The sequence below is a fragment of the Rhodococcus sp. P4_B6 genome, from assembly GCF_056402215.1.
This window is the reverse complement of the sequence record NZ_JBFUHV010000067.1, coordinates 1-44,738: the sequence shown is the minus strand read 5'-3', so window position 1 is coordinate 44,738 and position 44,738 is coordinate 1. Positions and strand designations below refer to the sequence as shown.

The 44,738-nt window shown below is 68.6% G+C and carries 38 protein-coding genes, 2 pseudogenes and 1 riboswitch; of the genes and pseudogenes, 17 read left to right on the top strand and 23 right to left on the bottom strand.

The features are described 5' to 3' along the window. On the bottom strand, positions 1-254 hold a 254-nt coding region (locus AC1DWT_RS27405; RefSeq protein ID WP_477923003.1), incomplete at its 3' end, for a MarR family winged helix-turn-helix transcriptional regulator. Between the two features lie 72 nt (positions 255-326). Further along, positions 327-431: riboswitch (TPP riboswitch) on the top strand. Between the two features lie 49 nt (positions 432-480). Here AC1DWT_RS27405 and AC1DWT_RS27400 point away from each other — a divergent pair. The 3 genes from AC1DWT_RS27400 to AC1DWT_RS27390 all read left to right on the top strand — a co-directional run bounded on the left by AC1DWT_RS27400 (position 481) and on the right by AC1DWT_RS27390 (position 4,072). Further along, complete coding sequence (locus AC1DWT_RS27400) at positions 481-1,245, top strand: 3-oxoacyl-ACP reductase (protein WP_095863621.1); 765 nt, start codon at positions 481-483, stop codon at positions 1,243-1,245. Between the two features lies 1 nt (position 1,246). Continuing rightward, on the top strand, positions 1,247-2,542 hold the full coding sequence (locus AC1DWT_RS27395) for an LLM class flavin-dependent oxidoreductase (RefSeq protein WP_095863341.1): 1,296 nt from the start codon (positions 1,247-1,249) through the stop codon (positions 2,540-2,542). An 84-nt stretch (positions 2,543-2,626) separates the two neighbouring features. Further along, a complete protein-coding gene (locus AC1DWT_RS27390; RefSeq protein WP_338051557.1) occupies positions 2,627-4,072 on the top strand; it encodes a CitMHS family transporter in 1,446 nt (481 codons plus the stop codon). A gap of 20 nt (positions 4,073-4,092) precedes the next feature. On the opposite strand, the gene AC1DWT_RS27385 is transcribed toward AC1DWT_RS27390, so the two are convergent. Further along, positions 4,093-4,278 carry a hypothetical protein gene (locus tag AC1DWT_RS27385; protein WP_072943097.1) on the bottom strand — a complete coding sequence of 62 codons (186 nt, stop codon included), beginning with the start codon at positions 4,276-4,278 and terminating at the stop codon, positions 4,093-4,095. Positions 4,279-4,418: 140 nt separating this feature from the next. On the opposite strand from AC1DWT_RS27385, the gene AC1DWT_RS27380 reads away from it, so the two are divergent. Then, positions 4,419-4,760 (top strand): histone-like nucleoid-structuring protein Lsr2, encoded by a 342-nt coding sequence (locus AC1DWT_RS27380; protein WP_015888735.1) that lies wholly within the window; start codon positions 4,419-4,421, stop codon positions 4,758-4,760. An 82-nt stretch (positions 4,761-4,842) separates the two neighbouring features. Here the strand turns inward: AC1DWT_RS27380 and AC1DWT_RS27375 are convergent, their stop codons facing one another. Beyond that, complete coding sequence (locus tag AC1DWT_RS27375) at positions 4,843-5,247, bottom strand: C40 family peptidase (protein WP_072943098.1); 405 nt, start codon at positions 5,245-5,247, stop codon at positions 4,843-4,845. 286 nt (positions 5,248-5,533) lie between these two features. Between AC1DWT_RS27375 and AC1DWT_RS27370 the strand changes: the two genes are divergently transcribed. Further along, a complete protein-coding gene (locus AC1DWT_RS27370) occupies positions 5,534-5,755 on the top strand; it encodes a hypothetical protein (protein ID WP_072943100.1) in 222 nt (73 codons plus the stop codon). Here AC1DWT_RS27370 and AC1DWT_RS27365 read toward each other — a convergent pair. Beyond that, positions 5,752-8,076 (bottom strand): ATP-binding cassette domain-containing protein, encoded by a 2,325-nt coding sequence (locus tag AC1DWT_RS27365; RefSeq protein ID WP_072943102.1) that lies wholly within the window; start codon positions 8,074-8,076, stop codon positions 5,752-5,754. The two genes, AC1DWT_RS27370 and AC1DWT_RS27365, sit on opposite strands and share 4 nt — an antisense overlap. A 130-nt stretch (positions 8,077-8,206) precedes the next feature. Here AC1DWT_RS27365 and AC1DWT_RS27360 point away from each other — a divergent pair, with 130 nt between their 5' ends. Next, on the top strand, positions 8,207-8,971 hold the full coding sequence (locus tag AC1DWT_RS27360; RefSeq protein ID WP_095863342.1) for an ABC transporter permease: 765 nt from the start codon (positions 8,207-8,209) through the stop codon (positions 8,969-8,971). Between the two features lie 102 nt (positions 8,972-9,073). Further along, entirely contained in the window at positions 9,074-10,690 is a 1,617-nt protein-coding gene (locus tag AC1DWT_RS27355) for an FAD-dependent monooxygenase (protein WP_095863343.1), read from the top strand. On the opposite strand, the gene AC1DWT_RS27350 is transcribed toward AC1DWT_RS27355, so the two are convergent. From AC1DWT_RS27350 to AC1DWT_RS27340, 3 genes are all read right to left on the bottom strand, one after another. Continuing rightward, the gene (locus AC1DWT_RS27350; RefSeq protein ID WP_095863344.1) at positions 10,659-12,683 is read right to left on the bottom strand and encodes an APC family permease; all 2,025 of its coding nucleotides are present in this window, start codon (positions 12,681-12,683) and stop codon (positions 10,659-10,661) included. The two genes, AC1DWT_RS27355 and AC1DWT_RS27350, sit on opposite strands and share 32 nt — an antisense overlap. A gap of 74 nt (positions 12,684-12,757) precedes the next feature. Then, a complete protein-coding gene (locus tag AC1DWT_RS27345; RefSeq protein WP_477922999.1) occupies positions 12,758-14,023 on the bottom strand; it encodes an amidohydrolase in 1,266 nt (421 codons plus the stop codon). A gap of 28 nt (positions 14,024-14,051) precedes the next feature. Further along, the gene (locus tag AC1DWT_RS27340) at positions 14,052-15,527 is read right to left on the bottom strand and encodes an MFS transporter (RefSeq protein WP_477922998.1); all 1,476 of its coding nucleotides are present in this window, start codon (positions 15,525-15,527) and stop codon (positions 14,052-14,054) included. Positions 15,528-15,668: 141 nt separating this feature from the next. Here AC1DWT_RS27340 and AC1DWT_RS27335 point away from each other — a divergent pair, with 141 nt between their 5' ends. Continuing rightward, positions 15,669-16,682, top strand: coding sequence for an Lrp/AsnC family transcriptional regulator (locus AC1DWT_RS27335; RefSeq protein ID WP_072943110.1), 1,014 nt, complete (start codon positions 15,669-15,671; stop codon positions 16,680-16,682). A gap of 20 nt (positions 16,683-16,702) precedes the next feature. Here AC1DWT_RS27335 and AC1DWT_RS27330 read toward each other — a convergent pair whose 3' ends face one another. From AC1DWT_RS27330 to AC1DWT_RS27310, 5 genes are read right to left on the bottom strand one after another with little or no spacing between them, the layout of a single operon-like run. Beyond that, positions 16,703-17,362: an NAD(P)-dependent oxidoreductase gene (locus tag AC1DWT_RS27330; protein WP_095863347.1), complete on the bottom strand. Its 660-nt coding sequence runs from the start codon at positions 17,360-17,362 to the stop codon at positions 16,703-16,705. Continuing rightward, on the bottom strand, positions 17,359-18,171 hold the full coding sequence (locus tag AC1DWT_RS27325; RefSeq protein ID WP_387488997.1) for an MBL fold metallo-hydrolase: 813 nt from the start codon (positions 18,169-18,171) through the stop codon (positions 17,359-17,361). Before AC1DWT_RS27325 ends, AC1DWT_RS27330 begins: the two co-directional genes overlap by 4 nt. Beyond that, positions 18,171-19,727 (bottom strand): zinc-binding dehydrogenase, encoded by a 1,557-nt coding sequence (locus AC1DWT_RS27320; protein ID WP_179377644.1) that lies wholly within the window; start codon positions 19,725-19,727, stop codon positions 18,171-18,173. The genes AC1DWT_RS27325 and AC1DWT_RS27320 overlap by 1 nt, the downstream gene beginning before the upstream one ends. Positions 19,728-19,753: 26 nt before the next feature. Continuing rightward, positions 19,754-20,314: an ester cyclase gene (locus tag AC1DWT_RS27315; protein ID WP_072943118.1), complete on the bottom strand. Its 561-nt coding sequence runs from the start codon at positions 20,312-20,314 to the stop codon at positions 19,754-19,756. 24 nt (positions 20,315-20,338) lie between these two features. Then, positions 20,339-21,436 carry an MBL fold metallo-hydrolase gene (locus AC1DWT_RS27310; RefSeq protein ID WP_095863349.1) on the bottom strand — a complete coding sequence of 366 codons (1,098 nt, stop codon included), beginning with the start codon at positions 21,434-21,436 and terminating at the stop codon, positions 20,339-20,341. 95 nt (positions 21,437-21,531) lie between these two features. Between AC1DWT_RS27310 and AC1DWT_RS27305 the strand changes: the two genes are divergently transcribed. The 3 genes from AC1DWT_RS27305 (at position 21,532) to AC1DWT_RS27295 (ending at position 25,919) form a co-directional block, all read left to right on the top strand. After that, positions 21,532-22,212: a TetR/AcrR family transcriptional regulator C-terminal domain-containing protein gene (locus tag AC1DWT_RS27305; RefSeq protein WP_095863623.1), complete on the top strand. Its 681-nt coding sequence runs from the start codon at positions 21,532-21,534 to the stop codon at positions 22,210-22,212. Between the two features lie 214 nt (positions 22,213-22,426). Beyond that, positions 22,427-24,850, top strand: coding sequence for an ATP-dependent Clp protease ATP-binding subunit (locus AC1DWT_RS27300; protein WP_477922995.1), 2,424 nt, complete (start codon positions 22,427-22,429; stop codon positions 24,848-24,850). A gap of 283 nt (positions 24,851-25,133) precedes the next feature. After that, on the top strand, positions 25,134-25,919 hold the full coding sequence (locus AC1DWT_RS27295; protein ID WP_072943123.1) for an IclR family transcriptional regulator: 786 nt from the start codon (positions 25,134-25,136) through the stop codon (positions 25,917-25,919). Positions 25,920-25,955: 36 nt separating this feature from the next. Here the strand turns inward: AC1DWT_RS27295 and AC1DWT_RS27290 are convergent, their stop codons facing one another. Genes AC1DWT_RS27290 through AC1DWT_RS27275 form a run of 4 tightly spaced genes read right to left on the bottom strand, consistent with a single transcriptional unit; the run spans position 25,956 to position 30,592 of the window. After that, positions 25,956-26,951 (bottom strand): 2-hydroxyacid dehydrogenase, encoded by a 996-nt coding sequence (locus AC1DWT_RS27290; RefSeq protein WP_072943125.1) that lies wholly within the window; start codon positions 26,949-26,951, stop codon positions 25,956-25,958. Then, positions 26,948-27,886, bottom strand: coding sequence for a hydroxymethylglutaryl-CoA lyase (locus AC1DWT_RS27285; protein ID WP_072943127.1), 939 nt, complete (start codon positions 27,884-27,886; stop codon positions 26,948-26,950). The genes AC1DWT_RS27290 and AC1DWT_RS27285 overlap by 4 nt, the downstream gene beginning before the upstream one ends. Further along, a complete protein-coding gene (locus AC1DWT_RS27280) occupies positions 27,883-29,136 on the bottom strand; it encodes a CaiB/BaiF CoA transferase family protein (RefSeq protein WP_095863351.1) in 1,254 nt (417 codons plus the stop codon). Before AC1DWT_RS27280 ends, AC1DWT_RS27285 begins: the two co-directional genes overlap by 4 nt. Positions 29,137-29,161: 25 nt before the next feature. Beyond that, positions 29,162-30,592 carry a GntP family permease gene (locus tag AC1DWT_RS27275; protein ID WP_072943131.1) on the bottom strand — a complete coding sequence of 477 codons (1,431 nt, stop codon included), beginning with the start codon at positions 30,590-30,592 and terminating at the stop codon, positions 29,162-29,164. 166 nt (positions 30,593-30,758) lie between these two features. Here AC1DWT_RS27275 and AC1DWT_RS27270 point away from each other — a divergent pair, with 166 nt between their 5' ends. Beyond that, a complete protein-coding gene (locus AC1DWT_RS27270; RefSeq protein ID WP_477922992.1) occupies positions 30,759-31,766 on the top strand; it encodes an AraC family transcriptional regulator in 1,008 nt (335 codons plus the stop codon). 41 nt (positions 31,767-31,807) lie between these two features. On the opposite strand, the gene AC1DWT_RS27265 is transcribed toward AC1DWT_RS27270, so the two are convergent. Genes AC1DWT_RS27265 through AC1DWT_RS27250 form a run of 4 tightly spaced genes read right to left on the bottom strand, consistent with a single transcriptional unit; the run spans position 31,808 to position 35,271 of the window. Then, positions 31,808-32,416: a response regulator transcription factor gene (locus AC1DWT_RS27265; RefSeq protein WP_477922990.1), complete on the bottom strand. Its 609-nt coding sequence runs from the start codon at positions 32,414-32,416 to the stop codon at positions 31,808-31,810. Further along, positions 32,413-33,528: a sensor histidine kinase gene (locus AC1DWT_RS27260; protein WP_241031475.1), complete on the bottom strand. Its 1,116-nt coding sequence runs from the start codon at positions 33,526-33,528 to the stop codon at positions 32,413-32,415. Before AC1DWT_RS27260 ends, AC1DWT_RS27265 begins: the two co-directional genes overlap by 4 nt. Before the next feature lie 19 nt (positions 33,529-33,547). Next, positions 33,548-34,324 (bottom strand): ABC transporter permease, encoded by a 777-nt coding sequence (locus AC1DWT_RS27255; RefSeq protein WP_206014812.1) that lies wholly within the window; start codon positions 34,322-34,324, stop codon positions 33,548-33,550. Next, on the bottom strand, positions 34,324-35,271 hold the full coding sequence (locus AC1DWT_RS27250) for an ABC transporter ATP-binding protein (protein ID WP_477922988.1): 948 nt from the start codon (positions 35,269-35,271) through the stop codon (positions 34,324-34,326). Before AC1DWT_RS27250 ends, AC1DWT_RS27255 begins: the two co-directional genes overlap by 1 nt. Before the next feature lie 280 nt (positions 35,272-35,551). Here AC1DWT_RS27250 and AC1DWT_RS27245 point away from each other — a divergent pair, with 280 nt between their 5' ends. Then, positions 35,552-36,640, top strand: a complete 1,089-nt coding sequence (locus AC1DWT_RS27245) for a 3-deoxy-7-phosphoheptulonate synthase (RefSeq protein ID WP_072943141.1) — start codon at positions 35,552-35,554, stop codon at positions 36,638-36,640. Here the strand turns inward: AC1DWT_RS27245 and AC1DWT_RS27240 are convergent, their stop codons facing one another. The 3 genes from AC1DWT_RS27240 to thpD all read right to left on the bottom strand — a co-directional run bounded on the left by AC1DWT_RS27240 (position 36,641) and on the right by thpD (position 40,691). Continuing rightward, positions 36,641-37,288 (bottom strand): alpha-ketoglutarate-dependent dioxygenase AlkB, encoded by a 648-nt coding sequence (locus tag AC1DWT_RS27240; RefSeq protein ID WP_095863357.1) that lies wholly within the window; start codon positions 37,286-37,288, stop codon positions 36,641-36,643. Positions 37,289-37,456: 168 nt separating this feature from the next. Continuing rightward, complete coding sequence (locus AC1DWT_RS27235) at positions 37,457-39,607, bottom strand: MMPL family transporter (RefSeq protein ID WP_477922985.1); 2,151 nt, start codon at positions 39,605-39,607, stop codon at positions 37,457-37,459. A gap of 172 nt (positions 39,608-39,779) precedes the next feature. Next, positions 39,780-40,691: an ectoine hydroxylase gene (gene thpD / locus AC1DWT_RS27230; RefSeq protein ID WP_206014814.1), complete on the bottom strand. Its 912-nt coding sequence runs from the start codon at positions 40,689-40,691 to the stop codon at positions 39,780-39,782. Positions 40,692-40,836: 145 nt separating this feature from the next. Between thpD and AC1DWT_RS27225 the strand changes: the two genes are divergently transcribed. The 4 genes and pseudogenes from AC1DWT_RS27225 to AC1DWT_RS27210 form a co-directional block, all read left to right on the top strand. Then, positions 40,837-41,484 carry a LysE family translocator gene (locus AC1DWT_RS27225; RefSeq protein ID WP_477923006.1) on the top strand — a complete coding sequence of 216 codons (648 nt, stop codon included), beginning with the start codon at positions 40,837-40,839 and terminating at the stop codon, positions 41,482-41,484. Positions 41,485-41,572: 88 nt separating this feature from the next. Next, positions 41,573-42,394: pseudogene (locus tag AC1DWT_RS27220) on the top strand (zinc-binding dehydrogenase); the annotation flags it as partial. A gap of 225 nt (positions 42,395-42,619) precedes the next feature. Next, entirely contained in the window at positions 42,620-42,940 is a 321-nt protein-coding gene (locus tag AC1DWT_RS27215; RefSeq protein WP_477922983.1) for a hypothetical protein, read from the top strand. A gap of 13 nt (positions 42,941-42,953) precedes the next feature. Beyond that, positions 42,954-44,635 (top strand): annotated as a pseudogene (locus AC1DWT_RS27210) (zinc ribbon domain-containing protein); the annotation flags it as partial. Between the last annotated feature and the right edge of the window lie 103 nt (positions 44,636-44,738).

The window sequence follows — 44,738 nt, the reverse complement described above, 5'->3', positions numbered from 1 at the left end:
CGCCTTCGTTCGACCAGGCCCAGCGCGTCGAGCCGCTTGAGCAGTGGCGATAGGGTGCCGGTGTCGAGATCGAGGGCGTCGCAGATCTCACGCACCCCGCGGCCGTCCTGTTCCCAGAGCACCAGCAGCACGAGGTACTGCGGGTAGGTCACTCCCAGCGAGTCGAGCATCGACCGGTATCTCGCCGTCATCGCCCTGGAGGCCGAGTACAGCGCGAAGCACACCTGGCGGTCGAGGGCGAGGTTGTCGGTCACCCATGAATAGTTGCACACAACTAGGTTGTGCACAACCAACAGGTCGATACCGGTGGTTGCCCTACACTGTTGGCCAGTGACACGGGGTGCTGCCCGGCGAAGATCCGGGCGGCTGAGAAGACACCCGTCGAACCTGAACTGGGTAATGCCGGCGAAGGGATGTCGCGGAGACGGCCGTATGCGCTCATCCGATGTCTCGTCGCCGACCGAACGGAAGGTGACAGCAATGCAGCTCGACAAGCAGATCGTCCTGGTGACCGGCGGTGGCCGGGGACTCGGTTCCGCCATCGTGCGCTCGTTCGCGGCGCAGGACGCGCGGGTGGTCGTGAACTACCGCAACAGCCGGGATGCGGCGGAGGAACTCGCGTTATCCCTCGGTGCGGACCGCGCGGTCGCCCTCGGGGCCGACGTCACCGATGCCGCGCAGGTGGCGGCACTGTTCGTCGCCGCGGAAGAGCACTTCGGATCGCCGGTGACCACGGTGATCAACAACGCCCTCGCCGACTTCTCCTTCAACGGCGACGCACGCGAGAAGGCGGACGTCATCACGTGGGAGGCCTTCGACTCGCAATTGCGCGGCAGCGTGCAGGCGACCCTGAACACTACGCAGGCCGCGCTGCCGGGCATGCGCGCGCTCGGGTTCGGCCGCATCGTGAACATCGGGACCAACCTGTTCCAGAATCCCGTCGTCCCGTACCACGACTACACGGCCGCCAAGGCCGCGGCGCTGTCGCTGACCCGCACGCTCGCCGCCGACCTCGGACCCGACGGCATCACCGTCAACATGGTCTCGGGCGGGTTGCTCCGCACCACCGACGCGAGCGCCGCCACCCCCGACGAGGTGTTCGACCTCATCGCGGCGAGCACTCCGCTGCAGCGGGTCACGACCCCGGACGAGTTCGCCGACGCGGTCCTGTTCTTCGCGTCCCCGTGGTCGCGTTCGGTGACCGGCCAGAACCTCGTCGTCGACGGCGGACTGGTCAAGGACTGACATGAGCGACGCCCGGCAACTGCACTTCAACGCGTTCCTGTTCGGCTGCGGGCACCACGGTGCCGCGTGGAGGCACCCCTCCTCGCAGGTGGAGCGGCTCAGCGACATCGCCTACTACGAGGCACTGGCGCAGACCGCGGAGCGGGGCTGCCTCGATGCGGTGTTCTTCGCCGACGGGCATTCGGTGCGCGACCCCGCGTCCGGGGGCATGTGGTTCCTCGAACCGCTCACCGCGCTGTCCGCGATGGCACGGGCAACCGAGCGGGTCGGTCTCGTGACGACCGTGTCCACCACCTTCTACACCCCGTTCCACGCCGCGCGGATGCTGGCGTCGCTCGACCACATCAGCGGCGGCCGCGCCGGCTGGAACGTGGTGACGTCGATGTTCGACGCCGAGGCCCGCAATCACGGTCTCGAGGAGATGCCGCCGCACGACGACCGCTACTCGCGGGCCGCGGAATTCGTCGACGTGGCACTCGCGCTGTGGGATTCGTGGGAGCCCGACGCGCTCGTCCTCGACCGGGAGGGCCTCTTCGCGGATCCGGCCAAGGTGAACCCGATCGGGCATCGGGGCAAGCATTTTCTCGTCGACGGCCCGCTGACCGTGCCGCACTCGCCGCAGGGGCGCCCCGTGCTGTTCCAGGCGGGCGCGTCCGATCAGGGCCGCGACCTGGCCGCCCGGTGCGCCGAGGGCATCTACGCCGTCGCCTACGACCTCACGGCCGCGCAGAGTTACTACGGCGACGTGAAGCGGCGCATCCGCGCCGCGGGCCGCGACGCCGACGCGGTGACCGTGATGCCCGGTCTCGTCACCTACGTCGGCTCGACCACCGAGGAGGCGCGCCGGAAGAAGGCGGAACTCGACGCGCTCCTGCCCGTCGAACAGTCGCTGGCGCAGTTGTCGATGTTCGTCCAGCAGGACTGCAGCGCATGGGAACTGGACGCACCCGTTCCGGCGCTGCCACCGCTCTCGGAGTTCACCGGACCGCAGGGGCGGTACGACACGATCCTGCGGATCATCGAGAAGGACCGTCCTACCGTGCGGTCGCTGCTGGGCACGCTGGCGGCAGGCGGCGGGCATTGCACCATGATCGGCACCCCGGAATCGATCGCCGACGAGATCGAGGTGTGGTTCCGCGGCGGCGGCGCCGACGGCTTCAACCTGATGCCGCCGCTCTACCCGAACGGGCTCGCGGACTTCGTCGACGAGGTCGTCCCCGTCCTGCAGAGGCGTGGGCTGTTCCGCGCGGAGTATGAGACAGCGACCCTGCGCGACCATCTCCGGGGTCGCCGGTAGTTGCCACCACAAAGAACACAACCTTCTCTAAGTACGCAACAGTGACTGTGAGCGTCCCTCCCCCCGACACTGGCTGTTATCGCGATCACATCGCGGTGCAAGCTCGGACGAGGAGTGGCAATGCTGGTAGCACTCGGCTTTCTGATGGTGGCCGTGTTCATGTTCTTGATCATGTCCAAACGGGCCACTCCCGTGGTCGGGCTGATCGCCGTCCCGGTCGCATTCGGCATCGCGGCCGGGGCGGGTCTCGGCATCGGCGACATGATCACCGACGGGATCAAATCGCTGGCCCCGACGGCCGCGTTGCTGTTCTTCGCGATCATCTTCTTCGGGATCATGATCGACGTCGGCCTGTTCGACCCGTTGGTGAAACTCATCCTCCGGCTCGTCCGCAACGACCCCATGCGGCTCGTCGTCGGCACTGCGGTCCTCGCGATGGTGGTGTCGCTGGACGGTGACGGATCCACGACGTTCATCATCGTCACGTCCGCGCTGTTGCCGCTGTACATGAAGCTGAAGGTCAGCCCCGTCGTGCTCACGGTGGTCGCCGGCCTGGCCAACGGCGCGATGAACATCGTCCCGTGGGGTGGGCCGACGGTCCGGGCCGCCTCGGCGCTGGGCATTTCGCCGTCCGACGTGTTCGTCCCGATGATCCCGTCGCTGGTGGTCGGTCTCGTCGTCGTCTTGCTGTTCGCCGTGCAGCTCGGCTACAGCGAACGCCGCCGCATCGGCACACTCGAACTCACCGACGAGCGTCTTCTCGTCTCCGCCGGCTCCGGCCTCCGCCGCTCCGCCTCGGGCTCGGGCTCCGGGGGCAGCGGTGACGCACCCCGGACGGGTGGCGGTTCCGGCGACGCCGGTTCGGACGACGGCCAGGGCTTCGTCGACGGCCTCGACCCCGAGCGGCCCACGCTGCGACCGAAGCTGTTGTGGTTCAACATGCTCGTGACCGTGGCGCTGCTTGTCGTGCTCGTGATGGACGTGCTGCCGATTCCGGTGCTGTTCATGGTGGCCGCGTCGATCGCGCTGACCGTCAACTTCCCGCGGGTCAAGGAACAGCAGGAAGCGATCACCCGGCACTCGTCGAGCATCGTCTCCGTCGTCGCGATGGTGTTCGCCGCGGCCGTGCTCACCGGCGTGTTCCAGGGCACCGGAATGGTCGAGGCGATGGCGCAGTGGCTGCTCGAGATCATCCCCGCCGCGCTCGGACCGCACCTGGCGGTCATCACCGGCATCCTGAGCCTGCCGTTCACGTTCTTCATGAGCAACGACGCCTTCTACTTCGGCGTCATGCCGGTGCTCGCCGAAACGGCGTCCACGTACGGCATCGAGCCGGTCGAGATGGCCCGCGCCTCCATCACCGGCCAGACGTTCCACATGCAGAGCCCCCTCGTCCCGGCCATCCTCCTGCTCGTGACCCTGGCGGGTGTCCCGCTGGCGGACCATCACAAGAAGGTGCTGTGGCGCGCGGCGCTGGTGTCGCTGTCGATGCTGGTGGTCGGTGTGGTCCTCGGGCAGATCCCCTGGTGACCTAGTCGTCCCCCGGTGACCTAGTCGTCGGAGTCGGAGTCGGTGTCGGTGGCGGGCCCCTCGAGGGTTGCGCCACCTTCGCCGCTCCAGTCGGCGCCGGAACCCTTGTCGTCCTCGGCCGGATCGGACATCACGTCTTTGTCCGCGCCGGGGGCGCCGCTGTCGGTGCTCGTGGTCTTCGGTCCGGAATCGTCCTTCGGTGTCATGTCCGACGGATACCCCGACTCCGGGGTGCGCCAATCAGACGCTCGCGGGTCTGCACGTCGAAAGCTCTGTCGGGGATTGGCAGGTGAACAATACTTCGACGTAGTGTTCCCCGGGTTATCGACGATGAAGGAGTGGAACTGTGGCGCGCAAAGTTGTTGTCGAACGCATCGACGACATCGACGGAACTCCGATCAAGAGCGGTAAGGGGGAGACCATTCCGTTCTCAGTCGACGGCGTCGACTACGAGATCGATCTGAAGCTCAAGAACGCCAGGGAATTCCACAAGACTCTCGACTTCTACATCGAGCATGCGACTCGGGTCGGGGGAAGGAAGCGCCGGTCGACCACTGCGGTGGATCCGTCGCAGGGGCGTGGGCAGGCGAAGGAAATCCGGGAATGGGCGACGGCGCAGGGCTATGAGTTGTCCGCGCGCGGACGTATTCCCGCCCAGATCGAGGAAGCGTACAACGCGGCGCACTGAGACCGCGTCGTCGCGGGTGGTCGAACGACGCCCCCAGCCGCCCCCGACCGGGCCGGCTGGGGGCGGTCTTCGGACGCAGCCGTCAGTACCGTCGCGCTGCGTGAAACGACATGGAGTTCAAGGCCACTCGCGTGACCGGTCGTCCCGGGGCGGGGGCGTGGACGACGGTGTCGTTGCCCGCGTAGATCCCGGCATGGCCGCCACCGTAGAAGAGGACGACGTCACCGGGCTGCAGGTCGTCCCGGTCGACGGCGGTTCCGTGCAGGAGTTGCTCGTGGGTGGTGCGCGGAACCGATACGCCCGCCTGTTTGTACGCCCACTGGACGAGGCCGGAGCTGTCGAAGGCGCGGTGGTCGCCGGCGCCGCGGGTGCAGGCGATGCCGATTCTGGTGGTGGCGGCGCGCAGGGCGTGGCGTCCCGGCCGGACCGGATCGGCGCGAAACGTCTGAACCAGGTGAAGTCCGTGGTTTCCGGTGTGGGGGTTCATGCCGTCGGTACTCCAGTGCGCTCGGTGTGGTGTCGCGTCTGCGGGGCGCGCTCTGATTACAGGGTGGCCCCGACACGGGCCGGACGCACCGGCCGAATTACCCGGATATGTGCCTGTCTTCCGTTCATTTGTCGCCGGGTTCGAGGTCCGGCGCCAAAATTATGCGATCTGGTCGGTTTGGTACTCGCGAGTAGTGCATGCCCCCAATTAACGTCGAACAGGTAATGCTTACGCAAAGAGGAGTGGTCCGCTGCGTCCTGTGGGCTGGGATGGAGGAAGGCGGACGATGACGATCCGACAAACCGCGAACTGTGCCCTCGGCGTCGCGCGGCTGGCGTTCGACGCTGGAGCCGCCCTCCTGTCCGTTGCCGTGGCCGTGCCGGTCGCCTTCGTCGCGGGCGAGGCGAGAACGATGGCTCACACGGCGCGCGGCGACATCACGCCGGACCCCGAACATTCGGACCGGGAGCACGTGCACGACCTGGGGACAGTCGTCGAACTGAGCTAGCCGGCACGGCGGGAACCGCGCAGCCGCAGCCGGGCGTAGGTGACGACCCCGAGCACGCAACTGATGAGCACCAGCATGGCGATGCTGAGCAGCCACCACGACGCGGCGTGCTGCCACAGTGTGTCGGGCTCGGTGCCGGTGGCGTTGGTGCGCAGGTCCACCGTCGAGGCGGCGGCCGCGAACCCCCAGCGGGACGGGAAGAGCCACGACAGCTGTTCGAGGACTTTGCGTCCGGTGATGGTGATCAATCCTCCGCACATCACCAGCTGCACCATGATCGTGACCACCAGCATCGGCATCACCTGCTCGTTGGAACGCGCCACCGAAGACAACGCCAAACCGACGAGGACGCAGGAGCAGGTGGTGACGGCGATGTCCACGATCAGTTCGACGGAGCCGGAGGGAATCAGGCTGCCCCGGCCCGGAAAACCCTTGCCCACGAACACGATCACCACCATGATCACCGACTGCACGATCGCGGCGGCGCAGAACACGACGATCTTCGCTGTCAGGTAGGCGGACGGTAGCAGCCCGGCGGCACGTTCGCGGTGATAGATCATGCGCTCGCCGACCAGGTCACGGATGGTCAGTGAGCATCCCATGAAGGCTGCGCCGAGGATCAGCACGACCAGGATCTGGGTGAGTTCGCCGGATTCGTCGAGGCCGGACGGGCCGAACCCGGTGTCGCCGGGCACGAGCACGGCCAGCCCGCCGAGCACGAACGGCAGCAGGGACAGGAAGATCAGGTACCCGCGGTCGGCGCGGATCAGCCGCACCTGGCGGCGGGCGACGGTGCTCAATTGCTTGCGCCGCGAGGTGTGCGCCGGACTGCCGAGAGGTCCCGGCGGGCTCGGGGCCGGCACCTCCACCGACGGGCGGGTGGCGCGGTAGTCGGCGAACACCCCGTCGGGGTCGGCCGCGACCCGGGCGAAGATGTCGGCCCAGTCGGTGCTGCCGAGCGCGGCCCCGACCCGGTCCGGCGGGCCCACGTAGGCGGTCTTGCCGCCCGGTGCGAGGAGCAGCACCTGATCGCACATCTCGAGGTACGACAGCGAATGGGTGACGATGACGACGACGCGGCCCGAGTCGGCCAGCCGGCGCAACGTCGCCATGATCTGCCGGTCGAGCGCGGGGTCGAGGCCCGACGTCGGTTCGTCGAGGATCAGCAGGGACGGGCCGGTGAGCAACTCCATCGCGACGGACGCGCGTTTGCGTTGTCCGCCGGACAGCCGGTCGACTCTCGTGTCGGCGTGTTCGGACAGTTGCAGTTCGTCGAGGACCGTCGCGATCACCTCCTCGCGGTCCTCTCGGCTGGTGTCCGGCGGCAGTCTCAGCTCCGCCGCGTAGCCGAGTGCCTGACGGATGGTCAACTGGCGGTGCACGACGTCGTCCTGGGGGACCATCCCGATGCGGGAGCGCAGCACCTGGTATTCGGCGTGCACGCTGCGTCCCTCGAACTCGACCACGCCTTCCGTCGGACGTTCCGAACCGGAGATGATGGTGGCCACCGTCGTCTTACCCGCGCCGGAGGGGCCGATCACCGCGGTGAGACTGCCAGGCTGGGCAGTGAACGTGACGTCCTCGAGCAGGCGCCGCCCGCCTTCGATGGTGAGTCCGACGCCGTCCACGCGCAGACCACCCGCGGTCGGGGCCACCACCCGCCGGGGAACGAGTCGCCCTTCCCGGACGCCGAAATCGGTGTTGCCGATCGTGACGACGTCGCCGTCGGTCAAGTGCGCGCGCGACACCCGGGCGCCGCCGACGAACGTTCCGTTGACGCTCCCCAGGTCGTCGATCTCGAGGCCGGACGGCACGTGGTGGACGATGGCGTGATGGCGTGAGGCCAGCACGTCCCGGACGACGATGTCGTTGTCGGGTGACCGCCCCACCGTGAGTGATCCCGCCGGAGTCTCCTCGTGCGGTGCCTCGGCCGGGGGGCGGGGTGTCCCGACGCTGATCGTCGACTCGTCCCATCGGGCGCCCACGTCCTGTCGCGTCGCGTCCGGATCCTCGACCGAGAGCCGCACGACCGGACCCTCGGTCGCATCACCCAGGCGGACGCGGACGGGACTCGTGACGGGGACGTTCTCGCGGCGCTCACCGTCGACGTAGATCCCGTTCTTGCTGCCGGAGTCGACGAGCTGCCAGCCGTCGTCCCAGGTGAGCTGCGCATGTTCGCGCGACACCACGGGGTCGACGATCGTGACCTCCAGCTGCGGATCCCGGCCGATGCGTACGGTTTTGCCCGCGCTGTGGCTCGTGCGGCCGTGTTGGGTCTCGACCACGACCCGCGGGTGAGCTGTGTTCGCCCGGTCGTCCATCGCCACGGCCTCCGGTCAGCGTCATCGGGCGTAGAGCGTCGACTCCTCCATGGTCGCACGCACTCCCCCGGCCGCGTGGGCAGAACGGGTACTCCCGAACCGGGGCCGCGAGTGAGGAACACTGGGCCGGGTGAGTACGTCCCTGGCGAATCCCGGTGTCGGACTGGCCGTGCTGTGCACGGTGATGGTCGTGTGCGCGGCCGTGGTCTACCGCTTCACTCGACTCGGTAGTCCACTGGTCGTGCCCGCCGCGGCGATCCGGGGCGCCGCCCAGCTCGCCGCGGTGTCCCTGATCCTGGCCGCCGCTCTCGCTCAGCTCTGGTCCTCGGTCCTCGTGCTGGTCGTCATGTTCGCGGCGGCGGTGGCGACGTCCGCTCGGCGCGCGAAGGCCGGGCGGTCCGCCTGGTGGCTGGCGCTGGCGCTCGCGGCGGGAGTGGGCACCGTTCTGCCGTTGATGCTGGTGAGCGGGGTGGTTCCGCTCGAGGGTGTCGCTCTCGTTCCGGTCGGCGGGATCGTGCTCGGCGGCGCGATGACGGCCACCTCCCTCGCGGCGCGGCGCGGGCTCGACGCGGTCGAACAGCGGTGGGGTGAGGTGGAGGCGGGGCTCAGTCTCGGACTCAGCGTCCGCGACGCCCGCCTGGAAGTGGTCCGGTCCGCCGCCTCGGACGCGTTGCTTCCGGGGCTGGACCAGACCCGGACCGTCGGGCTGGTCACCCTGCCCGGGGCGTTCGTCGGGGTGCTGCTCGCGAGCGGGTCCGCCGTTCAGGCCGGCGCCGTCCAGATCCTCGTACTGGTGGGGCTGCTGCTCGCGCAGACCTGCGCGGTGGCCGTGACGATCGAACTGGTGGCCAGGGAGGCCGTCCGCCGGCCGCGAGCGCACGCCGTGCCCACCTGAAATCTCCGGCTACTGCCTCTGTCTGGCCCGAACGCCGGTCGATCCCGTGGCCGGTCCCGCATACTGGGCGGTGGTCGGTCCCTGCTGACGAGGTGGTGTCGTGTGGTGCATCCCGAGGTATTGGTGGTCGGAGCGGGTCCCGTCGGTCTGACGGCGGCGATCGAACTGCGCAGGCGCGGCGTCGCCTGCCGCATCATCGATCCGCTGCTCGAGCCCCCGCAGTACGCGAAGGCGGTGGGAATCCAGCCGCGCACCCTCGAGGTGTTCGAGAGCATGGGTGTGCTGCGGAACATCCTGGACGCATCGATCGAGATGCTCGGACAAATCGTGTACGTCAACGGCGACGAGGTCGCCCGGCTGGACCTGTCGCTCCCGGCGGACATCCCGTTCGAATTCATCGGGCTGCCCCAGTACGCGACTGAACGCATCCTCACCGGTCACCTGGCCACGTTCGGCACCACGATCGAACGCGGAACCAGGTTGACGGCGTTCGAGCAGGACGACGACGGCGTCGTCGCCACGGTCACCGGGGCGGACGGCGACGAAACCGTCCGAACCCAGTACCTTTTCGGCTGCGACGGCGCCCACAGCGTGGTCCGCAAGGGGCTCGGCCTCACCTTCGAGGGCGGCGCGTTCGTCGAGCAGTACATGCTCGGCGACGTCGAGGTCGACTGGGCGATGCCGCGCGGCTACGGAATCCGGTCGATGCATCAGACGGACGGCGAGACCGACGACCTGCTCGTGTGCATTCCGCTGCCCGGGCGCCGCCGCTACCGGATGTCGATGCTGGTGCCCAGCGATCTCGCCGGCACCGGAACTCCCGCGGCCGACAAGATCGCGCACGGATTCGAGGCCGGACCGGCACCCGAGCTGAGCCACATCCAGGCCGTGCTCGACCGGCTGTCGCCCCAGCCGACCCGGGCGTCGAACCTTCGCTGGTCCTCTATCTTCCGGATCAGCCACCGCATCGTCGACTCGTACGGGCGCGGCCGGGTGTTCGTCGCGGGCGACGCGGCGCACATTCATCCGCCGACCGGTGCGCAGGGCATGAACACCGGCATCCAGGACGCCCACAACCTGGCGTGGAAGGTCGCGCTGGCGGTGTCCGGTGCCGCGGCCCCCGATCTGCTGGACAGCTACGACGCCGAACGGCGGCCCGTCGGGGAGGAGGTGGTGGGACGCACCGTGCGCAGCGCCCGGGAGGGGATCGGGGCGGGGTCGTCGGATCCCGATTACGTGATCCGCCGTGAGGCGCAACTCCTCATCAGCTATGCGGACAGTGCGATCGTCGGCGAACCGGCGTCGAATGCGGGCCTTGCGCCCGGCAGCCGGGCGCCGGACGCCCGCGGGCTGACCCGCACCACGGTCGCGTTTCCCCTCCGGCTGTTCACGCTCCTCGCGGGACCGAACCACACGCTGCTGCTGTACGCCGACGACTCGGTCGACGCGCGCGGGCTCGAACTGCTCGAGGCCGCCGCGACGTCGGTGGACGCGGCGACCGGCGGACTCGTCGACACGTACCTCGTCGCGTCGCCTGCCGCCGAGGTCGGGGAAACGGTGTTGCCGCTGATCCGGGACCGCGACGGCGAGTTCGCCCGCGCCTACGGTGCCGAGGGTGCCGCCGCGTTCGTCATCCGTCCGGACGGCTATCTGGGATTCCGGCAGAGTCCGGTCGCCGTCGACGGTCTCACCGGGTATCTGAAGCCGACTTTCCGCTGAGTTCGACGGTGGTGGGCAGGCCGCGCCGGATGTCACCCGGCGCGGGCTTGCCGAGCGGTGCCCCGGCCCGGGTCGCCGAATCGAGCAGCCACGGCACGCTCGTGACCATCACCCCGGACGTGAACAGCAACCGGCCCTTGAGGCGCAGCGCATTCTGGTTGTGCAGCAGGTGTTCCCACCAGTGACCCACCACGTACTCGGGGATGAAGATGGTGACGACTCCGCCGGGAATCCGTTTCCGGACGGATTTCACATATCCCACGATGGGGCCGGTGACTTCCCGGTAGGGCGATTCGAGGACCTTCAGCGGCACCGGAATCTCGTATTTGTCCCACTCCCGCTGCAGTTTCGTGGTGTCGGCGCCCAGTACGGTGACGGCTTCCAGGGTCGTCGGATGGGTGGCGCGGGCGTACGCCAGGGCGCGGGCGGTGGGCTTGTTGAGCACGGACACCAGCACGATGGTGTGCACATCGGAGGGGAGGGTGAAGCTGTCCTCGTCGACGACGAGGAGTGCCGCGATCCGGTCGTAGTGCCGCCGCACCCCGCGCATCAGGAAGAACAGGATCGGCATCGCGATGACCACCAGGTAGGCGCCCTGGGTGAACTTCGTGATCGTGACGATGACCAGGACGGTGCCGGTGAGGATTGCGCCGGAGCCGTTGAGCGCCCGCCTGCCGTGGATGCGTCGCCGTTCGCGGGAGTCGGATTCGGTTGCCAGCACACCGTTCCAGTGCCGGACCATGCCCGCCTGGCTGAGGGTGAAGGACGTGAACACACCGAGGATGTACAGCTGGATGAGGTGGGTGACGGACGCGTGGAACAGGACGATCAGTCCGCCCGCCGTCACCGCGAGGAGCACGATGCCGTTGCTGAACGCCAACCGGTCGCCGCGGGTGTTGAGCTGGACGGGAAGGTAACGGTCGCGGCCGAGCACCGACGCGAGCAGGGGGAAGCCGTTGTATGCGGTGTTCGCGGCGAGCACGAGGATCAGCACGGTCGCGGCCTGCACGTAGAAGAAGCCGAAGTTGGTGGTGCCGCCGAACACCGCGGCCGCGATCTGGGCGATGACGGTGCGCTGCGGGTCGGTCTCGCAGTTTCCGGCGAACCCGATCAGATCGCACGGGTTCACCGCGACGTGCACCTTGGTGACGATGGCCAGCGCGGTGATTCCCGCGAACATCACGATCGCCGTCGCCGCCATCGCCATGAGGGTCTTCGCGGCGTTGGCGCTCTTCGGTTTACGGAACGCGGGCACCCCGTTGGAGATGGCCTCGACCCCCGTCAGCGCGGTACATCCGGACGAGAACGCGCGCAGCGCGAAGAACACGAGGGCCAGACCGGTCAGCCCGGACAGTTCCGGTTCGATGGTGTAGCCGGCACTTTCGGCGACGGGCGTCGAACCGGCCGCGACGCGGATGAACCCCGTCACGATCAGGATCATCACACCGGCGATGAACCCGTACGTCGGGAAGGCGAACGTGGTCCCCGATTCGCGGATCCCGCGCAGGTTCATCACCGTCAGCAGCACCACGAACGCCACGGCCAGCGTCACCCGGTGCGTGTTCAGCGCGGGCACCGCCGAGATCAGATTGTCGACGCCCGCCGAGACCGACACCGCCACCGTCATCACGTAATCGATGAGCAGCGCGGACGCCACCGTCAGGCCCGCGGACGGGCCGAGATTCTTGGTGGCCACCTCGTACGAGCCGCCCCCGCTGGGATAGGCGTACACCACCTGGCGGTACGACAGGGCGACGACGGCGAGAAGCACCACCACCCCGACCGCCAGATACGGTGTCAGATAGAAGTACGCGAGACCGCCCAGGGACAAGATCAGCAGGATCTCTTGCGTCGCATACGCGACGGACGACAGCGGGTCGGACGCGAAGATCGGCAGCGCCAGACGCTTGGTCAGCAACTGCTCCCCGAGATCGTCACTGCGCAGCGGGCGTCCCAGAGCCAGCCGCCGGACCGCTCGAACGAGAGCCACCACCAGTTCAGCGTAGAACCGCGGCGGGGTGCAGCGCGGGTTTTCGCTCTCAGGCCGCGCCGCACCCCGCCGGAGGGTTACACGTACGCAGGCCGGCGTGTGGCGCCGGGGGCCCGGGTGCGCTGGCGCCCCAGAACCTCGGCCCGCGCCTCGTCGTCGGTGGCGAGGTCGACGATCGCCGCGGCCAGGGCGTAGGCCCCGTCGACGATGGCGTCGTCGGCGCCCGGCGAGATCGCGTCGGCCGCGAACGCGGCTGTGTGCGGCGCGGCCGTCGAACCCATCACTCCGATCAACGGGTGGATCGACGGGAGGGCCTGGGAGACGTTGCCCATGTCGGTCGATCCGCCGCCGAGTACGCCGCCGTCCCGTGGTGTCATCACCCGGCCCCGATGCCCGAGGGCCGCGTCGAAACGGTCGGCGAGGAACGGGTGCTGGACGAGAGGCTCGTAGATCGGGTCGACAGGGGTGACGGCGTAGTTGCATCCGGTGGCCGTCGCGGCGCCGTCCACGCAGGCGAGCACCTTCTTCTTCAGTTCGGCGGTCTCCGCGAGGTCGAACGATCGCACCTCGGCCTCGACGACCGCGGTCGCCGGAATGATGTTGGAGACGTCGCCACCGGACAGCGTGACGGCGCTGACGCGCACGGTGTCGGGCAGGTGCTGCCGCAGCAGCCCCACCGCCACCTGCATCACCGTCGCTGCGTCGCCCGCGTTGATCCCGACGCTCGGTGCGGCGGCCGCGTGCGACGCCCGCCCGGTGAACTCGACCCGGAACCGGTCGCGGGACTGCGACGTGCTCCCCGCCGTGGGCACGACGATGCCGGGACCGGGGTGGACCATCAGCGACACCGTCGCGTCCTCCCAGGCGCCGGMTTCGAGCATGTGGGCCTTGCCCGCACCCTTCTCCTCGGCCGGCGTCCCGAGAAGCTTGACCCGGATGCCGAGTTCGTCCGCCACCCGGGACAACGCGATCGCCGCCCCCGCCCCGGCAGTCGCGATGATGTTGTGGCCGCACGCGTGCCCGATGCCGGGGAGGGCGTCGTACTCGGCGCACACCACGACCGTCAGCTCACCGTTGCCGTACACGGCCTCGAGAGCGGTGTCCTGCCCCCACACACCCACTTCCACCGCGAAACCGGCATCGCGGAGCAGGTCGGCGACGAGCGCCGCCGAACGATGTTCCTCGAACGCGAGTTCCGGATGGGCGTGCAGGTCGTGGCTCGTGGCGACGAGGCGGTCGCGCCATTCGAGGACGGTGTCCTCCACGCGTCGCTTCAACTCCTCGGCTGGTGCGTTCGGGCCGCCGGAGACGTCGATGTCGCCGGCAATTGCGGTGTCGGTCATGAACTTTCCTTTCTGGAGGGAACGGTAATCACGCCTCGGCGGGCGCGACGGCAGTGACGGTGGGCGCAGTGCGGTCGGCGGCGGGTCCTCGGGTCACCACCGCAAGGCCGGCGACGGCGAGCGAGAGCAGCCCGCAGATCACCCACACGGCTTGGTACCCCGCCTCACTCGTGATCACGGAACCGCCGTCGAGCGTCGCGGTGAACCCGGACATCACCGCCGTGAAGCTGGCGCCGGCGATGGCACCGGCGACGGTGCGGGCACTGTTGTAGAGGCCCGATGCGATGCCGACCGAGTCCCGCGGCGCCCGTGCCACCACCACGTTGGGGAGCGCGGAGATGATGATGCCGTTGCCGAGACCGGACACGACGAGCCACACGAGGACGCTGACGGTGTCCGAGTGCAGCACCGTGAGCAGGGCGTACCCCAGTGCGGCGGTGACAGCGCCGACGATGACGGCCGTGATATCGCCGACCCGCGCACCGAGCCGCGGTCCGGCGAACGTGCCGGCGAACGCCGCGATCGACGCGAACACGAGGACCAGCCCGATCAGCGACGACGACAAGCCGAGCCCGAATCCGGCCGCTGCCGGGTCGGTGCCGACGAAGAGCGCGATCGGGGTCTGGCTGCCGAACAACTGGGCACCGAACAGGGCCGCGAGCAGGATCGGCAGCCCGACACCGGCACGGCCGGAGAGCATCGCGAAATCCACCAGCGGCGAGGACACCCGCCGCTCGAGCACCACCCACAGGGCGAGAAGCGTGCCGCCGAGCAGGAGCCCGCCCAGCACCGGCCCCGACGTCCACCCGAACCTGTTGCCCGTGCTGATCGCGAACAACGCGAACGCCAGTCCCGCCCCCAGGAGAATCGCCCCGGCCCAGTCGAGGCGGCCCGACGTGCGCGCCGTCGTTTCGGGGACGAAGAACACCACGACGACGAGCGCGATCGCCATGAGCGCCGCCGGAACGAGAAGCAGCACAGTGAGATTCAGGAACGATGCGAGGACCCCGGACAGGACCACGCCGACGCTGGCGCCGAGCGTGAGCCCGYCGACCAGCAAACCGATCGCTTTCCCGGACTGCTCCCCGGCGCGCTCACGCACGATCGCGAACTCGAGCGGCAGGAACGCCGCGAGTGCGCCGGTGATCGCCCGGCCCAGGATGAAGATGCCGTACGTCGGGGCGAGCGCCGACACGACACTGCCGACCGTGACCATCGCCGTCGCGACGACGAGCATTCGCTTGTGTCCGTACTGGTCGCCCATCTTGGCGAGCACCGGCACGAGGACCGCGGTCGCGAGCAGATAACTCGTTTGCACCCAGTTCAGGTCGGCGGGACCGACCGAGTACTTCTCACCGATCGCCGAGAGGACCGGACTGAACCAGGCCTGGAGGAATCCGCTCGACAGTTCCATGGCGAAGAGGAACCCGACGAAGCCGGCCGCGGCGCCGAGACGCCGGTCGGAACCGGAGCCGGTGGGGATGGGGGATCGGAGTGCTCCCATGTGTGACCTCCAATGGTGCAGGTCGCCCCGAGAGGCGACATGACAATATGAGCGAAACGACAGAGTTGATGCGTCCGAGTGTCGGGTGAGTGAGTTTCTGCGGTGTAAATGCGCAGAAGTTGACGCTGAAGAGGTGCTGATATGCAGGAGAAGACGCCCACGGAGGACGAACTTCGACTTATCCACGCGTTGCAGGTGTGGCCGCGGGTGCCGTGGTCGCAACTCGGGCCGATCCTCGGGGCCGACCCGGTGACTCTCGCGCGACGGTGGTCCGGGCTGAGCGAACGGGGCATGGCCTGGGTGACGGCCCAGCCGCCGATGTCCGATGCCGCGCGCGGCGCGATCGTCGAGGTCGAGTGCGTTGCCGGGTCGATCGACGCGGTGATCACCGAGTTGTCCCAGGACACCGAGTGCATGTCCGTCGACGTCGCCTCGGGTGGTCGCGACCTGATCCTCACCGTCGGCTGCCCCGACCCGACAGCGTTCAACCGGTACGTCGTGTCCCGCGTCGCGGGCATCCCCGACGTCCGCACCGTCCGCACGCACCCGGTGATCACCGCGATCTCCGGGGCATCGCAGTGGCGTCTGCGCGCCCTCGACGCCGACGAGTCGAGCGCGATCGACGCTGCCCGGCGCCGGGACGACGCCCGGCTCTCGGCGATGTTCGCCCGTCCGCCGGTCGCCGAACGCGACATCATCTCCATCCTGTCCCGCGACGGTCGTGCGAACACACGGACTGTCGCGGAGGCCCTCGGGACCTCCACACGGCGGGCGCGCGAACGGCTGAGCGCGACACTCGCGTCGGGCGCTTTCGAATTCCGCACGGACATGCCGCGCTGGGCCTCGGGGTATCCCGTCTGCGCGTGGTACTTCCTCCGCGTTCCCGCCGCCCAGATGGCCAGGGTCGGCGCCAACCTGAGCGGGCTGCCCGCGGTGCGGACGGTGTTGTCGGTGGCCGGGCCTGCCAATCTTCTGGTGTCGGTGTGGTTGCGTGGACTCTCCGACGTCGAAGGGCTCGAAGCCGTCGTCGAGCAGAAACTGCCCGCGGTCCGCATCCTCGACCGGTGCCTCGTTCTCGGCGTCCGCAAACGCATGGGCCGGGTGTTCGACGAGGACGAACTGCCCATGCAGATCGTGCCGTGGTCGGGGGACTAGCAGGAACGGCGTTCGTCCGGTCAGCCCGATATGGTGCCAGGAGCGGACACGAGCAGCCGTTCCCCGGTGGTGGCGCCGCTCTCGGCGGCGTCGAGGATGGCAGCGGCGACGGTGGCGCGGGAGACCTTGGGCAGGCCCGACACTTTTCTGACTGTCGACATGGGCCGGACGGTGGCATGGGGGTTGAGCGGTCCGTCGTCGAGGATGACCGGAAGCACGCGAGTGACGTCCAGGCCGGCAGCGGCCAAGGCGGTTTCGGAGATTTCCTTGTCCCGGTACGCGGAGGCGACCAGTGTCTTGTAAGCGAACCGGGCCAGGGGTGAGGCGGTGCGCGCGGTGTCACCGACGCCGTAGGCCGACAGCAGTATCAGCCGGTCGATGTGGGCGTCGCGCATGGCGGAGGTGATGAGCGGCAGGTTGTCCTGCATCACCGTGACGCCGAACATGCCGGCCAGTCCGGCCTTCGGGCCGATCGTGCACAGGACGGCGTCCGCGCCGGACAGTGCCGCTGCGAGCGCGTCGCGGTCGTCGAGGTGGCCGCCGACGATGGTGAGTCCGGGTCGCGGGGTCAGGGCGTCGGGGCGGCGGCAGTAGGCCACGACGTGATGGCCGCGGTCGATTGCTTGGTCGATGATCTGGAGTCCGGTGCCGCCGGTGGCGCCGATCAGTGCGAGCTTCATGGGGAAGGGTCCTTTCGGTTGCGTCGCTGCGCCTCGCGCAGCAAGTGCGGGTCGTGGGCGTTGACGAGCAGCAGGTCGGGTTCGGCCGTGGCCCACAGTTCGGTGAGCCGCTGATGGTTGGCCTTGACCTTGTCCCAGTCGTGGGCGATGAGGCGTTCCATCGCGCGTAGCCCCTTGGGCGCCTTGGTGGTGCCGTCGATCTGGCCGTGGTGGTAGAAGGAGTCGCCGGCGTGGAGGATCCACCGGTCGCCTGCGTCGACGGCGACCGCTGCGTGGCCGCGGCTGTGGCCGGGCAGGTTGATCAGGACGATGCCGGGGGCGATGCCGGTGAGTTCCTGGGCGCCGGGGAAGCCGCGCCAGGCCTCCGATGCGGAGGGGGTGTGTTCGACGAGTACGGGGTGGTGGTCTCGCTCGCCGGGTAGGTATCGCTGCTTTTCCGTCACGCCCCGGGGGTGCAGTGCCGCGAATGCTTCGGCGGCGGTCAGGTGAATCCGTGCCCACGGGAAGTCGGCCAGGCCGCCGACGTGATCGGCGTCGAAGTGGGTGAGCACGATGTGCCGCACGTCCTCCGGATCGAATCCGAGTCGGGTGATCTGGCGGCAGGCGCTCTCGTCGGGATCGTAGGCGGGCCGGACGTAGAACCTGGCCGGGCCGAACCGGTTCGCGCGGTCGTGGGGATCGCGCAGGCCGAGGCCGGAGTCGACGAGGACGAGGCCGGCGTCGGTCTCGAGGAGCAGGACATGACACACCAGCCCGTCCGGTGTCCCGGGCGGTCGCATGGTGCCGCAGTTGAGGTGGTGGACCCGCATCAGCCGGCCGCAAGCATTGCGGGGTCGATGACCTGCACCGGATGTGTCCCGTCCCAGTTCTCGGCGGCCAGCTTCACGTACTCGAAGAGCTGCGCCTTGGCGCCGCCGAGGTCCGAGATCTCGATGCAGGTGCCGGGGTGGTGTTCGGTCTGCAGGTACGCGAAGCGTCCGGTGGGGCCGCCGAGTTGTCCTTCCTGGCCGACGGCGAATCCTGCGGCGAGTGCCCGGTCGTACAGGTCCTGGTAGTCGGTGGACCAGTAGGCGAAATGTTGCAGACCCTCGTTGCCCGCGTGCAGGAAGTCCCGGTACATCGACGGTTCGTCGTTGACGGGGGTGATGATCTCGATCTGGATGTTGCCGCTGTTGGCGACCGCGACATCCATTGCCATCCCGGAGGGTCGGCCTCGGTAGGTGAAGTTCTCGGGTTGCACGTTGCGCAGCAGGAACCACGGCCCGATGCCGCACTTGACGAAACCCTCGATGGAGGCGTCGATGTCGTGGACGACGTACCCGAGCTGGGTGATGCTGCCGAAGAAGTTGGCGACGGGCGCGCGGTGGTCGGGCTCCTCGGCGGGGCCGTCGGCGAACGACAGCAGGATCTTGCCGAGCGCCTCGTTGGAGCGCAGTCGCTCGGCGGCGTCGATGGCCCGCTCGAACGGGAAGATCTTGTCGATCCGGGGCTGGATGCGGCCCGCGGCGACGGCGGGGAGGACGGCGGCGTGTAGTGCGCCGCAGACCTCGCCGAGTTCGTCGGGGGTGCGCACGCTGAAGGTGGTGCCGATGAGGCGCTGCCGCCGGAACGCCAGCTGGTCGAGGTCGAGGCTGGTGCCGGGGCCGGCGAGGCGGCCGATGTTGACGATGGTGCCGCCGATCCGGGTGGCGGCGGGGAGGTGGGCGAAGAGTTCGCCACCGATGTGGTCGAGGGTGACGTCGACTCCCCGACCGCCGGTCGCGGCGAGGACGGCGGCGGGCAGGTCTTCGGTGGTGGTGTCGATCGTGACGTCGGCGCCGGCGTCGATCAGGGCCGGCCGCTTGTCGGCGCTGGTGGTGGTCGCGATGACCGTGCCCGCGCCGAGTGCCTTGGCCAGCGCAATGGAGATGAGGCCGATGGAGGTGGTGCCGCCGACGATCAGGACGCTGTTGCCGGAGGTGAATCCGGCTTGGGTGAGCGCGTCGTTCTCGGTGGCCAGGGCGACGGGCAGGGTCGCGGCTTCCTCGAACGACATGCTCTCGGGAATCGGCAGGACCATGCGCGGGTCGCACAGTGCGTAGTCGGCGAACGCGCCCATGGTCACGCCCATGACCCGGGTGCCGACCGGGTACTGCGGGGCCAGCGGGCTCGAGGTCTCCACGACGCCGGCGAACTCCATACCTGCGGGGTAGACGTCGCCGGGTTTGAGGTTCGGGCTGTAGGTGCCCTCGAGCATGTAGAGGTCGGCCCGGTTGAGGGCCGCGGCGATGACCCGCACGCGCAGGGCGCCGAGTTTCATGGCAGGTATCGCGGTGTCGTCCTTGGCGACCCAGTCCGGTTCGAGGCCGCCGATGAGAGCACGCATGATGGTTTCTCCTTGTAGGACGAGGGTCAGTGGGTCAGGTCGGGGGCGGTGGTGTCGAGCAGTCGGGGATCGGGTTCGCTGCCGGCCATCGCCAGCAATCCGACGACGGCGCGGCCGAGGGTGAGCAGGTCGCGCGGATTCTTCTTGTCGAGGCTGCCGAGCAGTTGCGAGAGGATGGTGAGCTGGTCGAAGTAGATTCGTTCGGTGACGAGGTTTTCGTCCTCGTCGAAGATGAAGTAGGCGGTCATCCGAGTGCGATGCCGGCCGCCGGTCGGCGGGATCTTGCCGAGCGGACCGAGATGAGTTCCCATGAGCCAGAATTCGACGATCACCGCATCCGCACTGTGGCGCAGGGCGATGATCTCGTGGTCCTGGTCGGGGAAGGCGACCCGGGTGTCGTGGTAGTACCCGCGAACGGGGCCGTCGCCGTCGTGGACGGTCATGCTCGCGATGAGTTCGTAGTGCGGGTGCGGGAACGTGTCGAGCACGTCGTCCCAGTCTTGGCGGACTTCGTCGTGAAAGTGGTCGAGCACGAGCTTCTCCCGTGCTCGCAGGACGTCCTCGGTGGGGATGGTGTGGCGCGACATTGCGGTCTCCTCGGGGTGCGGCGCTCAGGACTGATGGGTGATGGCGTGGTGGCTGAAGGTGGGCTTTGTGCCCGGGTTGGTCCACATCGGGGTCAGCTCGCTGGAGGGGAAGAACTGCAGGTAGCGGGAGTCGGTCTGGCTGCGGTCGACGATCGACTTCTCCAGGACGATCGAGTTGTATTGGTCGGCCGTGGTTTCGATCGTGTTGGCGTTGAGCACGACCTCCTGCTGCCAGGAGGCCGACCAGCGGGCCAGGCCCGGCAGCCCGGAGTGTTCCGGTGTGAGACATTCGGCGGCGATGACGTTTTCGCTGCTCACCCAGATTCCGGTCGAGGTGTTGAGCGCAAGGCTCTGGTTGCCGAACACGTGGCCGGGCGTCTTGATCACGGCGACGCCGGGGCCGAGCACAACCGAGCCGTCGATCGGTGCAAACGCATCCACGGGCACGTCGCGGTAGGTGTCGGTCTGGTACCACGGGGTCTGTAGCGGGTGCAGGTCTGACATCGCAGTCAGCTCGTCCCGCTGGACGATCACCTTCGCGTTCGGGAACACCGCGTCCGGCTGCTCACTCAGGTCCGGTTGGTAGGCCGTCGTCCCGACCCAGCGGCGCAGATCCTGGGTGTGCAGATGATCGAAGACGATGTAGTCGACCTCGTCCGGCGTGATCCGCAGGTGCGCGAGGTGGTCGAGCACAGTGCCGTGCTCGACCACCATTCGCTTGATGATGGGTGCCGGCGTACGCCGGGCGAGCTCGGCGAAGTACGGCGTATTACGCCCGAGTTTCACGTCGCTCGGTTCGAAGAGCAGCACCCGCTGCCTGCCGTCGCTGTCGTTCCACCGGATCACCAGCATCCGGTTGGTGATGGACAGGAACGGTGCGATCGCCCGCGATGCCCGGAACAGTCCGAATCGTGTGGGGTAGGGCAGGGTGACGAGGTCGCACGTGTCGACCCGTTGCGGCATCCCGGTCGCGGCGAACTCCCGGCGGAAGTCCGCGCCGCGCGTCCGTAGGTCGCGTAGCCGGGCACCGGGTCCGCCCTCGATCTTGCGATCGAGCACCTCGACGGCGTCTCCGACACCGGTCAGGTCGACGAGGTCGTCGGTACTCCACTGCAACACCATGGTCGGTTCCTCTCGCTCCAAAAACCCATACCGTGGGTTTCATCCATTTACCCACGATGTGGATTTAAATGTCAAGGGATGCGAGGATGGGATCCATGAGCCACGCGATACGACCGGAGACTCGCCGCGGCCGGCCGCCGGCCGGCCAATCGACCCTGTCCCGGCAGGCGATCCTCGGGGCCGCGATGGATGTCGTCGACGGCAAAGGCGTCGAGGCGGTCAGCATGCGCACCGTGGCGCGTGTGCTCGGGGTCGACCCCAAGAGCCTCTACAACCACGTCGAGAACAAGGACGCTCTGCTTGACGGAATCGCCGGGCTCATCCTGTCCCGGATGGTGGTTCCGGATTCCTGCGGCGATCTGCGCGAAGACCTCACCGCCATCGCCCGGGCCTTCCGCGGTGCTGCCCTCGCCGAACACCCGCGCGCAGCGAGGCTCGTGCTGACGCGTCCGGTGGAATCGCTCATCACCCTCGAACCGTTGGAGGTGGCGCTCGCCGCGTTTCTGCGCGCAGGGGCATCGCCCGAGGTTGCCGTGCACTGCCTTCGCACGATGCTCGCTTTCATCACCGGCACGCTGCTGCGTGAGGCGGAAGCGGCCTTTACTCTCGCGCTGAGCGATCCGGACATGGCGACGGAGCGACAGCGGACACTGGAGGCGGTCGAGCTGCCGAGCGTACGGGCGGCTGCGCCGCACCTCGCGAAGTGCGACCACGAGCAGGAGTTCGACTTCGGGCTCGGGCTCCTCATCGATGCCCTCGAATGCCGCCTCGGCTGAGTCGCATCGTTCACCGACAGGCCTGGTGACGGGGCTCACACCCGCGAAGGCGCGAGCTCCCGGTCCGGCAATACCCGCTGTTCAGCGGGGTGTGCGCCGCCGGCCGGACTCATGGCCCCGGGCCCGCGCTCGCCCACTCCTCCCTCACGGGAATTGATCGCAGGGTTGGCACGTTAGTTGAGTGAGTAACGCTCAACTTATAGGAGGCTGAGGAATGCCAGCATTCTTCGGGCCGGAGGGCCCAGGTCGCATCGACATCAGTCGGCTCATGAGTCGCTCCACCCAGGAGCTCATGGCTGCTGCTGCCCGCTTCGCCGCAGGTCGTGGCGACGCGGAACTCGATGCACTCCACGTTCTGCGCGTCATGACAGAACACGACCCCGTCACCTCTCTGATGCGCCGCGCAGGCGCCGACACGTCGGCCGTCGCCGATGCCGTCGAACTGCGACTGCCTCAGGGCCGCGACACGTCCGGCTTCACGACACCCGCACTGAGCGGTGCGCTGAAGACCGCGCTGCTCGAGGCACACCAGCTCGCGCGCGCTCTCGGTTCCACGTACATCGATCCCGAGCATCTCTTCCTGGCGCTCGCCGCCGATCAGGACCACGCCGCCGGACGCCTGCTCGCGTCCGAAGGCATCACCCCGGAACGCCTGCAGACCGCGGTGCAGGGCGGATCGGTGGAGGAGTCCTCGGACTCCGAGACCCCCACGCTCGACAAATACGGCTTCGACCTCACCGAACGCGCACGCGGCGGCGGAGTCGACCCGGTGATCGGGCGCGCCGACGAGATCGAGCAGACCATCGAGATCCTGTCGCGCCGCACCAAGAACAACCCGGTACTGGTCGGTGAGGCCGGCGTCGGTAAGACGGCGGTCGTCGAGGGCCTGGCCCAGCGGATCGTCGACGGCGACGTACCCGACCGTCTGACGGGTAAGCGCATCGTGCAACTCGACCTGTCGAGCATGGTGTCGGGCACCCGGTACCGCGGCGATTTCGAGGAACGCCTCAACAAGGTGATCGACGAGATCTCGGCCCACTCGGACGAGCTGATCGTCTTCATCGACGAGGTCCACTCCATCGCCGGTGCCGGTGGCGGCGCCGACGGCGCGATGGACGCGGGCAACATCCTCAAGCCGAAGCTGGCCCGCGGTGAGCTGCACATCGTCGGTGCGACGACGCTCGACGAGTACCGCAAGCACATCGAGAAGGACCCGGCGCTCGAGCGCCGCTTCCAGCCGGTAACGGTGGCGGAGCCAAGCGTCGACGATGCGGTGGCGATCCTGTCCGGTCTCCGTGACCGGTACGAGGAGCACCACGGCGTCCGCTACACCGACGAGGCGATCACGGCCGCCGTCGAACTGTCGGCCCGCTACATCGGCGACCGCTTCCTGCCGGACAAGGCGATCGACCTGATCGATCAGGCCGGAGCCCGGTTGCGGCTGCGGATGCCGAGCGTCGACGTCGAGGCCCTGCGGGCGAAGCTCGCGGAACTCGAACAGGCCAAGGAGCAGGCCGTCGCCGACGAGCAGTACGAGAAGGCCTCCGGACTGCGCGACGAGGCCATGGAGGTCCAGGCCCGGATCGACGGGAAGGCCGTCGGAGTCTCCGACGCCACGCCCGAGGTGACTGCCGAGCAGATCGCCGAGGTCGTGTCGCGGGCCACCGGGATCCCGGCCAGCCAGATGACGGAGGAGGAGAAGGAACGTCTCCGCCGGCTCGAGGACGAACTGCACCGCCGAGTCGTCGGCCAGGACGACGCCGTGAAGGCCATCGCCCGGGCCGTGYGCCGCAGCCGCACCGGCATGAACGATCCGGACCGTCCCGTGGGCAGCTTCCTGTTCCTCGGACCGACGGGTGTCGGCAAGACCGAACTGGCGAAGGCGCTGGCCGCCACACTGTTCGGTGACGAGAACAAGATGCTGCGGCTCGACATGAGCGAGTTCGGTGAACGTCACACGGTCAGCCGGCTCGTCGGTGCTCCTCCCGGCTACGTCGGATACGGGGAGGCGGGGCAGCTCACCGAGCAGGTCCGCCGGAACCCGTACTCGGTGATCCTGCTCGACGAGATCGAGAAGGCGCACCCCGACGTGTTCAACACGCTGCTGCAGGTGCTCGACGACGGTCGGCTCACCGACGGTCAGGGCCGGACGGTGGACTTCAAGAACACCGTGCTGATCATGACCAGCAACCTGGGGTCCGACATCATCTCCAGCAAGTCGGGTGCGCTGGGCTTCAGCACCGGTGACGCGGAGGCGTCGGAGAAGCCGCTGCGGGATCGGGTGATGGGCCGGCTGCGCGAGTCGATGCGTCCCGAGTTCCTGAACCGGATCGACGAGATCGTGATCTTCCGCAAGCTCGACACCGATCAGCTGCACCGGATCACCGACCTGCTATTGGACGACAGCCGGAAGCGACTGCAGTCCAAGGGCATCGAGATCTCGTTCAGCGACGCCGCAGTCGACTGGATCGCCGAGCACGGACACCAGCCCGAGTTCGGGGCACGTCCGTTGCGCCGGTCGATCCAGCGGGCCGTCGACGATCGGATCGCCGATCTGCTGCTCGACGACGTCCTGGTCGAGGGTGGCAGCATCGCGGTCGGCGTGTCCGGCGACGAGCTGGACCTCGTGGTCGGCTGATCCCCGACGTGAGTGGCAGAGTGTGCTTCCGCACGCTCTGCCACTCACGTGTGTGGGTAGCCCCTTGCCCGCCCTCGCCGTCTCGGATCAGCACCCGGTGATGAGGTGTGCACCGTCACCTGTAACCAATTCTCCTTCTGCACTTGCAGATCGATGTCCCGGATCCGCCGCGCGAGATCCCCGCACGTGTGGCGACAGTCGGTTCACCCCCACGTGAGTGCCGAAGTGTGTTCCGCCCTCCTTCGGTACTCACGTGCTGGTGGGGGCGACTATCGTCGTGGGTATGCGAGCGGAAGACGGCGAATTGACCTCCAAACACCAGCCGTTGCTGGTGCTGAGCAAGATCACGGAGATCCTCGATGCCTTCAGCCTGTCGCGTCCGTCGATGACGCTGGGCGAGATCCACCAGGCCACGGGCCTGCCGACGTCGACGGTCCAACGGCTGGTCAGCAACCTGGTGGCGCAGGAATTCCTCGACCGGTCCGGCGACCAGATCCGGATCGGCGTGAAGATGGCGTTCTGGGCGGCGACGGCCACCAAGGGACTGGACGTGCTGGCCGTCGTCACGCCGGTGCTGAAGGAGATCCGCGACGCCACCGGTGAGACCGCCAGCTTCTTCCGGGTCGAGCAGGGCTACCGCGTGTGCGTGGCCATCGCGGAGACCGAGCACGCCCTGCGACGGAACATGTACGTCGGAAAGATCGTCCCGCTGCCCGCCGGGTCGGCTGGTCGGGTGCTGCTTGCCTGGAACCCGGACCTCACCGAGCAGGTCCTCGCCGGACCCATCGAACCGATGACGGAGGGCACCGTCACCGACACCGCGGTGCTGCGCGAACTGATCCACCAGGCGCGCGCCGACGGGTACGCCATCACGGCGGGGGAGCGGGAGGACAGCGCTTCGGGATTGGCTGCGCCCGTGTTCGATTCATCCGCCGACGTGCTCGGCGCGCTGGCGATCAGCGGGCCGACCCTCCGTATGCCCCGCGAGCAGTGCGAGAAGTGGGTGGATCTGCTCGTCGGCAGCGCCGAGCAGGTCACCAGGACGCTGGGCGGCCGCTACCCGTCCTGAGGCGTGCTCGCGCTTCAGGACGGGTCGCGGCCGCCGTCACGACGTCCACGCCTCCGGGTTGACCGGGTGCGGCGGGATCCGGTTCTGCGCCATGGCCACCGCGTTTTCGGCGCACAGCCGCGCCATCTCGGACCGTACGGCGATGGTGGCGCTGCCGACGTGCGGGAGCAGCACGGTGTTCGGCAGTTCCGCCAGCCCCGGTGCGAGCGCGGGCTCGTCTTCGTAGACGTCCAGTCCGGCCCCGGCGATCTCCCCGGATTTCAGGGCGGCAACGAGGGCAGTCTCGTCGACAACGGGTCCGCGCGCGGTGTTGACGAGGATCGCCGTCGGCTTCATCGCGTGGAGCACGTCCGCGTCCACCAGGTGCCGGGTCTGCTCGTTCAGCGGAACATGCAGGGACAGGAAGTCGCTGGTGGTGACGAGGGTGTCCCAGTCGGTGTGGGTGACGAGTCCGGCGAACTCGCCGAGTTCGGCGTCCGGCACCGGCCGGTCGCCGGGAGGCCGCGGGCAGAACAGCACCTGCATGCCGAAGGCCAGTGCCCGGCGGGCGGTGGCGCGGGCGATCCGACCGAACCCGGCGAGCCCGAGGGTGCTCCCCGAAACATCTTGGCCGAGTAGTAGGTTCGGTTCCCATCCGGTGAACTTCCCGGAGCGGACGAACGTGTCGGCCTCCACCGCCCGGCGCGCGGTGGCCATGATCAGCAGCATCGCGACGTCGGCGGTGGCGTCGGTGAGCACCCCCGGGGTGTTGCCGACGAGGATCTTGTTGGCGGTGGCCGCACCGATGTCGACGTTGTTGAACCCGACCGCGTAGTTGGAGATCCCACGGATCTTCGCGGCGGCCAGGAGGTCCGCATCGAACGTGTCGCGTAGTTGGGACACCACCACGTCGTAGTCGCCGGACACACAGACCTCCCGCAGTCGGGCGGCGTCCGGAAGCTCTTCGGGCACTTCGACGCTGCCCGCGGCGCGCAGCAGCGTGAGGGCGGGTTCGGGGATCGGGGTGGTGACGTAGAACCGGGCGCCGCTCATCGGCCGCCGCCGATGACCCACTCGAACGCGGAAGCGTTGGAGCGCGCGCCCTGCGCGGCCTTGGATCGATTGGCTTCGCCGAGTTCGGCGAGGGTCTTCTCGGACAGTTCCACCAGCGAGCCGAACGTGGTGGGGTTCAGCCAGTCCGGGCGGGTGGCGAACAGCAGGTCCTCGCTGGCGGTGTTGCCGCTGGCGCCGGGCGCGAACGGGCAGCCGCCGAGCCCGCCGAGGGCGCCGTCGATGGTCATCGCGCCTGCCGCGACCGCGGCGAGACTGTTCGCGACCCCCAGGCCCCAGGTGTCGTGACCGTGGAAGACGATGCCGCGCTGCGGGGTCTCGAGCCGTACCCGGGAGACGAGGGAGTACACCTCGGCGGGGACGGCCTGGCCGAGGGTGTCGCAGACGACGACGTCGACGGCGCCGTGCGCGCGCGGGTCGTTGGCGATGTCGATCACCCGCTGCTCCGGCACCCGGCCCTCGAACGGGCAGGTGAACGACGTCGCGATGCACAGTTGGATGCTGCCCCCGACGTCCTGCGCGAGTTCGATCGCGGCGGGCATCGCGGCGAGGCTGTCCTCGGTGGAACGGCCGATGTTCGCCTGGTTGTGGGAATCGGACGCGGAGAAGCAGTACTGGAAATGGCGCGCGCCGGCGGCGGCCGCCTTCTCCACGTGCCGGGGCGTCGCCACCCACACCCAGCAGTGCTCGAGTTCCTCCGGGGTCAGCTCCGAGATCACCTCGACGGTGTTCGCCATCGGCGGGACGAGGTCGGGGCGGGCCATCGACCCGATCTCGAGCGCGGGCACGCCGAGTTCGAGAAGCCGGCGCGCGATCTCGAGCTTGCGGGCGGTGGGCAGCATCTTGCCGGTCAGCTGCAGTCCGTCGCGCAGGGTGACGTCGCGGAGCAGGGCGCGTGATTCGAAGGATTGCGTCATGAGAGGTCACCTACCGTGTCGTTGACGAGGGAGTCGATCTGTTCCGGGGTCTTGCCGAGCAAAGTTTCGAGGACCTCCCGGGTGTGCTCGCCGAGGTCCGGTCCGACGTTCCGGATGGGCAGCGACTTGCCGCCGATCACCGGGACGATGCCGGGGAACCCGACCTGCTTCGGTTCGGCCTCACCGGTGTCGACGGTGAACTGCTGAATCATGTTGCGGGCCGCGTACTGGTCGTCGCTGCAGATGTCGGCGGCGGTGTTGATCGGACCCGACGGCACCCCGGCGGTGTCGAGGATCTTCAGCGCGTCGTCGCGGGAGTACTGGATCGTCCACTCACCGATCGCGGCGTCGAGTTCGTCGCGGCGCGCCCACCGTCCGGCGTTGGTGGACAGGTCCGGGTCGGCGCCGAGGTCGGGGCGGCCGATGGTGTCCATGTAGCGTTGGAAGATGGCGTCCCCGTTGCCGGCGATGATGATGCTGTTGCCGTCGTTGCAGGTGTACGCGTTCGACGGGGCGATGCCCTCCATCCGGCCGCCGACGCGTTCGCGTTTGATGCCGTACGCCAGGTAGTCGGGGATCAGCGACTCCATCATCGACAGGATCGATTCGTTGAGCGCGACGTCGATGATCCGATGCGGCAGGGACGGGCCCTGCGTCCCGGCGACCTTCGCGGCCTCGCGTTGGAACAGCGCCATCACCGCCCCGAACGCCGCGTAGAGGCCGGCGATCGAATCACCGATCGACACCCCCACCCGCACCGGCGGCCGGTCCGGGTCGCCGACGAGTTCACGGAACCCGCCGGCGGCCTCCGCGACCGCGGCGAAACCCGGCCGCTGCGACATCGGGCCGGTCTGCCCGAACGCCGAGATCCTTGTGATCACCAGGTCCGGATTGGCCTCGTTCAACGCGTCCGGTCCGATACCCCACTTCTCCAGGGTGCCGGGCCGGAAGTTCTCCAGCAGGATGTCGCAGTGGGCGGCGAGGTCGAGGACGAGTTGCCTGCCCTCCTCGGTGCGCAGGTCCAGCACGATCGACTTCTTGTTCCGGTTGATCGTGCGGTACAGCATCGAGGTGTCGCCGGAGTAGAGGCGCCAGTTACGCAGTTCGTCGCCGGTCTTCGGGCGCTCCACCTTGATGACCTCGGCCCCGAAGTCGGCGAGCATCCGGCCCGCCGTCGGTGCGGCGATGTAATTGCCCAGCTCGAGTACCCGAACGCCGTCGAGTGGCCGAATGGTGTTGTTGGAGAACATGGTGATCCTTAACTGATAGTGACGCTCAGAGAACGAGGCTCATGGGCAGGACGAGCAGTATTGCGACGACCGATGCCACCGATACTCCCACCGAACACGTCTTCAGCGTGCCTCGTGTGGTCTGACCCATCAAGGACTGCAGCAACCAGAAGGTGTTGCTCGTGACGTGCACCGCGAACAGGGAGCCGGCGCCCGCCGCGAGAGCGATGAGGACAGGGTCCAGACCCAGGGTGGGGGCGATGGGTGCGAGGACGCCCGCGGCGGTGATGGCCGAGATCGTCACCGAGCCGACGGCGACGTGCAGGACGGCGGCGATCAGCCACACCATCAGCAGCGGAGCCGCGTGATTGGCGGTGAAGTACTTGCCGAGGATGTCGCCGAGGCCGGCCGCGGCGATGGTCGCGGCGAGGGACCCGCCGACACCGGTGAGGATGAGGATCTGGCCGCTCTCGCTGAATCCGCTGGCGATCGCCTTCTGGACGCGGTGCTGGCCGATGCTGAGGCGTCCGACGAAGCTGGTGCCGATCAGTCCGATCAGCAACGCGATGAGCGGTTCCGACACGAACGAGACGACGGGGTTGCTGATTTCGGCGATGTCCAGGATCGCGCCGGTCGCGATGAGCAGCAGGGAGAGGAGCAGCGGAGCGAGGAGCAGGATCAGCGGACGGTCGTGCTTGGCGCGCTCGGTGGTGACGGTCGCGGCGCGTTGCGCCTGGGCGACACCYCCGCCTGCGTCCGGCCGAGGGGCGCTGCCACCGCTGCCGCCGTCGGTCCAGTCCTCTTCTTCGTCGTCGACGACCGTCTGATGGAAGTGCTCCTCGTCCTTCTCCGGATTCCACCAACCGCGGGTGAACAGGAACGACATGATCGCGACCGAGATCGCGACGGTCGGGATCACCAGGATCAGCCCGAAGATCAGCATCTTGCCGAGCGGCACACCGAGCAGTCCGGCCAGGGCGAGAGCGCCCACACCCGGGACCATGAGCACGATGCCGCACTCGAGGCCGATGGCGAGGGCGGTGGCCATGCGGGCTGTCCCGACCCGGCCGACCTTCGGTGCGAGGTTGCGGGCGAGCGGAGCGGAGATGACGAGCAGGACGTCGAGGAAGATGGACTGCAGCAACGTCGCGATCGTCAGCGACAGCGCATAGGGCATTCGTTTCGGCCCGAACACCCGGAGAAGCGTTCCGACCAGGCGCTGAATGGCGCCCATTTCTTTCAGCATGGCGCCCATTAGGACGCCGAAGGCGATCAGTAGTCCCACTTCGGCCATGATGTCGCCGAAACCGGTGCTGATGACCTTCACCGTCTCGGCCGTGCCGAGTCCCGTCGTGAGTCCGAGGTATGCGGATCCGACGACCAGCGACACCACGGGGTTGAACTTGAAACGCACGATCATCAGCACGACCGCCGCGACGGCGACCGTGGTGTTGATCAGGATTCCTACGTCTGACATGTGCGCGTCCTTCGAGGAGGCGGGCAGTGACTGGTGTCACAGGTACACCCATATTATGAGCACACACTCACGATATAAGCAATGCCGCCCCGTGCGCCTTTCTGGTGGTTCCCGCTACCAAAAAGGCGCACAGGGGCCGGAGGCCCCTGGGTGGGATACTCGACGCATGGTCGCGCTGGATCCGTTTGCGGTGGGACGACCACCGGCTGCCGAGCGCAGGGCGTCGGACGACTGGGACGAGATCCGGCACTGGTCCGACCGCGTCTACATGCCCTATGTCGTGCGTCCGCTCGGGGTCGGGCTGGCGCCGAGGTCGAGCATGTATTCCACGAAGATCGGCGACATCACGGTCACGCGGTTCTCCTACGGCATCCCCGTCTCGGTCGGCGACTTCTCGCCCGACGCCGGAAACGCGCTCGTCCTCACGACCATCCGCGGGAACGCCCGGCACCACGTCGACCACGACGCCACCGCGGACACACCGGCCGGGGACACGTTCGTCGCCGACTGCAGCCGAGTCGACTACCTCGTCGAGTTCTCCCCGGACCACGTGCAACTCAATCTCACGATTCCGCACCGCGTGCTCGCCGACACGGCGGTGCGCTGGTGGGGATTCGATCCGGGAGACGTTCTCTGGCAACGCAAATGCGCCATCGGGGGCGGTGGGTCCGGCTGGCAGGCGCTGCTCGGGTACGCGATGCGGACGACGGGGGAGTTACCGGGGCACGCCACGAACGGGCGCATCGGGCTCAACCTGCAGGAGTTGCTCGTCGGCCACCTGCTCACCGAGTGGGCGGCTCGCGCGGGAGTCGACCCCGACAGGACCACCGGACCGGCGGCACCGGGCTACGTGCGGCACGCCGTCCAGTACATCCGGGAGTGCGCCCGCGACCTGCCGACGGCCTCCGACATCGCCGACGCGGTGGGGGTCAGCGTCCGGACCCTGTCCGGATCGTTCCGGAAATACCTGGACACCACCCCGGCCGAGTACGTGCGTGAGCAGCGGCTTCGGGGCATCCGGGAGGAACTGCTCACCGCACCTCCCGGGGACACCGTCGCCTCGATCGCCGGCGCGTGGGGATACGTCAACCTCGGCCTGTTCGCGGCGTCCTACCGGCGGCGGTTCGGTGAGAATCCGTCGCAGACCAGGGCCTCCGGCCCTGTGAGTGGCTGACGAGTCCAGGGACTCCGTAACCACGCACGGGCGCGGAGCGCCTACAGCCAGCCGTTCGACTCCGCCGCGCGGACGGCCTCGGCGCGGGTGCTGGCGCCGGTCTTGCCGATCGCCGAGGACAGATGGTTGCGCACCGTGCCCGCGGAGAGGAACAGTGCGGCCGCGATCGAGGCGACCGGCGCTCCGTCCCGCGCCGCCCGCAGCACGTCGGTCTCCCGGTCGGTGAGCGGCGATTCCCCGCTGACGAGGCTGTCGGCGGCGAGGGCGGGATCGACGACGCGCAGTCCCGCATGGACCCGGCGCACGGCGTCGGCGAGTTGACGGGCCGGGGTGTCCTTCACGACGAATCCCGACGCCCCCGCCTGCAGCGCCTTGCGCAGGTAGCCGGGACGACCGAACGTCGTCACGATCAGGACGCGGGTCCGCGGCACCGCGGCGCGCAGTGCCGCCGCTGCGGCGATCCCGTCCAGACCGGGCATCTCGACGTCGAGGAGCGCGACGTCGGGCGAATGCTCGCGGGCCGCGGCGACCACCTCGTCGCCGCGCCCGACCTCCGCGACCACCGTCAGGTCCGCCTCCAGGTCGAGCAGGGCGGCGAGGGCGCCGCGGACGAGTGCCTGGTCGTCGGCGAGCAGCAGTCGGATCGTCACGGGACCTCTTCCTTCAGCACGTGCAACGAGAATCCGCCGGGTTGCGGATGGGTGATCACGATCCGTGCTCCGGCCGCGGCGGCGCGCTCCCGGAGGCCGACGAGCCCGTTGCCGTGCGCACATTCGCCGCAGCCGGAACCGTTGTCGACGACAGTCACTTCGCGTTCACCCACCGTGACCGTGCAGTGCGTCGCGCCGCTGTGCCGGACCACGTTCGTGACACCCTCGCGGACGGACCACGCGAACAACTCGCGCAACCCGGTGGGCACCGACTCGGTGCTGCCCGGTAGCTCGGCCTCGATCCCGGCGGCCCGCAACGCCTCCCTGGCGCGGGCGATCTCCATCGGCAGCGACAGCCCCCGGATTCCCTGCACGGCCTGCCGGACGTCCGCGAGCGCGTCGCGGGAAAGACGTTCCAGGTCTGCCACTTCCGTGCGGGCCCGGTCGACGTCGATGTCGAGGAGCCGGCCCACGAGTTCGGCCTTGACGGTGATGACGGTGAGGGAGTGCCCGAGGATGTCGTGGAGGTCGCGGGCCATCCGGGTGCGTTCCTCCTGCACCGCGAGCCGTTCGCTCTCCTCCCGTTCCCGGACCAGTTCGATGTTGCGGTTGATCAGCTTGGTCACCCCGAACATCGCGAACGCCGCCGCGCACACACCCAGCGACAGCCCGGTGCCCGACCCCCAGCCCATGGCCGTGGAGATCACCTCCACGAGCACTGCGATCGTGAGGGCGGTGATGCCGCCGAGCCAGGCGGGCAGCAGGATGATCGCCGACACCGCGAGGAAGACGGCGGCGGACAACCCCGACGGCCCCACGGCCAGCGCCATGATCGCCGCGAGCGTGCACAGCGCCACCATGACCGGTAGTGCCTGGTTCAGCGGCGGCCGAAACTCGTTGTGCGCGCGCCGGGTATGCGACCACCGGAACATCGCGAGGTACGTCACCGCGAACGCGAGCGTGGCGATCATCCCGATCCAGCCGCGGACGTGACCGCGGTCGGCCCAGCCGTCGAGGAACGGCTGGAACAGGAATACCGTCCACGCGGCGGCGAAGATGAATCCGAAACGGCCCCATCGTCTGGTCACGACGGGGCCGTCGGGGGTGGTCACGGAAGTCACGATACCGCCGTCACACTCGCTCGGTGTCGCGCTGGAACCGCCACACAGCGCCGCCGACGAAGATCGCCAGCCACACCGCGACGTTCAGGAGCCACGTCCACTGCATCGCGTCGCCGGTGAGCGGTGCGTGCACGAGTTGGCTGAGCCCGTACGTGGGCATGAACTGTGCGATCGACGCCCAGACGGAGCCGTCCTGCAGCGGCATGAACAGCCCGCCCGCGAAGCCGAGCACGGCGAGCCCGGGGCCGAGGATCTGCATGACGTTCTCGCTGGGCAGGAGGTACCCCATGAACAGGCCGAAGGCCGCGAACACGGCGGAGCCCAGCCACGTGATCAGGGCCGTCGTGAACCACAGGGACGTGTCCATCCGGACGGACGTGAACGCGCCCACGAGATAGACGACGCCGACGGCCGCGAGCCCGAGCATCATCGCGACCAGCACCTTGACGAAGATGTAGACCCCTGGGGACAACGGGGTGAGCCGCAGTTGCCTGCTCCACCCGGACGCGCGTTCCACCGACACCATCGCGCCGCCGCTCGTCGTCGCGATCATCGCGCCGTACAGCGCCATGCTGATCATCACGTACGCCGAGACGTTCCCGTTGCCCGCACTCTCCCCCGAATAGCTCGGATTCAGTCCGAAGATGAGGAAGAAGACGACGGGCATGACGAGAGTGATGATCATCGTGCGCCGATTGCGCAGCAGGCGAAGCAGTTCGAGTCCGAGGAGGGTGGTGTTGAGCCCGCCGAGCGGGGGAACCCGGCGGTGGGCGGCGAGAGTGGTCATCAGTTCGATCCTTCCGTGGCAGCGTCGTCGGAGGTGAGCGCGATGAACGCGTCTTCGAGGCCTCGGGAGACGATTTCAAGGTCGCTGGCGGGTGTCCGGGTGAGCAGATGGCGGGCCACAGCGTCGGTGTCCGCCGAGTGGATCAGGACGCTGTCGCCGCGCACCTCGATGCTGTCGGCGCCGGGAATCGCGAACAGCTGTTCCCGGTCCGCGCCCGGGAAGTGGGCGCGGACCGTGCGTCCCGCGGCCAGCGCCTTCACCTCGGCCGCGGTGCCGTCCGCGACGACTTTCCCCTTGCGCACCAGCACGATCCGGTCGGCGTACGCGTCGGCCTCCTCGAGGTAGTGCGTCGCGAAGACGACCGTCCGGCCGCTGTCCGCGTCGGCGCGGATCGCCGACCAGAAGTCCCGCCTGCCCTCGACGTCCATGCCGGTGGTCGGCTCGTCGAGGATCAGCAGCTCCGGATCGGACAGCAGTGCCATCGCGAACCGCAGTCGCTGCTGCTGCCCGCCGGAACACTTGCCCACCAACCGGTTTCCGAGATCGGCGATGCCGGCCCGGGTGAGGACCTCGTCGACCGGCCGGGTGTCGGCGAACAGGCTCGCGGTGAGCCGGACGGTCTCCTCGACCGTCAGCTCCTTCAGTAGCCCGCCCGTCTGCATGACCGCGGAGACGAGGCCCTTCGCGATCGCGGTGCGCGGATCCGTGCCGAAGACGGACACCTCGCCGGCTGTGGGTCGGGACAGGCCGAGGACCATGTCGACGGTGGTGGTCTTGCCTGCGCCGTTCGGGCCGAGGAACGCGACGATCTCACCGGGCCGGATCTCGAGGTCCAGCCCGCGCACGGCGTGAACTTCACCGAAGTGCTTGTGGACGCCGCGCAGGCTGACTGCCGGAACCTGCGATGCGGACGCCTTCGCGGAGGTGCGGGGTTCTGTCGATGTCATGCATTCAGCGTGCGATCCGCACGGCCGGTGACCCTCACACGTCCGTCACGACCTCACCGTGACAAATGTCAGGCCCGGGGTCGGTGTGGCGCCGATCCGGGTCAGCCGTTACTGTGGCCGTCATGCAGCGCGCATATTTCTGGTTTAGCAGGCCGGCCCCGGGTGGGCCGGTCGGCGTAACCACGCGCTGACCTCCTCCACCCCAGAGCCGGATTACAGACCGGCTCGCGGGAATCTCCACAGTCTTCGAGGGCCGGCCTGAGAACAGGAACCCGAACCCATGACTGTCACTCTCGACACCACTACCAGCAGTGATCGCCTGGACGCCCAGCGCACCGTGAGCATCAGCCCGCTGGTGGCGCCGTCCGTCGTGCGCCGCGAACACGCCCCCGACGACGTCGCGTCCGCGACCGTCCGCTCGGGCCGTGCCGACACGGTGAACGTGCTGAACGGCGACGACGACCGCCTGCTCGTCGTGGTCGGCCCGTGCTCCGTGCACGATCCCGTCGCCGCCATGGACTACGCCCGCAGGCTCGCCGCCAAGGCCGAGGAACTGCGCGACGACCTGCACATCGTGATGCGGGTCTACTTCGAGAAGCCGCGCACCACGCTGGGCTGGAAGGGTCTGCTCAACGACCCCCACCTGGACGGCACGTTCGACATCGACACCGGGATCCGCATGGGCCGCAAGCTGCTGCTCGACGTGTCCTCGCTCGGCCTGCCGGTCGGCTGCGAGTTCCTCGACCCGATCATGCCGCAGTACATCGCGGACCTCGTCACCTACGGCGCGATCGGTGCCCGCACCGCCGCCAGCCAGGTGCACCGGCAGCTGTGCAGCGCACTGTCGATGCCCGTCGGAATCAAGAACTCGACGGAAGGCGACGTGCAGGTGGCCGTGGACGGCACCCGCGCCGCCGCGGCGAGCCACGTCTTCCCCGGCACCGACCTCGACGGGCAGGCCGCGCTGATCCGCACGGTCGGCAACCCCGACTGCCACGTCATCCTCCGCGGCGGCAGCGACGGACCGAACTACGACACCGAGACGGTCGCGGACACCCTCGCCCGGCTGAACAAGTCCGGTCTGCCGGAGCGGGTCGTCATCGACGCCAGCCACGGCAACAGCAGCAAGAACCACGAGAAGCAGGTCGACGTGCTGGACGACATCGCCGCCCGTCTCGAGGCAGGCGAGAAGGGGATCGTCGGTGTGATGGTGGAGAGCTTCATCGAGGCCGGACGCCAGGACCTCACCCTCGGAAGGTCCGAGGAGCTCACGTACGGTCAGTCGATCACCGACGCCTGCATCGACTGGAACACCACGGCCGCGCAACTCGACCGGCTGGCGCAGGCAGTCGCGGCCCGGCGCGGATAGTCACCGCACGCCCCGCGTCCGGAATTGGACGCTGATCCGCGGTCCGAGCGGGCGGGTGCTCTTCGGTACACAATGCTCCCAGGTGCGCTGGCAGGAACCACCCATCACCAGCAGGTCACCGTGGCCGAGGGAGTACCGGATCGAGTGCCCACCGCCGCGCGGACGCAGCAGCAGCGGACGCGCGGCGCCGAGCGAGAGGATCGCGACCATCGTGTCTTCGGTCCGGCTGCGACCGGTGTCGTCGCCGTGCCAGGCGACGCTGTCGGACCCGTCGCGGTAGAAGCACAGCCCGGAAGTGGCGAACTTCTCGCCGAGTTCGGGCAGGTAATGCCTGCTCAGGGCGTCGCGTGCCGTAACCAGCAGCGGGTCGGGGAGCGGCTCGCCTTCCGGGTAGAACCGGACGAGGCGTGGGACGTCGACCACCCGGTCGTACATCTGGCGCCGCTCCGCCTTCCACGGCACCGTCTCCGCGAGCGTCGTGAACAGCTCGTCGGAGCCGGTCATCCACCCCGGTCGCACGTCGACCCACGCCCCGGCCGTCAGCGTGCGGCGCTGCACCGCCGGCCCGAGCTCGCCCAGCTCTACACCGAACGACGCGTCGTCGAACAGCGAAGCCTGCAGCGCATACCGCGCATCCGCGGAGGTCATGCGGTCATGCTACACCGGTAGTCGAACGTATGTTCCCCTCGTTTTCGAGGCAGCAGACGCCGATCGGACGCACCCCTTCTCGGTTCGTGCTCGCCTTTTCGGGCGCAAGAAGTAGTGCGGCGACGGAGAAGTGGTGCGTCTGCCCGGGAACGTGCCTGACGGCGGCGGCTAGCGCGGCACCGCGGGCTCGCGGTCGTCGCCGGTGTCGATGGTCGCCTTCTGCCTGCTCGGCCACCAGAAGGCGCGACCTTCGAGTGCCGACAGGCTGGGCACGAGCATCGGGGCCATGGCGAAGGCGGCGATCGCGACACCGATCGCGACGCCGAAGCCGAGCTCGGCGAGGTTGGCCAGTCCGGTGAGGGTCAGGGACGCGAACGTCAGCGCCAGGATTAGTCCGGCGGCGGCGACGGTGGGGGCGTCGTTGGCGACGGCGATCCGTGCCGCGTCGCGAGGCGCGTAGCCGTTGCGGAATTCCTCGCGCAGACGCGAGGCGAGCAGGATGTTGTAGTCGGTGCCGATCGCGACGACGAACAGGTAGAGCACGATCGGAATGGAGAAGTCGATCCCGTCGTAGCCGAGGCCGTGCAGGAACAGGAGCACCACGGCGCCGAGGGTGGCGACGAACGTGAGTGCCACGCACACCAGCAGGTTGAGCGGGGCGAGGACGGCGAGCAGGAGCACGGCGAGAATCAATGCGATTGCGACCGCGGCGACGGGGAACACCCGGCGGGTGTCCGCCGCGAGTTGCGCGCGAACATCGACGAACGTGGACGTCTGCCCTCCCACAACGACTTCCGAGCCGGGGACCGCACCGTGGGCCGCATCGCGGATCGGGCCCTCGACGAGATCGAGGGATGCGTTCGAATAGGGGTCGTCGGCGAGCACGACGTTGACGAGCGCGGCGCGACCGTCCTGGCTCGGTCGCGGCGGCGCGACGGAGGACACGCCCTGTACTTGTGTGAGAGCGGTGACGAGCGGGGTCAGCGACGCGGGATCAAGCGGTCCGGGAGCCACGACGTACACCTGGGTCGGGCTGAGCGCACCGGCGGGAAAGGATTGGTCGAGGGTGTCGAATGCCCGCTGTGACGGCGTGTCGGAGGGCAGTTCGCCCAGCGTGTTGTACGTCGACTTGTAGCCGGACGCGAAGGAGGCGAGCGCGATCAACACGACGCCGATCACGATGGCGAACACGGCCGGGCGACGGCCGATCGCGGTGCCGATCGACGCGAACGGTGTGTGCGGGCTGTCGTGCCCCGGGCCGAGCGGCCAGAACAGGTGGTGGCCCAGGACTGTGAACACGGCGGGAATGAGCGTCAACGCCGTCACCAGGGTGACGGCCACCGCGACGATGAGACCGGGCGCGAGCGTGGTGAGCGACCCGAGTTTCGCCAGCAGCAGTGCGGCGAACGCGACGATGACGGTGAGCGCGGACGACGCGACGACGCGCCCGACCACGTCGGTGGAAAAGACGAGCGCTTCGCGATGCGTGTCGGTGGTGGACCCCGCGGCGGCCTGTTGCCGCAGCCGTTCGCGATAGCGGAACAGCAGGAAGACGATGTAGTCGGTGCCGACGCCGAACAGGACGACCACGAGTATCGATTGCAGCGACGTGCTGACCTGGAAGTCGAACAGGTCGGCGAGGACGGCGGTCAGGCCGGTGACCACGGCGAGCACCACGCCGATCACGGCGACCGGCAGGACGGCGATGACGGGACTGCGGAAGATCAGGCCGAGCAGGGCGAGGATGACGATGACGGTGGCGATCGTGATGATCTTGTCGGCGTTGTCGTAGGCGGCGGTCGTGTCGACCTGAATGGCCGCGTTACCGGTCAGCCCGCTCACCAGTCCGGTGCCGTTCAGTTGCTGCTCGGCGTCGCCCCGGATGACCGGTACGGCGTTGTTGACCTGGTCGTCGCCGGGTTGTCCGTTGAATACCACCTGCAGTGCGGCGGCCTTCCCGTCGGCGGACAGCGAAGCAGGCGACCCCTGTACGCTCACGACTCCCGGGATCGCCGAATTCTGCAGCGAGGTCGCGAGATTCAGTGCCGTCTGCTGGTCGGCGGGTGACAGCGGCGCGTCGTCGGCGCGGACGACCACCAGGCTGCCGGTTGCGCCCGACAGGCTGGGGAAATACTGGTTGCCGGCGGCCTGCGCCTCGGACGACTCGAATGAACTGGGCAGGAACGTCTGCTGATTGCCGGTGGTGTAGTCATCGAGGCTGGGTGCGAACAGAATGACGGCAACGGCCGCGACCACCCAGGCCGCGATGACCTGCCACGGGTGTGCGACGACGGTGCGCGCGATGTAGGCAAACATCATTCCCCGTTCCGGGAGATGAAGGTTCGGCCGGCGCCCGGGGCCGGGCGGTCGAACCGTTGCCAAGCCATCGTCGCATGCACGGCGTCGCGAAGGCTACGGGTTTCGCGGTATCGACAGACCGCGGCCCCGCTCCGACGTCAGGGAGCGGGGCCGCGGTACGTCATGGTGCTCGTTACCGCAAGGGGGTGAAATCCCGGCTGCCGAGGTAGTCGGGGCGCGGCGCGGGCGCCGAGAACGGGTCCGTCAGCGTGTTCTCGACACTGTTGAACACGATGAAGAGGTTGGACCGCGCGAACGGCGTGATGTTGCCGTTCGAGCCGTGTATGCAGTTGGAATCGAACACGGTGGCGGAGCCCGCCGGTCCGGTCATCATGTCGATGCCGTACTCGTTCGCCATCCGGGTGAGCGTCGGCTGATCGGGCGAGCCGGTGGGCGGAACGTAGCTGACCAGCGATTCCTTGTAGTAGTCCTCGGGGGTCTCGCCGGCGCACGAGACGAACGCGCGGTGCGATCCGGGCATGATCATCAGCCCGCCGTTGTGTCCGTAGTTCTCGGTCAGCGCGATCGAGATGCTCGCGGCGCGGGGAGCAGGCATCCCGTCCTCGGCGTGCCAGGTCTCGAAGTCGGAGTGCCAGTAGAACGGGCCACCGGTGAAACCCGGTTTGAAATTGAGCCGCGACTGGTGGACGTAGACGTCCGAACCGAGGATCTGGCGGGCGATACCCACCACCTCGGGGCGCCGGATGATCTCGTCGACGACGTCGCTGAGACGGTGCACGTCGAACACGGAACGGACGGCGCCGTCGCTGTTCTCCCGCACGATGCGGTTGTCGCCGCGGAGAGTGTCGGTGTCGGCGAGGCGGGTCATCTCGTCGACCAGGTCGAACACGTCGCGCGGCGGGATGATCGCGTCGGCGCAGTGATATCCGCGCTTGTCGTAGTCGGCAATCTGACTCGCAGTGAGCGGACCGGACCGGGTATCACCCCTTTTCGGATCGAACCAGGTGACCGGGTCCTGACGGACGGTCATCGTGCACTCGTCGCGGTCCCTCGTGGGGTAGTTGTCGGCTACTGCCGTACGCATAACTCGTGTTTCACCCTTTCGGATTGGACAACGCTTTACTCTTCCGACGTTCTCACTGGTCGTCGACGAATGCAACCCGGACACAGGTCCACCGAGGCTGGACTGGACCGCGACGGCGCGTCGCCGCGGTGGGATCGTGACGGACATGATCGATTCGGTGGCGGTACTCGGGGTGGCGGCGATCGCGCTCGGCATGGTTCTCACGCCGGGACCCAACATGCTGTATCTGGTCTCGCGCAGCATCACTCAGGGCAGGGCGGCGGGCCTGGTCTCGCTGGCCGGTGTCGCCCTCGGGTTCCTGTGCTATCTGGCCGCTGCGGCACTGGGTATTTCGGCAGTGTTCTCCGCCGTCCCGCAGGCGTACACCGCACTGAAGCTGGCGGGCGCGTGCTACCTGGGATGGCTGGCGTGGCAGGCGTTGCGGCCCGGCGGTAGTGCGCCGTTCGCTCCGTCACGCGTCCTGCCGCGGGATTCGTCCGCCCGGCTGTTCCTGATGGGTCTCACGACGAATCTGCTCAATCCGAAGATCGCGGTGATGTACCTGGCGCTGATCCCGCAGTTCGTGCACCCCGGCGCCGGGCCGGTCTGGTTGCAGAGTCTGCTGCTGGGCAGTGTGCAGATCGTGGTCGCGCTCACCGTGAACGCGCTGATCGTCTGCGTCGCAGGAACTGTCGCGACATTCCTGTCCGGGCGCCCGGTGTGGCTGCGGGCGCAGAAGTTCGTGATGGGAAGCGTCCTCGGCGGTCTCGCCATCCACCTCGCGCTGGACCGGGCCCGGCCTGCGGTCGTCTGAGTCGGCCGCAGCCCGAGTGGCCTGAATCATGCGCACCCGGGCATTCTTCGCGGGTACCGTCGAGGCAACGACGACGAAGGGGCGAGCGATGGCCGGGACCATGCGGGCGGAACGATTCCACGCCGATACGAAAACAATTGCTGTGGAGGATATTCCGATCCCGGGGCCCGGCCCCGGTGAAGTGCTCGTCAAGGTGGAGTTCTGCGGTATCTGCCATTCCGACCTGAGCCTGATCGACGGGACGTTCCCCGCGCTGCTGCCCGAGGTGACCCAGGGCCACGAGGCGTCGGGCACCATCGCGAAAGTCGGTGCCGGAGTGACCGGCTGGGCCGAGGGCGACCGTGTCGTGCCGTCCGCGGGCAGGCCCTGCTTCGCGTGCCGCAACTGCCGGCGCGGGGACCTCACGAACTGCCTGAACATCCAGCTCATGGCGTTCGCCTACGACGGCGCGTGGGCCGAGTACACCGTCGCGCAGGCCGGGGGACTGACCCGCATCCCGGACAACGTTCCGTTCGAGCAGGCGGCCATCCTCGCCGATGCGGTGTCGACGCCGTTCGGCGCGGTCGTGCGCACCGGCAAGGTCGTGGTCGGGGAGACCGTCGGAGTGTGGGGTGTGGGCGGCGTCGGCACCCACATCGTGCAGCTGGCGCGTCTGGTCGGCGCCGTCCCCGTGATCGCGTTCGACATCAATCCCGCTGTGCGGGAACGTGCTCTGGAACTCGGGGCCGACTACGCGTTCGACTCCCGGGACGAGGATCTGAAGGAGAAGGTCGCGGAGGCCACGGGCGGCCGGATGCTGGACGTGGCGTTCGACGCGGCCGGACTGAAGGTGACGTTCGAGCAGGCACTCGACTGCCTGACGGTGGGCGGCCGTCTCGTCGCGGTCGGGCTCTCAACTGTTGACGTAGTGTCTAGATACTTCCTATCGCTGTCGGTTCATGCGCATCGGCGAGGCGGCGGAAACCTGAGCATGTCCGTGGTGGGGGTCTAGAGGGCCGCGTCGGAGGACCGGTTACCGTCTCGGCGAYAGGTTCCGGTCGGCGAGTTTTCGATCGGGAGGATCGCGACGTCAATCTGGGTCGACCTGCACCGGAGAGTGTTCGGGCCGACAGGGCGGAAGCAGTTGTACTGCCGGGTGTCCGGCTCGACCGGCCAGGAACCCCCGCTCGCCGATCAGGAAATGGCGTTGCGTGAGCGTGCCACCGGCACCGTGTACCGGGCCTACCAGCATCGTGGTTCCGGTCTACGGGAGAGACTCGAGCGGGCGCAGCGTGACGACGCAGCCATCCGCCAGTTCGCGGTGGTGCCAGTGGTGGCGGGATCGGTTGGCGCGGGTTTCGGGGTGGCGTGGATCGAGCGTGACGTGTCGGTGGTCGGCGTTAGGGTCGAGACCGTCGGTGAGGATGGGGACACAGTCTCGGGTGGGGGAGCTGATGGGAGACGATCATGGCGTTGAGGTGGGCTCGCTGATGGCCGATGCCGGATTGCCTGCGCTGCGGCAGTTCTCGTTCACCACCCGCCCGTACCTGGCGGTCGATGACGGCATCGGTGAGCCGATCGGGCTCGACGATGTCGACACCCGGGTGGGGTGGYTGCTCGACCTGATCTCGGGCGCCGAAGCGCGGCTGCTGTCGCGGCTGTGGCGACCGGCCACCTTCGATGTCCTCGCCGCCGGCGTGGACCGCCAGGGCCGCAAGCTCCCGAYRCAGGGYCATGTCGCTGCTGCGCGTCTGGGCTGGACCCCGCACTACCCGGACGATGTCTACATTCCGTCACGTGTCACCCGGGTGGTCACCGCACAGGCGATGGCGACGCTGCGGACCCTGACATACCGAGACACCGCGATTACTGCACTGTCGGCCCGGTTCGACCCGGCCACTGGCACTCTGGCGCCGCCGACCGAACCGGGTGACTGGGTGCCATTGGGTTTCGCCCGGGGCGTGGTGCGGCAGCTCACCGCGCGCGCCTGCCGCACCGACGGCGCGGTGCAGGCGCGGCTGCGGATCACCGACATGCAGGCACCACCGAAGCCCTCGGCGATGCTCGGCTGTCCGCAGCGGATCGACAACTCGCACACATCACCGTCACCGACGCCGTCATGACGTTGACCGTCAAACTGCCCACCACCGTCGCCCCGACAGGACGCGCGCAGTGGCGACGAGTCCGGTTGACCGCCGCGATCCCACCGCACCTGCACGGGCGGCCGATCACCGACTGGCATCTCCCCACCCTCGTCCTCGACCGGAAAGGCCTGTTGTGGCGGTGCGCGGCCACCGAGACGGTCCCCGCCGCTGATCTGACATCGGGAACTTCCGCGGTGGGCGTGGACTGGTSCCCGKCCACKCTCGGYGCCGCCGCCAYCRCMRCMGARRSCCCGGASGGGCTGGTSTCYGATTACCGGGGCGTCACCTACGACGACCGCGGCCTCGGGAYCAAACTCGCCCGCCTGCAGGCCGAGGGGCAGATGCTGCACCGCAAGGCGGCCCGGCTGACGCGACTGGCCGCCACCGCCCCACCCGAGGTCCGCGCCCGGCTGGAGGCGAAGATCGCCGTCCTCGACGCCCACCGCGAGGCGGTGGGTATCAAGCGGGGAAAGATCAACCGAGAACTGGCCTTCCACTTCGCCCGGCAGGTCACCGACTACGCCACCTCGGCGGGCGCACGGGTGATCGCGGTGGAAGACCTGACCACCCTCGAGACCCGCGGGCATGGCCGGGTCAACAACAATCGGGCCGCGCAGTCCGCCCGCCGTAAAGCGACCGCCGCTCTCGCCCACACCGCCGCCGGTGTCGGTATCGTGGTGGTCTCGGTGCCCGCCCGAGGATCCTCGGCACAGTGTCCGGGCTGCGACGAACCCCTCGCCCGCCCCGGCGGCTATCACACCGCGTGGTGCCCGGGCTGCCGGGTCGGCGGCAACCGGGACCACGTCGCGGGGGTGAACCTCGCCAAACGCGCGCTCCTCGGCAAAAACAAGGCCACCCGGCGGCGGGGGCAGCTGCCGGCGATTCGGGTCGCCGAGCACACACCGGTGCGCCGGTCCCGGGACAAGACCAGTCCGACCCCGCGTCGGCCGCGGCATCGCCGGGTCCGCCGCAGCCTGCCCACCGTGACACCGCGGGTGGGGGTGACTCCGAAACAGCATGTTCCTGCACCCGGAACTTGTCAAGGGAGTTGAGTCCACCGGGTGTTAAGCGGCTGACGTTTCGGCCTCCGCAGAATCGTCGGCGGGGCGGTTGATCCAGACGGTGTCGGGC

Bases quoted from the DNA above. Each gene is read 5' to 3' on its own strand.
- AC1DWT_RS27295 (WP_072943123.1), top strand. From the start codon at position 25,134: ATGCGAGCGGAAGACGGCGAATTGACCTCCAAACACCAGCCGTTGCTG.
- AC1DWT_RS27255 (WP_206014812.1), bottom strand. From the start codon at position 34,324: ATGACCACTCTCGCCGCCCACCGCCGGGTTCCCCCGCTCGGCGGGCTC.
- AC1DWT_RS27290 (WP_072943125.1), bottom strand. From the start codon at position 26,951: ATGAGCGGCGCCCGGTTCTACGTCACCACCCCGATCCCCGAACCCGCC.
- AC1DWT_RS27240 (WP_095863357.1), bottom strand. From the start codon at position 37,288: ATGACCTCCGCGGATGCGCGGTATGCGCTGCAGGCTTCGCTGTTCGAC.
- AC1DWT_RS27280 (WP_095863351.1), bottom strand. From the start codon at position 29,136: ATGTTCTCCAACAACACCATTCGGCCACTCGACGGCGTTCGGGTACTC.
- AC1DWT_RS27365 (WP_072943102.1), bottom strand. From the start codon at position 8,076: ATGGACGACCGGGCGAACACAGCTCACCCGCGGGTCGTGGTCGAGACC.
- AC1DWT_RS27335 (WP_072943110.1), top strand. From the start codon at position 15,669: ATGCAGGAGAAGACGCCCACGGAGGACGAACTTCGACTTATCCACGCG.
- AC1DWT_RS27315 (WP_072943118.1), bottom strand. From the start codon at position 20,314: ATGTCGCGCCACACCATCCCCACCGAGGACGTCCTGCGAGCACGGGAG.
- AC1DWT_RS27370 (WP_072943100.1), top strand. From the start codon at position 5,534: ATGACGATCCGACAAACCGCGAACTGTGCCCTCGGCGTCGCGCGGCTG.
- AC1DWT_RS27225 (WP_477923006.1), top strand. From the start codon at position 40,837: ATGATCGATTCGGTGGCGGTACTCGGGGTGGCGGCGATCGCGCTCGGC.
- AC1DWT_RS27285 (WP_072943127.1), bottom strand. From the start codon at position 27,886: ATGACGCAATCCTTCGAATCACGCGCCCTGCTCCGCGACGTCACCCTG.
- AC1DWT_RS27385 (WP_072943097.1), bottom strand. From the start codon at position 4,278: ATGACACCGAAGGACGATTCCGGACCGAAGACCACGAGCACCGACAGC.
- thpD (WP_206014814.1), bottom strand. From the start codon at position 40,691: ATGCGTACGGCAGTAGCCGACAACTACCCCACGAGGGACCGCGACGAG.
- AC1DWT_RS27400 (WP_095863621.1), top strand. From the start codon at position 481: ATGCAGCTCGACAAGCAGATCGTCCTGGTGACCGGCGGTGGCCGGGGA.
- AC1DWT_RS27245 (WP_072943141.1), top strand. From the start codon at position 35,552: ATGACTGTCACTCTCGACACCACTACCAGCAGTGATCGCCTGGACGCC.
- AC1DWT_RS27235 (WP_477922985.1), bottom strand. From the start codon at position 39,607: ATGATGTTTGCCTACATCGCGCGCACCGTCGTCGCACACCCGTGGCAG.
- AC1DWT_RS27250 (WP_477922988.1), bottom strand. From the start codon at position 35,271: ATGACATCGACAGAACCCCGCACCTCCGCGAAGGCGTCCGCATCGCAG.
- AC1DWT_RS27330 (WP_095863347.1), bottom strand. From the start codon at position 17,362: ATGAAGCTCGCACTGATCGGCGCCACCGGCGGCACCGGACTCCAGATC.
- AC1DWT_RS27375 (WP_072943098.1), bottom strand. From the start codon at position 5,247: ATGAACCCCCACACCGGAAACCACGGACTTCACCTGGTTCAGACGTTT.
- AC1DWT_RS27305 (WP_095863623.1), top strand. From the start codon at position 21,532: ATGAGCCACGCGATACGACCGGAGACTCGCCGCGGCCGGCCGCCGGCC.
- AC1DWT_RS27395 (WP_095863341.1), top strand. From the start codon at position 1,247: ATGAGCGACGCCCGGCAACTGCACTTCAACGCGTTCCTGTTCGGCTGC.
- AC1DWT_RS27325 (WP_387488997.1), bottom strand. From the start codon at position 18,171: ATGCGGGTCCACCACCTCAACTGCGGCACCATGCGACCGCCCGGGACA.
- AC1DWT_RS27310 (WP_095863349.1), bottom strand. From the start codon at position 21,436: ATGGTGTTGCAGTGGAGTACCGACGACCTCGTCGACCTGACCGGTGTC.
- AC1DWT_RS27320 (WP_179377644.1), bottom strand. From the start codon at position 19,727: ATGCGTGCTCTCATCGGCGGCCTCGAACCGGACTGGGTCGCCAAGGAC.
- AC1DWT_RS27270 (WP_477922992.1), top strand. From the start codon at position 30,759: ATGGTCGCGCTGGATCCGTTTGCGGTGGGACGACCACCGGCTGCCGAG.